A 56,378-nucleotide genomic window follows, 5' to 3' on the forward strand; every position below is an offset into this window, starting at 1 on the left:
TTACAACTTTAGCCATTGATAATTTAGAAGATGCTAAGCAGGCATTGTTAAGTTCAGATTATGATGCAGCAATTGTGGATTTAAAATTATCTTCCAATTCAATCGAATTAGAAGGTATGGAATTGGTAAACGAAATTGTTGACAAACTGAGATTTCCCCTTTTTATTGTTTCTGGCAGTATCTCCCAAATTGAAAGAGAAGAAAATTTTCTTTTTAAAAAAAGATCAAGAGATGGAAATTTTCAAAATGTTCTTTCTGAATTAAAAGAGATTTATGATACAGGCATTATACAAATTTTAGGAAAGAAAGGTAAAATAGATGAATATCTAAATAAAATATTTTGGGAGCATTTATCATCTTCAATGGATATCTGGATTAATGATGATTCAAGAACTTCAGAACAAAAACATAAAGTATTATTAAGATATATTTTACTACATATACAAGAGTATTTAGAACTAACAACAGAATCAAATTTTGAGAATTATCATCCTGCAGAAATATACATTACGCCACCTATTAAAAATATATTATTCACAGGAGATGTATTAATTGAAAATGAATCTCAAAAAAGATTTATTATACTTACTCCGTCTTGTGATTTAGCTCACAAAGGTAAAACCGAAAATGTTTTATTGGTTGAAATAGAGCATAAAGAAAATGGACTGATTTCAGAATTAAAGTCAATCATTAAAGATGCTGAAATAGGTAAAGACAGAAAAAATAATGCTACATCTAAACTGAAAAATTTAATAAAAAATAATGTCCCTAAATATCATTTTTTACCTGACTATAAAGACATATCTGCTGGATTGATTGACTTTCAATTGTTGAAGTCAGTTCCTAAAAATGAAACTATTAATAATTACACAAGATTAACATCTGTAAATAATAGCTTTACTAAAGATATTGTTGCGCGATTTTCTTTTTATTATTCTAGGCAAGGATCTCCGGATTTTAACATAGACGAAATTTATGATTCTATTATAAAAGCTTAATTTATGGACGTCCATACCCCTGAGCAACGCTCAAAAAATATGCGGGCTATAAAAGCAACAGAAACTAAAGATGAAGTTCGTTTGGCAAAAGCATTATGGCATTTAGGGTATAGATATCGCAAGAATGATAAATCAGTTTTCGGAAAACCTGATTTAACTTTTAAAAATCATAAAGTAGCCATTTTTGTTGATAGTGAATTCTTTCACGGTAAAGATTGGGAAACACAAAAATTTAGGATAAAATCTAATCAGGAATTCTGGCACAAAAAAATTGGACGAAATATAGAACGGGATAAGGAAGTAAACGAATACCTGACTAATAATGGATGGACTATATTAAGATTTTGGAGTAAAGAAGTAAAGAATAACCTTTGGGAATGTATCAATAGAATAACAAGTGAAATTGAAAATTAATTTTTTATGCTCCTCCAGTACTGCTCAGACTTACATTTAGAATTTCTGGACAATAAAAATTTCCTAAAAGAAAACCCGATTCAGCCAAAAGCAGAAATACTACTTTTGGCAGGAGATATTATTCCATTTGCCGTTTTAGATCAACATCAGGACTTCATAACGTATTTGTCAAACCATTTCAAAAAGGTATTTTGGATTCCGGGTAATCACGAATATTATTACAGTGATATTAGCGAAAGAACCGGAAGCTTTGAGGAAAGAATTAGAGAGAATGTATTCCTTCTGAATAACAAAGTGAAAGAAATAGAAAATACAGAATTAATATTTTCAACACTTTGGTCGAAAGTTTCAGAGAAAAAACGTTTTATCATTCAGCAATCATTATCAGATTTTAGAGTAATTAAGAAAGGAAACCAATTATTTAATACGGAAGATTATAATGTATTATATCAGGAAAATTTAGATTTTCTGAAAAATGTGATTCCCTCTAAAAATGATAATAAGAAAATTGTTATCACGCATCACGTTCCAACCTTTCTTCATTATCCGGATCAATATAAAGATAGTATAATTAATGAAGCTTTTGCAGTAGAATTAGAAGATGTTATAAAAAGAACTGAAATAGATTATTGGATATATGGACATCATCATAGTAATACTAAAGATTTTACTATTGGACATACTAAACTAATTACTAATCAATTGGGATATGTTAAATATGGAGAAAATGTGGGTTTTAGAAATGATGCTGTTATAGATATTGCTAACGATAAAGTTATTGATAATTAATATAATAAACCTATATTTGCATAATAAACTTAATAGGTTTATTGTAAGTAAATAGGTTTATTATGCTACAGAAAGAACTAATAGAATACATAGATGAGGTAATCGGGCAGAAGGTGCTGTTGAAAGAACTAAATATAGAAGTGCTTAAACAGTTGCCATTTGTATTTAAGCATAATTACGAGTTTTATATTACACAACTTTATGGTCAGAAAGTAATATTAATGCTGGTAAAAGATGAAATACTAAATATAACACAGCTCACAAAACAGATAGATATAATACACGGAATAACAGAAGTACCAATAGCTGTTGTTGCTGAAAATATAAGTTTCTCAGTAAGAAAAAGATTGCTGGAAAATAAAATCAGTTTTATCATTCCTGGCAAACAATTATTTTTGGCTCCTTTATTAATCCATTTTCAGAATTTTAGCAATTATAAAAAGGCAGAAACATTACTGCCTTCTGCTCAGGTATTAATCCTATATCACATTTTACATAGAGAGGATAATTTGAGACAATATTCTTTCCGGGTATTATCAGAAAAGTTCCGATATACTCAGATGGGAATTACAAAAGCTGTGAAAAACCTGGAAGATTTGGAGTTCATAAATGTGGAAGGGAACAAGGAAAAGCGCATTGTTTTTATAGATGATATTCCGGAACTTTGGAAAAAAGCAGAAAACTATTTAGTAAATCCGGTATTTAGAGTTGAATATACAGATGAAAAACCAGAAAACTTTCTGGGAGCTGGTTATACAGCTTTGGAAGAATATACAGATATGAATCCGGGAAATCAGTATGGATGTGCGGTAGAAAGGAATGAATTCTATAAAATGAAAAAAAATAAAGAGTTTATGAATCTAAATAAAGAAGATGGAAATTATTTTATTCAGGTATGGAAATATGATCCTTTATTACTATCTGAAGGGATTACAAAAAAAAATAATGTAGATCCCCTATCTCTTTATTTAAGTATGAAAGATAATTTCATTGATGAAAGAACAGAAATGGCACTAGAACAGATTATTAATAAATATATATGGTAAGAGGACTGAATATTTTTAGAGAACATTTCAGAGATTTTGAGCAGAATTATGTAATAATCGGAGGAACGGCTTGTGATATAAATATTAATGAAATAGGATTAACACCAAGAGCAACAAAAGATATTGATATAATATTAATAGTGGAAGCACTCACACCGGAATTTGTAAAACATTTTTGGGAATTTATTAGTTTGGGAAATTATGGTGATAAAGAAAAAAGTACTGAGGATAGAAAGTATTACCGTTTTTTGAAACCCGAAAATGAAGAATATCCTTTTCAGATTGAGCTATTTTCCAGAATTCCGGATTTGTTAGATTCTTTGGAAGAAGAATCTCATCTGACGCCGATTCCTGTAGATACGGATATTTCAAGTCTATCCGCTATACTGATGAATGATGATTATTATAGTTTCACAATAGAACATAGTCAAATAGGAGAAAACATTCATAAAGCCAATACAGAAGTATTGATTTGTCTGAAAGCCCGTGCATATTTGGATTATAAAGCCAGAAAAGAAAATGGGGAAAAGGTAGAAGAAAAACAGTTAAAGAAACACAAAGGAGATGTTTTCAGATTAGCTCTTCTGTTAAATGATGAAAATAATTTTGATCTTCCGAAAAATATCAAAAATGATTTAGAAGAATTTATAACTATCGTTAAAGATGATTTACCGGATAAGAGTCTGTTTAAAGAAATGGGTGCCGGTAATATAGTTGTAAATGACTTATACAGCTTACTGATTAAATCTTTTGGGTTAAATGTCTCCGAATAAACTGATTTCCAGAAAGGAATTAAATGATTTAAAAATGTCATTTATACAAAAAATTGTAGATGAAATAACTTCGGATCCAAAAGCACCCGTCAAAGTTTCCGCTAAATTAAACAAACCTGATATTCTGATTACAAATACAGAAGAATACTATAAAAAAACTAAAAATGATATTTTTTATAGAGATGATAAAGTTTTTAAGCTTTCTATAAGTGTAACGGATAAAAATAAAAAAAGAGCATTCAGATTAATGGATGCTCTTATTAAATTATTGAGGTATAGAGGCTTCTCTTTTGAAAGAGAATATTACAGTACAAAAATGGTAATAGATGGAATCAAAATACCTTTTCGATTTAAGAGAGCATCATAAAAGAGTTCCAAGTGAAGAATCCAATTATCCTTCTTATAAATATGTTCCAACAGGTAATTTTATTTTGACAACGGACAGTACAGTGATAAAAAAGAATGGACAGAAACATCTAATATAAGATTGGAAGAAAAGATAGTCCTTATTGTTGCCTGGGTTGAAGTAAAAGTTAAGGAAGAAAAAGAATGGAGAGAAAAAGCGGAAATTGCAAGAGAAATTCAGGAAAAAGAGCAAAAAATTAAAGAAGAGCAGGAAACTAAAAGAAAAGCTGAGGAAGAAAAATTCAATAAACTTCGATTAGACTCTAAAAGGTTTGAAGAATATACTGTGATTCAAAAATATATTTTAGAAGTAGAAAAAAGAGCTATTGTAGAAAATAAACTTACGCAGGAATTAAAAGATTGGATAAATTGGGCGAATGATAAAATAGAAGAAATTAATCCTTTTGATAACTAAGATTTTATGGGAGCAAAAATTACTTATACAAACCTTACACAGCAACCCAAAGAAGAATTATAATCAGTTCGTAAGGCATTGAAACAGGAAGTTTATAAGGCAATGTCTGAGAAAGAGATGAAAAAAGCATTAAAAGACCCACTTAATCATTATATGAAAATAACTAATAATGGTGTATTTGCAGTAAATAAATTGAAATATAAAGGGGAAATTTTTACATTGTTAGAAGGGAATCCTGTAACATATTATTTTTCTATAGCCTATGATGTTTTGCCACAAATTGATGAAGCCAGAATGCTTCTTATGGATAGTTTAAAAGGAAAACAAAGTGAATTTAGATGGAAAAGCTCGACGGCCTTTAGCTATATTTTTAAAGTTGGTTCTATAGGAGTAATTTTTTCTTTTCTGGCACTCGAATCTTTTATGAATCAATGCTTGCCCGATTTTGCAAAAGTTGAATTTGAAGGTAAAAAAAATGATAAAAATACGATTCAGCGTAAACTTTCATTTGAGGATAAGTTTAAAACAATAATTCCTGCTGTTACTTCTAAAAATTTGATTGAAGATCATCCACGAAAAGCAAAAATAATTATTGATATTAAAAAATTGCGTGATGATTTGGTTCATCTGAAAGAAAATAGAATTGTTGGATTTGTGGCTTATGAAGAAATCAATAATAAAATCCTGAATCTTGATTTAAAGAAGATTGTAAACACAGTGAAATTTTATATTAATTACCACACTCCGAAAACAATTCAGAATTATAAACAAATTAGAAATACAGGGAAAGCCAGGATCATAAAACAGGAATTTGGCGAAGATGAAAGTAAACAGTATTTTAAAGAAGAAGTAAAAGAATTTATGGCTACAAAATTCAATAATGAAATAAAATAACATTTTTACCATCGCCTTTCCGCAGCAAGTAACATAATCAAAGTTATACGCACGGCAGCTGCAAAGCAGTTGCCCTCCACTCCGCAGGCTTCGTTACTGGCAAAATCCATAGGTGCCTATAACTTGGGATTATGTTAAATGCTTTCCTTGCAACGGGCAAAGCCCTTTTGCTCCATCTGTCACGTCCTAAAAAAAGTTTACATTTTTTATATTAATACTAAAATTCGTTTACAGTTCAAATATAATCCTAAAATAGATTTACAATCTCCTTTTTTTTGTAATAATTTTTCCATTTACAATCCCCCTTCTTAAGTTCATTTGAGTGAACTTTTTCTGGAGTTATATACCCGAGGTCTTTCATTGTTATAAATTCTAATTACAGCATCTAGTAATTCTTTTGCTTGACTATAGTTTTCAACCTCATAATTGTTTAAATATTCTTCTTTTAAAATTCCATTTACACGTTCTGCGATAGCATTTTCAAGAGGGTCTCCATTCTCCGTCATGCTAATTTGGATATTATAAGCCTGAAATAGGTTTACATATTTTTGACTACAATACTGTACTCCTCTGTCTGAATGATGCGTTATGGGCAAATGGCTCTCTGCCCCTTCAAAGGCAGAGAGAGCCATTTGTAATGCTTTTACACTATGCTCTGCTTCCAGTGTTTGAGACAAATAATGTCCAACTATTTTCCTGCTGTAAGCGTCTGTTACTAAATGAATATAAAGCACCTTATTTTTTGTTTTCCAATACGTTATGTCACTCACAAACAATTCACTAGGTCTAGAAGCAGAAAATCCTTTTATTAGATTTTAACCAATGATGAGATTACGTTGTTTTTATTAACCTTTTTCTGCGTCTAATCAACAAGTTATTCACAGATAATAAATTAAATAAGGCATCTCTTCCCATTTTGATTTGATGCTCATGCATAAAACATTCCAACATAACATAAAGCTTTCTAGTTCCTATTCTTGGATTCTGTCTTCTTATTTTAAAAACTTCTGTTATAATCAATTCATGTTCTAATTCTGTATCAATATTCCGCTCAAAATATTGGTAATATGCCTGTCTTGTTACACCAAACAATCGGCATATTTTGCTTAATCCTAAGTTAGGTTTACGCTCTTTCATTTTGAAGATGGTTTGGTATTGGACTTTTTTCTTATATTGATTTTTAGCTCTTTTTCAGCAACTTCAATCATCATTTCCAAAGCGGTAGCTCGTAATTCTGAATTAACCAATGCCTGTTCTAATTGCTTGATTTTTTCTTTCATTTGAAGCTCTTCTATAGTTTGTTTAGCCATAATATCAGTTTTATTTATAGCTAATTTACTGTATTTTGGGTCAGTTTCATAGCCTAATTGACGCATCCATCGTAATATCTGACCGTGTTCCTCTTTCTCGCCTGTATATTTTTCCCAAATATCTCGCTTTTTGCATTTTGTTGATAGGTACTCTTCAACTATTTGTTGCCGCTCAGATAAAGTAAATTCACTAGGTCTTTTTAATCCTAAAATAATTTGTCGTTTGTTCATTCTTTTACACTTTTTTGTGTAAAGCTATTTTAGGACAAGACAGTTTTTAAGGCGCAAGAAAATCAAAGATTTTCAATTTTAACTTTGTTGAAATTTCGCGTCTTAAAAACGTAATCATTGTCAATAAATTATCTGCTCCTTTGCGTTTAAATTTTTCATATAATGCACTAGAGGTTAATATAGAAAAAATATACTCACAAAAAATCGTTTGCATTTATTAGTAAAGGCAAAATTTTCAATAAAAATTAAAACTGTTTTAGAATAACGAAGTAAGAATCGTTAATTAAGAGTGTAATTTGAAACAACTAATCTTAAAATGAAGTCAACATAGAGTTGCTCTGCATTTTTTCTGTTGATTAATTTTCTTTTGTATTCGTAAGAATTTAATACTTTAGATAGTTTTTTATAACTTTCTAAGTTATCACCTTTTAATTTCACTCTTCCATTGTCTTCTTTCGTTTTGATGATAGTGTCGTCTAAAGTTCTAATTTTGAATATAACATCTTTCAAAGAAGATTTTGAACTCTTAGATATAGCATGTCTTTCTATTATATTGACTTTGAAAAAATCAAATATTATATTGTTGAAGATAATATTAGAGCCAGCTTCTTGTGTATTGAGTTCAAGTTTATAATTCATATATTCATTTTTTTCATTAGAGAAAAAATTCGAGGCAAAAATAATAATTCTTTAGCATTCTTAAAAGCATAATTAATAATTGATGTAAATTTTAATTAATTTTTTATCTTTATAGTAATCTTAGAATTCTAAAAAGTGTTGTTTAAACAAAAGGCTGCTCAATTAAGATGCAGCCTTTTTGTTTTTATTGGTTTGATTTTTATGGTGAATGTTATTAATTTTCTATTAAATAATTATTCTTTTTCGTAGATTTTATCTACCATTTTGGTAATTGCTTTTTTTATTTCTTGTTTGCCTTCTTCTTCACTTAAGTCAATTCCACAAAAGACGCTTCCGTTCTTTTTTGCATACATATTAAGATAATAAATGCCAGAGACCATAATTGCTGAGATTGCTCTAAATTCTCTAGATTTTTCACCAAAAAACTTATCTGTAATAGTGGCGAATATCATTTCTCCGTTTTTTTCTTGTGTTTCTATTAAATTTTTTAGAGATTTTCTTTCTTCAGACAAGCTCCAAAGCAATATTTTCTGTAATTTTTCATTTTTTTCTAAAAAATCGAATTGTGATGTGAACATTAGCTTTGTTAACTCTTTTCCTCCATCATTAATGACTTGTGGAATTTTTTCTGATGTTACATTTGCCCAAAAATCTTGACTTAAAATGTATTCGTCTAAAAGTTCTTCTGTCCCTCCAAAATATTTATAAATTAATTTTTTGTCTAATCCTGCTGTAGCTGCTATATTGTTTACTTTTAGCGAACTATAACCTTTTGTTGTTAACAATTCTCCTACTGCATTTATTAGGTCTTGTTTGCTTTTGTTTTTGTTTCGTTGTCTTGTTTTTCCTTTTTCATTTTCCATAGCTCTTAAGCTCTTCTCGATTAGAAAATTTATTGCAAATTTAACAAAATTTTTTAGTCACCAAATAGTGACTTGTTATATATTTGTTAAATGTTTAATAATTGTATTAAATTATAAGGTTTGTTGTCTTATTTTTTCAAGTTTATCATTTAAAAATTTAAAAAAGTGAAGATTTGATAAGTGCTTGTAAATTAATGCGTTTGTTACTTCGACCAATGAAAACAATTTTCTATTAAAATTTATTCAAAAATGAATGTAATTATTATAAAGATTATCTACTATGTTCTAAATTTACTAATGTCTTATAGTGCTTTTTCTGGAGAAGATTCTTTTTCGGCACAGAATTCTCAAAATAATTGCCAAAAAGAAACGAATGTTTCTGTTGCTAATTCTGATTTTATAAATGAGACGGATAGTTTAAAACTGAATTCTAAAGATGTTTTACAAGGTAATATGATGCTAAAATCGTAGATAATTTCCCTATTTTCAACTTTTATTGAGGAAAATGTATTTTACTTTTGAAGCAAATGAGATTTTGCTTTTAATTGAATTTATTTATTATTTTACTGAAATTCAATTTATTAACCTTACTACCCGTCGGGTAGTTGGCAAAACTACTCAATAACTACCCCAATTAAGCTAGGTTATTTGTAGTGGTAATATTATTTTTGTATAAAATTAGATTAAGACTTACTTTTATGATTGAATAAAAGATTTAATTTTTAACGGAAAACACAAATAATAGTTATATACTAACTAATTAAGAAGGCTCTTTTATAAGTAGCCTTCTTTATTTTTTTAGTTGAAATCTGTTTTCAATATCCAATATATTGTATATGATTTTTAGGTGATATTTTACGGTATTTTCAGAAATATAGAGTTCGGAAGCAATTTCTTTATTGGTTTTTCCTTTTTTTATAAGTTCTAAGATTTGTAATTGTCTGTCGCTAAGTTCTTGCTCTTTTAATTGTAAATTACTTTCATCGTTTTGTTTTTCTTTCATAACAAGTTGTAGTTCGCTCAAAACCCTTTGATTTTCTTGCTGTATAATAAATCTTTTCTTTTTATGATGTTTATAAAGGGAAAATAAATATAAAGTTAATAAAGTGAAAAAAATGAAAGTAACCGAAAATGTTACTAAAGCATATTTTTCTTTTTCTTTTTCTTTTTCAGCAAGTATTTTTAATTCAAGACGTTTTAACTTTTCACTTTCATTAAGGGATTTGTAAGAAGCAATAGCTGTTTTTGCAGATAAATTGAGGTAATATTCTATTAATTTAGGATTATGGTTTTCTCTGTAAAATTGAGCCATACTTTCGTATAACCCCTTTTCGTAAACTTTAACATTGTATTTTTTTGCGTAATAAAGTCCTTTATTGTAAGCATCAATAACCTTTTTTTTGTCTCCAATTGTTTTATAAACTTCAATTTTTTTTATGTAAACATTGGGTAAGTGTCTGGGATTGTTTTTTTTGAAAACGCCTATAGCTTGGTCTAAATATTTATCTGCTTTTTCGTAATTTTTATCTAAATTTTCAATTATCGCAAGTGTACAAAGGTAAAATCCTTGTGTATCAGGGTCTACTAATTTTAAATTTATTTTTTTTTGAGTTTCAGGGAGAATTTTTTTTACTTCGTCAAATTCTTGAATTTCAATTTTCATAAAGATATCTTCAATAGCTATTTTGCTTAGGCATTCTTCTTTTTTGTTGCTTAGAATACCTTCTTTTTTAGCTAGTTCTATGTTTTCCAATGCAGTAGTAAAGTCGGAAACTCTTTTATAAGTGTAGTATTTTTGTAAATAAGCATTGTATTTGTCGTAATGTGAAGCATCTGGATTGTCTAAAATTTCTTGAAGTTTCAGGATGCTTTTTTCATACAAATGTTTGTTGTTTAATGAAGATATTTCGTCGTCAAGTTTTTTAGGATTTATAGTTTGTCCAAATAAGAAATTTGAAGAAAACAGTATGATGAAAAAAGCGAATATACCTTGCTTCATTTTGAATTTTTGTAAATTTGATTTTTAGAGCCCAATCGTTATTATGCGAATTTATGAATTTCAATTTGAATAAGAAAATAAATTAAATTATTTAACTGTTAATCAGATTTTTATGATTATTATCTGTAATCTAATTGAGATATTTTTAAACTTTAGTTGAGTTCTTGATTTTCTTTAGTTTTAAATGAATAATAAACCAGTTTTGTCAAAATAATTCTGAAATCTTAATAAAAATGAAAAAAGATATTGAAAATAAATTGCTGCATAAAAATACCAAACCTACAAGCATGCGAATTTTGGTGTATGATTTTTTAAATCATCAAGAGGTTGCCGTTTCGCTTACAGAGATTGAAAATCATTTTGAGAATGCAGATAGATCTACCATTTACAGAACGCTGAAAACTTTCGAAGAAAAAGGTATTGTTCATGGTATTCAGGAGAATAATACGACGAAGTATCACCTTTGCGAAGATGGTTGTAACGAAAACACGCACAGAGATTGGCATCTTCATTTTTATTGTAAAATTTGCAAGCAGACCACCTGTAAAGAAGATATTTATTTCCCCGAAAATATAGCTGCAAATTTCAGAATAGACGAAGTTCGACTTTTTGCAAAAGGAATTTGTGAGAATTGTCTCAGCGAAACTTTGCAATAGTATTGCATTTGGTTTCCATGTAAATTTGCTTAAAAATTGTCAGTTATGGAACATTGTTGCTCAGATTCACATCATGAAACTAAAGAAATAAATCATTCAGAACATGATGAACATAATCATTCTTCTCAAGAAGGAAAAAGTATTCTAAATTTATTTTTACCTTTATTAATTTCCTTATTAATTCTTTTGTCTGCTATTTTTTTAGACTATTTTATAAAACCAGATTGGTTTTTGGGATGGTTTAGAGTAGTTTGGTATATTGTTGCTTATATCCCTGTAGGTATTCCTGTTCTTAAAGAATCTTTAGAAAGTATATTGAAAGGTGATATATTTTCGGAGTTTTTTTTAATGAGTATTGCCACGATTGGAGCTTTTGCAATAGGTGAGTTTCCAGAAGGTGTTGCCGTAATGCTTTTTTATTCTGTTGGAGAAGTTTTTCAATCTTTGGCAGTGAAAAGAGCTAAAGCTAATATAAAATCTTTGCTAGATGAAAGACCAGACCAGGTAACAATTATTAACGGAAATATCCCTCAAACCATTAAGGCTGAAAATGTAAAAATTGGAGATGTTATTCAACTAAAACCTGGCGAAAAATTAGCATTAGATGGAATTCTTATTTCTGATGGCAATTCTTTTAATACAGCTGCTTTAACTGGAGAAAGCAAGCCAGATACAAAAACAAAAGGAGATATTGTCTTAGCAGGAATGATTAATCTCAATACAGTTAGTCTTATTGAAGTGAATACACTTTATTCTGATAGCAAGCTTTCCAAGATTTTAGAATTGGTACAAAATGCAACTGCTCAGAAAGCTCCTACAGAGTTATTTATAAGAAAATTTGCTAAAATTTATACTCCAATTGTAGTTTTTTTGGCAATTGCGATATGTTTTTTGCCTTATTTTTTTGTTAGTGATTATATTTTTAGAGATTGGCTTTACAAAGCATTAATTTTTTTGGTAATTAGTTGTCCTTGTGCATTGGTAATTTCCATTCCTTTAGGTTATTTTGGAGGAATTGGAGCAGGAAGTAAAAACGGAATTTTATTTAAAGGAAGTAATTTTTTAGATACAATTGCCGAAATTAAGAATGTAGTGGTGGACAAAACCGGAACGATGACGGAAGGTGTTTTTACGGTGCAGGAAGTTCATTTTAAACCCGAATTTAATAAAGATGAAATTCTAAAATTAGTAAACGTTTTAGAAAATAATAGTACGCATCCTGTTGCAACGGCAATTCATCATTTTGTTGGAGAAATAGACCATCATTTGAAGCTCGAAAACATAGAAGAAATTGCAGGGAAAGGTTTAAAAGCTACTTACGAAGGGAAGCAGCTATTAGTAGGGAATTTTAAACTAATGGATAAATTTGGGATTTCTTACGATACAGATATTTCCAAAATCGTTTATACTGTAATTGCAGTAGCTTTTGATGGGAAATTTGTAGGATATTTAACGATTGCTGATACTATAAAAGCAGATGCTGAAAAAGCCATTAATCAATTGAAAATGATAGGCGTAAAAACAACAATGCTGAGTGGAGACAAAGATACGGTAGTGCAATATGTTGCCAAAAAACTAGGAATTAGAAATGCTTTTGGAGACCTTTTGCCAGAAGATAAAGTTGAAAAAGTAAAAGAAATAAAAGCCAGAAAAGAAAGTGTAGCTTTCGTAGGAGATGGCGTAAATGATGCGCCTGTAATTGCGATAAGTGATGCAGGAATTGCAATGGGTGGTTTAGGGAGCGATGCAACCATAGAAACTGCGGATATTGTTATTCAGGATGATAAGCCATCAAAAATCCCAATGGCAATTAAAATTGGTAAAGAAACAAAGAAAATAGTTTGGCAGAATATTATTTTGGCTTTCGGAGTAAAAGCAATTGTTCTTATTTTAGGAGCTGGAGGTCTTGCTACGATGTGGGAAGCTGTTTTTGCGGATGTAGGGGTTGCTCTTTTAGCAATTTTGAATGCTGTGAGAATTCAAAGAATGAAGTTTTAATTTTTTTGGAATGAAATTTCAGGTATTTAATTTCAATTTTAAAAAGAAATCAATTTAAATTGAAGTAAATTTGTATGAGAAGTTTTAATAATAATAAAAATTAAATTCATAAATAAGTAAAAAATGAAATACAATTATATAGGAAATACAGGATTGAGAGTTTCTGAACTTTGTTTTGGAACAATGACTTTTGGTGGTCAAGATGCAGGAGTTTGGTCTCAAATTGGAGATTTACAACAAGCTGAGGTTAATGCAATGATAGAAGAAGTAATAACTTCTGGAATTAATTTTATCGATACAGCAAATGTTTATTCTTTCGGACAGTCTGAACAATTGTTAGGACAAGCATTAAAAGATTTGAAAATAAGCAGAGATAAAGTAGTAATTGCTACAAAAGTTTTAGGCGTAATGAGTGATGATATTAATGATAAAGGCTTGTCTCGTTATCATATTTTTAATTCAGTAGAAGCTAGTTTAAAACGTCTTCAGATGGATTATATTGATATTTTATATGTTCACGGTGTTGATTCTAAAACGGCTTTAGAAGAGATTGTTCGTAGCTTGAATGATGTAGTGAATACGGGTAAAGTAAGATATGTAGCAATTTGTAACTGGCCAGCTTGGATGGTTGCCAAAGCCCAAATGATTGCTCATTATAACGGTTGGCACAAATTTATAGGTTTGCAATATTATTATTCAGCAGTTACAAGAGATATAGAGCACGAAATAGTACCAATGGCGAAAGACAATCATTTAGCAATTTTCCCTTGGAGTCCTTTAGCGGGAGGTTTTCTGTCTGGTAAATATTCTCGGGAAGAAACATCATCTGGTTCAAGAAGAGATACGTATGATTTTCCTCCAATTAATAAAGAAAAAGCCTATGATTTGGTAGATGTTTTAAGAGAAATTGCAAATTCTCATCAAGCAACAGTTGCTCAGGTTGCTTTGGCGTGGGTTCGTCAGCAATCTGGCATTACGAGTACCATCATTGGAGCGAAACGTATAGAACAATTGAAAGATAATATTGCTTCTCTTAAAGTTGTTTTGAGTGCAGAAGAATTGCAAAAAATAAATGAAGTGAGTCCTTTGGTAAAACAATATCCAGGTTGGATGGTAGAGCGTCAATCGGTTTATAGAAACCAAGAATAAATTCTTAAAAATTGCCTTCGAATTTTTTTTGAAAGTGATTTTTTTAAATTAAGATAATCAGTCAAATTTTTGGCTGATTTTTTATTTTAAATTTGTAAAATGAAACATGTACACATAAAAGAAATATTGATTACCAAAGAACATTTAGACCAAATGAATCACGTAAACAATGTGCAATACGTACATTGGGTAGAAGAAATGGCAAAAGAACATTGGGATATTCTGAGGCATAACACCAATTATGTGGATGATTTTTGGTTTTTGGCAGACCATCATATTCAGTACAAGAAACAAGTGTATGAAGGAGATATTCTTATGGTGAAAACATATCCTCAAAAACCAGATGGAATAAGACAACCGAGAAAAGTGGAATTTTATAAAAATGATGAATTGATGGTAGATTCTAAAACGCTTTGGGTTTTAATTGATAAAGACACGCAAAAGATAAAAAGAATTGAAAATGATTGGTTAGAGTTTTAAAATTTTATCAAAATTTTCATTTTGGCTTCATTTTTTCATATCATTGTAATAGATTCAAAAGCCAATAGATGTATTTTATTAGATTATCATTCTTTTTTTTCGTTTTGTTTTTATTAGTTCAGTGTGATAATAAATCTGCTGATGAGGTAAATGCTGTGCCAGAAAAATCTTCAGATTCTTTGAAAATTCTCGAAGAAAAGAAAAAAGAAGAAATTCCAGTTTCTTATCATCCTGAAATTATCAATCATCAAGATTCGGCACTTGCGGAGTTTCAAAATAAGTATTCTGAAGAAGAAATTCATGCTATTTTAGCAATTAACAGGCTCGATTTTAAAAACAGATGGAGAGCAGATACTTTGGTGGTTCCAGATAAGATTGTGAAAGATTTTAATGTGTACAGTCCTTTTCCTAAATACGTTTCTGAGGCAAAAAATATTAACAAATTGGCTCTTTTTAGTTATCCAATTCACGCTTATGCGCTATATGAAAATGGAAATCTCATAAAATGGGGACCAACGAGTATGGGTAAGAAATCTTCGCCAACTAAAACTGGACTTGGATTTACCAATTGGAAGAAAAAAATAGCAATTAGTACTTCAAATTCTGAATGGAAATTAAGATGGAATTTTAATGTTTTTAATTTTCATGGGATTGGTTGGCATCAATACGATTTGCCGGGTTATCACGCTTCTCATTCTTGTATGAGATTGTTAGAAGAAGATGCGCTTTGGATGTATTCTTGGGGAGAACAATGGATTTTAGATGAAAAAGGAATCAAGATTTTAGCCAAAGGAACTCCTGTAATTATTTTTGGAGAACCAGATTTTAAATCAAAACCTTGGAAAGAATTATTGAAGTCTCCAAAAGCAAATGATTATTCTGAAGCTCAGATTAATAATGAAATAAAACCTTTTTTAGAAGAAATTTTAAAGCAACAAGATATTAGAAAAGAATATTTGCAGAGCAAAAGAGATTCTTTGTAAAAAAAATCTTCCTGATTTCTATTAAATCAGGAAGAATGAATAATGGGTATGTTGAAATATCTCTAAAATAGAGTAGTAGCTATTTGAATTCTTGCAAATTTGCTTGTAGGATTCCACATAGTAGTCATAGAAACAGGTAGTTTTTTATTAAATACCGTGATGTTTTTGCTAGCGGTAACCCCTACGTTTACTACTTGGAAATTGTTTTCTCCGTTTCCGTATAGAGAGTAGTTTCCTTCTTTTCCGTTGAAGACAAATGCGCTTCCAACGAAACCATTTAAATTAACAGTTGAATTTTTAATGAATGGATAAGAAAGTTCTACATAAGTAGAGTATTTATTTTTATCATAGTCTCCATTGTCATTATAAAGAGCATCTGCACTACCATACAATAAAACGTCTGCTTCAATTTTTAATGGAAATTTTTCGGGGAGTTGATAAGATGTTCTAAGGTCTATAATGTGTTTGGTTCTGCTTTTTGCGTATCCATAAATATCGTTTGCTCCTAAATATGCTTCTCTTCTAGAGTTGTATAAATCCCAAACGCCGATAGATAAATTATTCTTTTCATATTTTAAGAAATAGTTAATTTCTTTATAGTGGGTTCCGTCTGCTTCGTTAGAGATAGAAGTTCCGCCCCATACGCCAAGTTTCAAAGATTTTTCTTTGTTAAGAGATAAACTTGCCATTGCAGAAACCATTGGTTTGTCTGAGATGATTAAACCTCTCCAAAGGTGATTGGTTTGTATACCAGCTGTAAATTCTAAAGGGCTTTGTTTTAAACTATCTGTCTGAGCGTAAGATATAAATGGAAGAACGAGTAATCCAATTTTTATAAATTTTTTCATTCTTTTTTGATTTAATAAAGTTGAATAAAACTATTGCAATGCAAGGTAAAGTAGTGCTGCTAATACTGCGCCTGTTAATGGTGCAATTACAGGAATCCATGCATATCCCCAATCGCTGTTGCCTTTTACAGGAAGAATAGAATGCATAATTCTAGGGCCTAAATCTCTTGCAGGGTTTATTGCGTAGCCAGTAGTTCCACCTAATGCTAAACCAATTACCCAAACGATAATAGAAACTGGTAATGCTCCTATAGTACCTAATCCTATTTTTGCGTCTCCTGTTACTTCTGTTGAAAAAGATGGACCTGCAATATAAAATACGGCAAATACTAAAACAAAAGTTCCTATAAGTTCTGAAATAAAATTAGAAAAAGTATTTCTGATGGCAGGACCTGTACTGAAACAAGCTAGTTTTCCTCCTTCATCTTCTGTAATTTTGAAATGGTCTTTGTAGAAAAGCCATACCAAAAATGCGCCTATCATTGCTCCAATCATTTCACCGGCTAAATAAGTAGGAACGCTTTCCCAAGGAAATAAACCGGCTGTTGCTAAGCCTATAGTAACTGCTGGGTTTAGGTGTGCTCCGCTAATTGGGCCAGCTATGGTAACGCCTGCAAAAACTGCAAATGCCCAAGCTGTGGTAATTACAATCCAACCAGAATTGTTTCCTTTTGTGTCTTTAAGTACTACGTTTGCTACTACGCCGTTTCCTAAAAGAATAAGAATTGCTGTGCCGATGATTTCGGCTATAAATGGTGTCATAAATATAGGTATTAAATTGTTATTTTTTGATTATTCTTCAATCCAATTTCTTGTTCTTTCCACCGCTTTATGCCAATAGTGCAATTCCTTTTCTACTTGTTCTTTATCTCTTTTTGGATAGAATTCTTTATCTACAATCCATTGATTTTGAATTTCTTCTATGTTTTTCCAGAAACCTACTGCTAAACCAGCAAGATAAGCTGCTCCCAATGCTGTAGTTTCTAATGTTTGAGGTCTAATAATTTTAAATCCGAATAAATCTGATTGAATTTGCATTAAAAGATTACTTGCAGAAGCTCCACCATCAACTCTTAATTCTACACTTTCTTCTTTTGCATCTGCTTCCATAGCTTTCACTACATCATATACTTGGAAAGCAATACCTTCTAATGTTGCTCTTGCGATGTGCGCATCTGTAGTTCCTCTGGTGATACCGATAATTGCACCTCTGGCATATTGATCCCAATATGGAGCTCCAAGTCCTGTAAGAGCTGGCACAAAATATACGCCTCCGTTATCTTTTACGGTATCTGCTAAAGAGTTAACTCCTGGAGCTGTTTTTACTACTCTAGCTCCGTCTCTTAGCCATTGAACTGCTGCTCCTCCTACAAAAACGCTTCCTTCTAATGCGTAAGTAGTTTCTCCGTTAATTTTCCAAGCTACAGTTGTAAGTAGATTATTTTCTGAGTAAACTGCTTTGTTTCCTGTATTCATTAATAAGAAACATCCTGTTCCGTAAGTATTTTTTACCATTCCTGGTTTTGTACACATTTGCCCGAATAATGCTGCTTGTTGGTCTCCTGCGATACCAGAAATTGGAATTTTTGTTGAAAATAGAGTAGTAGAGGTTTCTCCGTAGATTTCGCTACTTTGTTTTACTTCTGGTAAAATGGCTCTTGGGATGTCTAAAAGTTGTAATAATTCTTCGTCCCATTCCATTTTATGAATATTGAAAAGCATGGTTCTACTTGCATTAGAAACGTCTGTGATAAACATTTTTCCTCTGGTGAGTTTCCAAACAAGCCAAGTATCTATTGTGCCGAAGCAAAGTTTTCCTTCTTCAGCTAATTCTCTAGCTCCTTCTACGTTGTCTAAAATCCATTTCAGTTTTGTGCCAGAAAAATAAGCATCTAAAATTAAACCTGTTTTTTCTTTAATTAATTGAGCTTTACCTTCGCTTTTTAATTGGTCGCAATATTTTGCAGTACGTCTGTCTTGCCAAACGATAGCGTTGTATATAGGTTCGCTGGTTTCTCTGTTCCAAACTACGGTAGTTTCTCTTTGGTTGGTAATTCCAATAGCTGCAATTTCTTTTCCAGAAACACCAGTTTTGGCGATTACTTCTGCGGCAACGGAGATTTGAGAAGACCAAATTTCGTTAGGGTCGTGTTCTACCCAACCTGGTTGAGGAAAAATTTGTTCGAATGGTTTTTGAGATACTTCTATAATTTGACCGCTGTGGTCGAAAACGATAGCTCTAGAAGATGTGGTGCCTTGGTCTAAAGCTAGGATTAATTTGTCTTGCATGATGTTTATTTATTTTAGTAGTGTTACAATATTTCTAAATATGTGTATGGTATATTTCTGCAATATTTTTGAAACTTTCTATTTCGTTTTTTTGCCAAACTTCATCCTTTCCTAGTTCTTTAGCCATTACTTCGGCAACAATTGGAGCAATTCTTACAGCTTCTTTTTGGTCTAGAAGTAATAATCTTGTTCTTCTAGATAAAAAATCTTCAATGTTAATTGCCATTTCATTTTTTACAGCCCAAACAATTTGCGCTTTAATAATGTTTTGTTCTTTGCTAATTATCTCATTTCCATTTTCAATTTCTTTTGATAATTCTAATATTTTTTCTTTGTCTGTACCATAGTAATACATTGGGTCTTTGTAATCTATGTCTTTTCTGTATCCGTGAATTTTAAGATGTTCTGTATTGCTTTTTTTATGAGGAACTTTCATAATTTCTTCGGCTTTTTCTACTACGTCTTCGCCCATTTTACGATAAGTTGTCCATTTTCCTCCAATAATACTTACCAATCCAGATTCTGAAGTGATTACTTTGTGGCTTCTAGATACTTCTTTGGTTTTAGCGCCTTCTTTGGTTGCAGCTAAAGGTCTTAAACCTGCAAAAACACTCAAAATGTCTTTTCTAGTTGGTGCAGGATTCATATATCCTCTTGCTGTTTCTAAAATGAAATTAATCTCTTGCTCTGTTGGTTTTGGCTCTAGAGATTCTTGTTTTACAGGAGTATCTGTAGTTCCTAAAATGATTTTATTGTGCCAAGGAACTGCAAAAAGAACTCTTCCGTCTGATGTTTTTGGAATCATGATTGCAGAATCTGTTGGACAGAATTTTTTATCAATCATAATATGTACACCTTGACTTGGGCTAATGGTTTTGTCATCAGTTCCGTGATCCATTTTGTTAATATCGTCTGCAAAAACTCCAGTTGCATTTACGATTGCTTTCGTTTTTGTTTCAAATTCTTTGCTTGTTTCGGTGTCTTGAAAGATTACTCCGTTTAATTTTCCGTTGGCATCTTTTTTAAGTTTAATAACTTTAGCGTAATTTAAAACTGTAGCGCCGTTTTCAATAGCGGTTTGAGCCATGTTTAGGGCAAGTCTAGAATCGTCGAATTGTCCGTCATGATAAAGGATTCCTCCTTTTAGTCCTTTTTTTTTGATGGTTGGTAATCTTTTTATTGTTTCTGATTTGCTAATCGGAACAGACTTACCTAAGCTGAGTTTACCAGCTAAAAGATCGTAAAATTTTAAACCAACTGTATATAATAGTTTGTCCCACCAAGTGTAAATTGGGATTACGAAGGAAAGGTTTTTGGTAAGATGCGGTGCGTTTTGAAGTAATAATCCTCTTTCTTTACATGCTTCTCTTACTAGGTCTACGTATCCTTGAGCTAAATATCTTACACCTCCGTGTACAAGTTTTGTACTTTTGCTAGATGTAGATTTTGCAAAATCGCTTTGTTCTAAAAGCAAAGTTTTATATCCTCTTGTTGCAGCTTCAATTGCTGTTCCTAAGCCTGTGGCTCCTCCTCCTATTATTACGAAGTCCCATGTTGTTTGGTTTTGGTCTTCGAAGTTCTTTAAAATTTCTGCTCGTAACATTTTATTAAATTTTCTTTTACAAATCTATAAAATGAAATAATACGAAACAATATGATCTTCGTTATATTTTGATTTTTTCTGAAAATTCTTTTGATTTGATTTTTTAAAATTATAAATATTTTATTTAAATAATTGATTTACAGTTTTTTAAATGTTTATTTTGCTTTGTTTTTGTTTTTGAAATAAAACGAAAGTTGATAAAAGTCATAATAATATGTAATGTTTCGATTGAGAAACTATTTAATTTGTTTTGCTTTGTTAAGTTTCCTATATTTGAATGAATATTATTTTAGCCATGAATATCACACAAAGACATCAGGAAATTCTAGCTGTAATAAAACAAGAGAAGCATATTACAGTATCCGAAATATCTAAGCTACTTGGTGTATCAGAAGTTACTATTCGAAAGGATTTTAATTATCTGGAAGAGAAAAATTTAATATATAGACATCACGGTGGAGCTAGCCTCAATAATCCTTATGTGGTAGATTTGCCTGTAAGTCAAAAACAAAACATTAAGATTGAAGAAAAGAACCGAATTGCTGAGAAAGCTGTGGGTTTTATAGAAGATAATGATGTAGTGATTTTGGGCTCTGGAACTACCATTTATAATATGGTGAACTATATTTCTAAAGAAAAAAATATCACAGTTATTACTTCATCTTTGTTAATTGCTGCAAGATTGTGCGAGTTTCATAATGTTACGATTATACAATTGGGCGGAAGTGTAAGATATTCTTCGCAATCTACAGTGGGACCAAATGCGCAAGAAATGATGATGCAATTTTCTGCAAATAAATTGTTCTTGGGAGTAGATGGTATTGATGAAGATTTTGGTGTTTCTACTTCTAATATTGAGGAAGCGTATCTAAATCAAATAATGATTAAAAATACTACAAAAACATTTTTGCTTTCTGATGAATCCAAATTTGGAAAAAAAGGTTTGGGTAGAATTTGCAGTCTGAAAGATGTAGATTGTCTTATTACCAATCAAAAAGTTGAAGAAAGTTTTGAAAGTGTTTTGAAAAAATTTGGAGTTAATATTATTGTTACAGATTGATAAATTCAAATTTTTATAAATCTTCAATTGTTTTTTCTGCAAAATCTCTTAGTTGTTCCATTTCAGATTTTGCCTTTATTTGTCCAATTTTTGTAGCAAAAAAGGAAATAAGTAAAAGGATTATAGCTAATATTGCAACATGAATTGCCCAAGGGAAATCTGTACTTTTTATTTGTTTGGTGACAAACCAAATCGTAATAAAAACCATAAAAGTAATACTGAAAATAAAATATAAAAACATAAAAAACGTCCAGACAGCAGCGCTTGGTCCAAAAACTCCTCTTATCACAGTTTGGTGATTTTCTTTTTCAATTCTAAGAGAAAGATAAGGTTTCCAGAATTCGTTATGCTCTGTTTTTATCCAAATATTGGCAACTTCATTATTGATGTTTCCTTGTAAATTCTCTTTGTGAAGAGCAAGCAAAGACTTAATTTTTTGAGCACAAATTTCAGTATCAAAATCTGTATAAATTTTGAATCTTGGTCTTGTTCTTAGTGAATTAAGTTTCTCTTCCATCAGTTTTCTTGAAAAGGGATTGGGTCTTTTAAAACAAATTCTTTCAATAAAGTTACAGAATTTCGCAATAGCTTTATTTTAATTTTTCTATTTTCCTCCGAAAGAAAAACTTCATTAATCTGTTGAAGTGTCATGTCAGAGGTTTTTTTACCATTAATTTCAAGCAATTTGTCTTCTTTTTTTATTTCTGCAAAATATGCTGGCGAATTTTCTCTTACACCAACCACTGAATATTCTGGTTTTAGAATGAATTTATACTGAAAATCACTTACAGCATTGTAAACATTGATGTCATTTTTGGAAGATTCTTTAGGTTTTGGTGTATCTACTTTTACCATATCACTTTCCCATTTCATGCCGTCGTGTTTTATGTCTAATCCACTCATATTGAATTTGAAAGGGTCTTTTACTGTTTTACTTTTTTTGATGTAAAGATTATTGTTTGGGTAATCAAAAACGATTGTAAATCTTTTTAAAATATCAGAACCAATAGAGCCAATTCTGCCTTTTGCAAAATTCATAGATTTTACAGATTCTTCGCTTGGCATAGAAACAATAGGTTCGTTTAGAGTGCTTTTCCCTAATTTTACAGCGTGTATTCGGCTTCTTTTTCCATAAATATCTCCGTTGAATCCTCTTCCCAAAAAATCGTCAATATTAGGTCTATTATAATTGAAATGAGGAATTCTGTTTGGAAAAAGCCAAAGAGCATCGCTATTTCCCAAATCTACAAGCATTTTTGCTGGGAAAAAATCTTTCGATTGCTGAACTTCTGTTACCAAATAAGGTTTTTGACCTTCAATAGAAATGGGTAATTTCTCGAATTTTTTTAGTTTCTTTTCATTGAAAAACTTTTCGTTGTAAACGGTTATAACATGTCTTTCGAAATCTATTTTAATTGGTTGGTTTTTAAAAAAATGATAACCGATAATGCCATTTACAGGAATACCTACGTGAGAAGAGAAGTTGAATTCTTCATCTAAAACAATATAAATAGTGTGGTCTTTGTCTATAAATTCTTTGTTGAGTTTTAGTGTGTTTTTAGTAGATTTAATACCTTCTACATAAGTGCTTCCTCCTAAGCCAGTGAAATTCACTTTTTCAACATTTTCGAAAGAAATATCTTTATTTTCTAGGCTGAAAAGTATGGTTTCGGCAACGCCTGTGTCTAATAAAAAAGTGAGATTTACTTCATTGATTTTCAAATCAATAAATGCCAAATTGTTAATCTGCTTAAACGGAATTTCAATTTTCTTTTTATTATCTAAAATTTGAAAACCTGTTTGAGCATTGATGAATACTACAGAAAATATCAATATGAATTTTATGAATTTCATTCATTTAAATTACGAAGAAATTGAATATCTCTGTAAAATAATTAACAAAATTCTATAAAATACGCACTAGCGTCTATGAAATGTTTAAGATTTGTATAATTTTTCAATTCTTTTATCCGGAATTAACCACATAAATGCTACAATTGCATAAAATAAAATCCCAAATTCTGAACGTATGAAAGAGAATGTTATTCCTAAAATGTAAAAAATTACAGAAAGTTTGCCTTTCAAATCGTTTCCAATTGCTTTTGCAAAATGAGAACTATTACCTTCGTTTTTAATAATTAATTTTACCAAAATCCAATAACTGACGGCGTTCATGAGAAGTACAAAACCATACAAAATTACAGGGTTTTGTTCGAAATTATGTTCTCCCATCCATGCAGTAGCAACGGGAATTAAAGAAAGCCAAAATAAGAGTCCTAAATTACTCCATAATATTGTTCCTGTTACTCCATTTTTTATTGCTTGAAACATGTGATGGTGGTTGTTCCAGTAAATTCCGACATAGATGAAACTAAGAATGTAACTTAAAAATTTGGGCAATAATTCTAATAATGAATGCCATTCTGTAGATTCTGGAGCTTTTATTTCTAAAATCATAATGGTGATGATGATTGCTAAAACTCCGTCCGAAAATGCCTCTAATCTAGATTTTGTCATCTTTGTTTTTTTCAAAAATAGTAAAAAACTTTGACAAATTTTCAAAATTTGTCAAAGAAAAAACTCCCGAAATTTTCGGATGTTATATTCTTTTTTCCATTTGCGAATTCTCCCTCTTGCATTGGTATAAGGCGAAGACGTGTTAAACAGAATCATTCTTCCTAAAGTCCATTTCTCATACCAGGAAACTTCATATAATACGGTATTAGATTTTTGCTCAATTAGATTAAGAATTTTAGAAACCGTTTCATCTAACTTACTGCACAATGTATTGAATTCAATGACTTCATAATCCTTGTAAAACTTCTGAGCTAACTTGCCTAGTTCATTCTATTTATACCTGGTTTCAGGAAAATCTACTGGTTCATTGTTATCTTTTTTTTGATTCCATTTAAGTACTAATTCTCCCCCATCCAATCAAATAAGAAATAAGATTATTGATACTCATTGTAGTATCTTTTGCGTGTCCTTCTAAATCTGTGACGGTAGTTAATTCAACAGGAATGGTCGATAATTCCTTTTTCAGCTTGTTGTAATTTGTTTCAATTGCCTTTTGTAATTCTTCTTTATTAACTGGTACTGCCATAATCGGGTGAAATAGATTTTACCAAATTTACAAAAGCTATTAAAGATTTTACTTAAAATAAGAAATGATCTGCTTCCCGTTTTTTGATCAGGTGCGGTTATGTGTCCTTTATATGGCTTACATTGTGCTTATATAGGTTAAACAAAAAGCTATCTTTTTAAATGTCTTGCAATATAAATACGTTTCAGTTCTGAAATCAAAAGTAATTGCTCATATATTGCACGCTCTTTTTGCTCTAAAGTTTTTACTTTCCGAATATCATTGGTAAATACTTGCTCTTTGCCTTGTATGTGTTTGATTTGTTCAAAAACGAAGTTTTTAAAATCGCCTATGCGGATGAATGGAATGATCGAACCAACTAATAGTTGATAAAAGGCTTTTGTTTTCTATAATCCAAACAATAAACTGCGGTAAACATCCAATTCCTATGCCGTACTGCAGGAAACAATGGTAGCTGTTGCACAACTCCACTTTTTAGAAAATAATCATTAAAAAAGATAAAATTCAACCTCTTTAGAAGCAATTTTAGAGAGGTTTATTTTTAATTAAGATTCAAAATGCGTAAAATTGGAGTGCTTAAAATTGAGTTATTAATACTTGGAATGACTGATTTGTAAAAGCAAAGTTCTTCCCTTGTTTTAGAGATAGTACTTGAGCTAAAATACTCGATTTTTTGGTGATAAAGCGCAAGTATTTTTTCAAGTTGTAAGTTAAACTTGCCATGAGTACATGTTTGTTCGCATTTTTGATGCCTCTTGTATTTACTCTTTTCATGTTGGTGAAGTTGACCAACGTTCCAATAACGGGTTCCACGGTTTTACTGCGTACTCTTACCATTTTCTTGGCATAATTTGCATTATGGGTAAGCTTTTGATGCATCCTATCGTAATGTTCTTTGTGGATGCTGTCGTCTATTTTTTTAAACTTGGTACTTTTGCCACAACAAGGCTCTCTTAGTGGGCAGTTTTTGCAATCACTCTCGCTGCTTCGGTACGTTCGTTTGGTGTAACCCTTACTATCCATTTTCTCGCCTTTGAAAAGGAGTTTGGCTTGCTTACCTTCGGGTTTTGTACATTGGTAATAGTTTTCTTCTTTGTGGTAGGTAAAACCCTCTCGCTCTGCTTTGTATTGTCCGAAATTTGGAATATAAGCATTGATGTTTTTTTTGTGTAAATATGCCAATGCTTCGCCACTGCTGTAACCGCCGTCTGCTAAGAGTTCTTCTAATTCTATTCCGTTTTCGTTTAAGTTTTCTTCGGTAAGTTCTACTATTTGTTCTAAACATTGGCTATCGCGTTTATCTGCAAAATCTGAACATGCGCCGGTGATGACATGATGTGCATCATCTACTGCAATTTGTCCAAAATAGTTGAGTTGTCTCGCTTTACATGGTTTTACGCTCACTCTGGCATCGCTATCTGTGGGAGAATAATGGGTGTGATTGGACAGATATTTCGGGCGGATTAGATTCCCGTTTTCGTCTAGCTTTTTACCATTGCTATTGCCGGGCATTCCTTTGTAGGTTTCTTTTTTCCATGCGTGGTGCTGTTCTACGAGTTTCTTTCTGGTACTGGTGGTTTTAAATTCGCTATTTTCTTCTAATTCGTTGACAAATGCACTTGCATCTTCCAAAACTTCCTTCTCTAACACTGGCGTTGGCTTTAATAAAAACGCTGTCCACAGCTTGGCGTTTTCCACGAACCATGCCTTTATCTACACACATTTTTAGTACTTGTTTAAATAAATTTAAAAAGACTTCTTCGCCATACAAACCTCGTGTTCTACTGATGGTGCTGTGCCAAGGTAATTGTTCGTGAATATCGTATCCTAAATACAAGCGTATAGACAAACTATCGCTACAAAAGGCTATCAACTGTCTATCTGAGTTGATATTGTTTAAATATCCTACCAACAAAATCTTGAAGAATACTACTGGATCTATACTCTCTTGACCTTCTTTACCGTAATATTTTTGAGTAGATTTATAAATGAAATGTAAATCGAGTTCCGTTAACAATTTTCTATAATAATTATCCTCCGGAACTAGCATATCTAGACTGAGTTCGTAGAACAGTTGTGGTGTAAAGTGTTTTCGTCCTTGCATATTTAAATTTACGAAAATTTTATATCATAAATAACAGTTTTTAACTATATTTGAGTTGTGCAACAGGTACAATGGCTTACCGCTATTTAAACCTTTGGATAAGGCATAAAACTCAAATTCTGATTTTTGATTTTTTGGATTACTGTTTTTGCTGTGTTCATTGGTATTACTGTACGCACTTTTTACCGTTGCTATTACTTCGCTGGCATCGTAACCGTAATCAGACAAAATGTATCCTGCCAAAGGAACGCCTTTTCGATTGAGATTATTTGCCAACAGATGTACAAAATTATTCCGATTGCCATTGATTTAACTTTCCTTCTTTTCGGTAAATCTTATGCAATGTTCATATATTGCTAAATAATCAGTGTTGATAGGTTCTGTTATGAAGACTTCCTTTGATTGCTCCATATAAGGTCGCAAATCTTCGGTTGAAATTACCGGATAGATTTCTGCATTTTCATTCAGATACAAACCGGTATCGTAAGAAACAAAGCACAACCTTGTAATGTCTTTTCCTGATTTATCAATCGGGAGTTGAAGCAATTCTTCATAGTATTTCTGTAATAACAAAAAAGCTTCTTTATGGTTATCCTGTGATGAATTGACTTTAACCAGAATCTTCAATCCATTGCCTGAAGGACTTATAAAGTAAGAAAAGGTATAAAGATTTTCTTTTGCCAATGCTTTAGCATTGTGTAATTGTTCTTTGGAAAGCTTGTCAATATCCAATATCAACAACGGGTTATAAGCGGTAAGATATTCAGGTTTTCATCCGCCTTTAAAAGTTGCTGAGGGGGGTGAAAGCAGGCAAGGATTTCTTTGCACGCTCATACGCTTCCATTTTGTTTTCGGCTAATGATTTTCGCAGGTAAGTAATCACATTGATGTATTTACCTGTTTGGATGTCATGGAGTACCTCAATGATTTTCTGGTTTTGCACCACTTCATTGAAGTTCTGAAAGATACTTGCTACCATAGTTCTGATGTTTTGAGGTTAACACTATTTTTTAGCAAAAACTTTGTTGTAGTGTTCATGCAAAAGCTTTTCTACATAAGATAGTTTATAGTAAATCTTGTTTCCCATCTATGAGAATGAAATACGCCCTTCATCAGATAAAATTACTGCTTCCATTTTCTAAAAATTTTATGGTTATGGAAGCAAAGGACTGCAACGATACAAAGTCAAAAAATCCCGAAATAGTCTTTCGGGACAATGTTTATTTACAGCAATTTATCAATATCTATCCGCTTATGTGGTTTGGGGTGTTTATCGGATTTGGAAGGTGTGATAACCGTTTTAATGGTTTCGGGACTTAATTCTTGTCCGTTTTTATCTACGAATGAGTTTACGATGACTGCGACAAAATCATTGATATTAACTTCCAGAATGGGTTTACCGTTTACAAATAACTCTCTGTGTAACTGGTAAAATATATCCACAAGCTATTGATGTTGCAATTTATTTTTAGTTTATTGAACGGAATGCCTTTGCATTTTTTCTCATTTGTTGTTTAGAAAATTCATCGGTTAGACGAATTAAATGCTGTATCTGGTCTATTTCCTTTTGACACTGATCTGAATAATTGGGTAATTTGGGATTGATGAAATCGATGCTTGCCTGTTCGTAATCAAACTTTTCATTGGTCAAAAACATTATTTTTTCGGTGTAATCTTCCATGCCGTTTACTGTACTTTTTACTTCTCTGAATGAAAAATACCGTTCCTCACATTCGGCATTGATATATTGCATTGGTGGCTTTCGTCTTGCATGACGATTACGTGTAATTCCTTTCGTTTGCTCTCTATGATGGTGTGACACTTCATCATTCGTCCACGCATTGTTCTACTCACAAACATTTCTTCATTTTCCGAAATCAGCTTCTCAAATTTGTTGAGCCATTTTATAGGGTCGGCAACAAAATCACAATGGTGCGTAAAGAAATCAGGTAACTTGGCATAAGGCAGTTTTAGGATTTTGTTTATCAGTTCCTGACAATACGCATTATTATCAATCACATTTTCCTGTAAAATATCAAACAAAGCATTATCAGACTGGTCTTTTGGAACATCCAATTGTTCGGGAAATTGAACCGTATGTTTTATTTGATAGTTACTTGGCATATTTTTTTATTTATTCTCATTCTAATAATAGCTATCGGGGTATATCCTTTGCCTGAAAATAGCCGTACCTACTCTTATAATGGTTGCTCCCTCAGCAATGGCGGTTTCTATATCGTTACTCATTCCCATTGATAACTCCTGCATTTCTACATTAGGGATATTTAGGGCAATGATTTGCTGTTGAATATCTTTAAGCAATCGGAAATACTTACGCACTTTTTCTGTTTCGGCACTAAACAGACCTATAGTCATCAAGCCTTTATTTTCAACATATCAAACTGTGCAACCTGTTTTATCATCGGGATTTACGCCAAATTTGCTTTCTTCAAATGATGTATTTACCTGTATCAGTACTTCTATGATTTTGTTCTCAAACTGTAATCGTTGGTGTAATTTTTCTGCCAAATCCAATCGGTCAAGTGATTGAATACAAGTAAATCATATTTTAGAATATCTTTTATTTTGTTGGTCTACAAATGCCTATAAAATGGTTGGTGTGCGGAATTTCTTTTAAGGATTCGTGTTTTTCTTTGAGTTCCTGCACTTTGTTTTCTGCTATCAATGTGTGTCCAGTTTGTAATGCTATTTTTATACGTTCTGCATCAACGGTTTTTGTGGCTAAAAGTAATTTTACATCATTTGGATTTTTCCCACTTTTTAAGCAAGCATTGTTGATGCGTTTTAGAATGAGATTTTTTTCTTTCATTATTATTTCAAATCTTCTACGTTATCCAATGCATAGCATTGTTCCCATTGTGTCATTCCAATTTTAGGATAATAGCCAATAGCTTTTGGGGCTGCCAATAAAATCAATTTTGCTTTTGGTGTATGTTTTTTTTGTTATTCGAATGAGTTCTTTGCTTATTTCCATTTTCATCTACAGCTAAATCTGAAAGATAGGTACAGTAAACAAAATCCGTTAATAACCTTGATACTCCAATCAATTTTTCGTTATCTCTTACGGTTGCGATTAGGTTTGCGTGTTTTAGCATTCTTACTATTCTTTCGGGTTTGTTTACAGGTCTTCTTTCTCCTAATGTAGAATTTAATAATACTTGCGTAAATTCTTCTTCCTCAATTTTTTCTTCAATTTGGTACGTTATCATATTTGCTATTTTTTTGAATTGTTGTTTTTAAAATATGCTGTCTTCGGGTGCTTGTTCTCTTTCTGTCATTCTGTAATCTCTGATTACTGTGGCTACACGCAATCTGTAATTTTCAAATACTGAATTTCGTCCTTTTTCTTGTGCGTTTCTGTGTAGTGTTGCATTTCGCCATTGTCTTACACTTTCTTCATTTTCCCAAAAAGAGAGTGAGAGAATTTTGTCAGGATTAACCAAACTTTGAAAGCGTTCGATAGAAATAAAAACCGAAATTTCACTCAATTCGGGTTTTAATTCTTATGCGATGTCTAAATATTTTTCTACTTTTCCGTTTATCGGATATACTTCAAATATTACAGCTATCATATTTTTCTTTATTTCCACCAATGATAATAGTTGTGTAATCCGTCATATTCAAATCCACAACGTGGATATAGTTTATTACCTATGTCGTTTGTTTTTTCGATTTCAAGCATTAATCCGGAAGCTCCTGTTTTTTCACGCCATTGTTTTGCTCTGTCTATCAATGCTACAGAAAGCCCTTTTCCTCTGTAATCTGGGTGGACAAACAAATCGCTCAACAACCATTGTTTCTCTAATTTAGCATAGTGAAATAATTTGTATAACTGTACAAATCCCACTGCTTTTCCTTTAATAGCTTCTTTGAGCTTTCTGGCTGAAACTGATTTCCTGGTTCTTTCGTGGTCTGCTATCTGTGCCTAGGCATCCGCTACCTTTTGAGCTAAGAAAGCATTCATTCTGGCACTGTTGGGGTAGTTCTTTTTTGAGTTTCTGTTTTGCTTCATCCCATTCACTAACTTTTGCTTTAACTCCGGTAGTGACAAACTTTGCTTTGTGATCCTTGATTAACCTTATGTAGATAGGGCTTTGTCCTGTTGCACCTTCCTGTTGTTGTACGTTGTACTAATTTTATTGAAGCCATTATAAAACAGTATTTGGATTGTTGTACTATTTATTTTATTGGTGTTTCAAAGTGATACTAAGATACAACTTTTAGTACAACAAAGCAAGTATTTACTTGCGTTTTTGTGCTTTAATATGCATAAGATTATTTTATAACTACTTAATTTACAGTATGATTAAGTGCAAATTGGTTTTTGTGATTTTATATTTCGTATAAACTATAAAATACACGCAATAATATTTTTGAAATAATTGATTATAAATAGTTTGTTAAATAAAATAAAGTAAAAAGATATTCAATTTGCACAATGATATTTCATGCTATTAATTTTCTACTAAATTAGAAAATAACTTTCAAAGAGAAATACGGGAAACCGTAAAATGCTAAAAATCATATAAATATTTGTAATATTTTTTAGAAAAGTTTTTTAACACCCCGTTATTAACAGGTTAATTACACCCCTCTAAAAGAGGGGAATCTACACGTGTTGTAATAATAAGATATTTGGGAACAAAAAAATCGCTGCATTGCTGCAACGATTTTATAATTTTTAATTTTTCACTCTTAATTTTCCATTAATTAGAGTAATTCATGAGTTCTTCTTTATCTGCATTGTAGATTTTAAATTCTAAATACTTGTAAGAATCTCTTGGGATAATGGTAACCCATCTTTTAAATTTTAAGAACCATTTCATTTGATGGCTCATTAATCCTTTGGTAAGGTATGCTTCTACAAACGGATGCGTGTGCAGGTACAATTTGCCCTTTTGCTTGGTAAGTAATGCGCTAATGTTTTCTTCCATACGTTCTACCACAAAAATAGGAGCTAAGATTTCGCCGTCTTTATTCGGGTTTTCTTCTTTGGTGTCTATTTTCTTTTCGGGTCTTACGCGTTGTCTGGTAATTTGTATTAAACCAAATTTACTAGGTGGAAGAATTTTGTGTTTTGCTTTATCGCGTTTCATTTCTTCGCGCAGATGTTCATAGAGTTCTTTCCTGTGGTCAGGATTTGGCATATCTATAAAATCTACTACAATAATGCCGCCCATATCTCTAAGGCGCAATTGTCTTGCAATTTCTGTAGCTGCCATTTTGTTCACGTTCAGTGCGTGTTCTTTGCTGGCAGAGGAAATGTTGTTTCCAGAGTTTACATCTACTACATGCAGAGCTTCGGTATGTTCTATCACCAGATAAGCGCCTTTGGAGCTTGGGATATTTACATGTTTCCCGAAGGATTGTTTCAGCTGTTTTTCTACGTTATAATATTCTAGCAATGGAATATGCGAATCATAGAATTGAACAATGTTTTTTCGTTCAGGAGCAATGGTTTCCAGATAGTTTTTCATATCGTTTACCATCTGTTCGTCGTCACAAATGATAGAAACAAAATCCTGATTAAAATTGTCTCGCAGAATAGCTGACGCTTTGTCTTCTTCGCTCAGAGCTTTGGCAGGAACCTTATTTTTTTGGATGTTTTTGAAGCAGACATTCCATTTATCTACCAAATGGTTCATGTCGTTGTGGAGTTCTGCTACTTTTTTTCCTTCTGCCACCGTTCTGATGATCACACCGAAGCCTTCAGGTTTTATGCTTTCGATAAGCGTTCTGAGTCTGGCTTTTTCTTCGGGGCTTTTAATTTTTTTTGAGATAGAAACCTTATTGTCAAAAGGAATGAGTACTAAAAATCTACCAGTAAGAGAAATCTGAGTAGAAATTCTTGGACCTTTTGTAGAAATAGGTTCTTTGGTAATTTGCAATAAAACTTCGTCTCCGGCTGCCATTATTTTGTCCACGGTACCGTGTTTGTCTATTTCTGGCTGAATTTGGAAGTTTTTAAGCGAAGAAGATTGTTGTTTTTTTGATGTAGTGTCGTACAGAAATTTTTTGTACGTGAGATATTGCGGACCTAAGTCCTGATAATGCAAAAAAGCGTCTTTTTCGTAACCAATGTTTACGAAAGCCGCATTAAGATTAGGAGCTAGTTTTTTAATTTTTCCCACGAAAATGTCACCCACCACAAAATCTGTGTTTTGTACAATCTCGTGTAGCTCGAATAATCTACCATCTTCAATAAGGGCAATTTTAGAAGCATCTTCTTCATAGGAAATCAAAAGTTCTTTCTTCATTTTTTCTAAAATTATTCTTTTTAAAGTTAACTAATCTAAACAAAAATATAGTTAGTGAAATTTACCGAGATAAAAACACCAACTATATTGTATTGTATTTTAACAGAGAAAATTATTTTTTCTTATGTCTGTTTGCTCTTCTTCTTTTCTTTCTTTTGTGGGTAGCCACCTTGTGTCTTTTTCTTTTCTTTCCGCTAGGCATAGTTAGAAATTTTTAATAGTTAATATTCTTAAATTATTTTACAGCAACTTTAGTTTTTACTTTCTCAACGAACGTTTTAGAAGGTTTGAAAGCAGGAATGTTATGAGCTGGGATTTCAATGGCAGTATTTTTAGAAATGTTTCTACCTGTTTTCGCCGCTCTAGTTTTGATGATGAAAGATCCGAAACCTCTTAAATATACGTTATCTCCGCTGTACATAGACGTTCTAATCTCTTGCATGAAAGCTTCGATAACTTTTTGAGTATCATTTTTTTCAATTCCTAGTTTGTTTGATATTGTGTTTACCAATTCTGCCTTTGTCATTTCCTTTTTTGTTTATAATTTTGGTGTGCAAATATAAAAAATATTTTTTGAATAAAACGAATACAAAAACTGATTTTCTAAACATAGGTTTAAAAATATTGAAATGGTACGGTTTGAATGCTAGAGAATTACCTTGGCGAAGTACCAAGAATCCTTATCTTATATGGATTTGCGAAATTGTGCTCCAACAAACCAGAGTAGAACAAGGCAAAAACCATTATCTGAACTTTGTACAGCGGTTTCCAGATGTGAAATCTCTTGTCGAAGCTAATATAGACGAGGTTTTGCTTTATTGGAAAGGTTTGGGATATTATTCCCGAGCCATCAATTTACATACGGCTGCAAAACAGGTAATGACAGATTTTGGAGGAGATTTCCCAAAACATTTTGATGAAATATTAAAATTAAAAGGAGTTGGTAAATATACAGCTGCTGCGGTGGCAAGTATTTGCTTTGATGAGAAAATTCCGGCTATTGATGGTAATTTTTATAGAGTGTTGAGCAGGATTTTTGCAGATGATTATGATGTTTCTTCGTCTAAGGCTTATCAATATTTCTATAATCTGGCGATGATGATTATGCCTGAAGAGAATTCTGGAGATTTTAATCAGGCCATTATGGATATTGGTTCGGAAGTTTGTAAACCGAAGAATCCTAATTGTGAAACTTGTCCGGTACAAGAAAATTGTTTGGCTTTTGGATTTGGAAAGGTGCAAAAATTCCCTGTAAAGTCTAAAAAAGTGAAGCCTCAAGATTTGAAATTGAAGTATTATCATATACTATATAAGGAGTATTTTCTTATCAAACAAAGAGACGACTCTTTTATTTGGAAGAAATTATATGATTTTCCAGAAGAAATTCCTGATGAATTTGAGCCATTTATAACAGAAGAAAAAACCATCAATCATAAACTAACGCATAAAAACTTGGAAATTAGTATTACTAAAGTTTCGATAGATGATAAAGCGGTTTTTGAAGAATTTGCGAGAGAAAATCAATTTATAATTACCGATTTTGAGAAATCTCATCAGAAATCTTTCCCGAAACCGTTAGAAAATTTCCTGAAAAAAGAATTTGAAGGGTTTTAGAATGCTTTTCCTTTAAAACAAAATCTGTTACATTTAATTTTCTTCATATAAAATTCATATTTTTGCAAAATGTTTAAAAACCTAGCTTTTATACTTTTAGCGTTCATTACCATTGGTTGTGCAGATGATGTAAAGCCAAAACCAAAAGGAGAATTGCGTTTAGAATATCCTCAGCCGAAATATTTGCCATTTAATAATAATTGCGCTTATACTTTTGAATATTCGGATTTTGCTAAAATCTACGATGCTAAAAAAGCCTGCTGGTACAATTTGGCTTATCCTAAGATGAAAGCCAACGTATTTATTACATATTTCCCTGTGAATAATGATTTTGACCTTCATGTGAAAGAAGTAGAAAAAATGGTTTACGAACATACCATTAAAGCTTCTGCAATAGAAACCAAATCTTTTTCTTATCCCGAGAACAAAGTTTATGGCAATCTATACGAATTGAAAGGCGAAAGTGCTTCTAATATTCAGATTTTTGTAACAGATAGCACCAAGCATTTTGTAACCGCTAATTTATATTTTAATACCAGACCAAAACCAGATTCTCTGGCACCTGCTGTTAATTATATAAAACAAGATTTAATGCACATGATAGAAACTTTCCGTTGGAAAAACTGATATGAAATTCTGAATTTTCAAAATTGAAACAAAAATAATTAACAAAATATAAAGCCGAAAGCTAATTGCTGAAAGCTGAAAGAAAAAAATAGAGTATTATGAAATTACTTGCAGTAGGAACTGTAGCATTTGATGCAATTGAAACACCGTTTGGTAAAACAGATAAAATTTTGGGTGGCGCTGCTACTTATATTGGTTTAGCAGCTTCTGTTATGAAAACAGACGTAAGCTTGGTATCTGTAATTGGAGGAGATTTTCCGCAAGAATATCTTGATATGATGACTGGTAAAGGAATCAATATTGATGGTGTGGAAATGATTAAAGAAGGAAAAACTTTCTTTTGGAGTGGCAAATATCACAACGATTTGAATTCTAGAGATACTTTAGTAACAGAATTGAATGTTTTAGAAAACTTTGACCCGAAAATTCCTGCTTCTGCGGCAGATGCAGAAGTTTTACTTTTAGGAAACCTTCACCCTGCAGTTCAATTGGCTGTTTTAGAAAGAATGAACACCAGACCAAAATTGGTAATTCTAGATACCATGAATTTTTGGATGGATCTTACATGGGATTTATTAATGGAAGTAATTGCTAAAACAGATGTTATTACCATTAATGACGAAGAAGCTCGCCAACTTTCAGGAGAATATTCTTTGGTAAAGGCTGCACAAAAAATTCATACCATGGGACCTAAGTATGTAATTATTAAAAAAGGAGAACACGGTGCATTGCTTTTCAACGATGGTAAAATATTCGCAATTCCTGCGCTTCCTTTAGAAGAAGTTTTTGATCCAACGGGTGCAGGAGATACTTTTGCGGGAGGTTTTGCAGCTCATATTGCTAAATCTGGTAAAATTTCTTTCGATAGTATGAAATCTGCAATTATCGTTGGTTCTGCAATGGCAAGTTTTACGGTAGAAGAATTCGGAACACAAAGACTAGGAAAAGTAAATCAAGCCGAATTGAAGAAAAGAATTAACACATTTAAAGAACTTACTACTTTTGAAGTAGAACTTTAATAAAACTTTAACTCCCTTTTAGATTTATTTTAAAAGGGATTTTTTATAGTTTTGAACAAAATTTTTAATACTTTTAAAGTTTAAAACTAAGAAAACGAAATACATAGATTTTTTAAATGAAAAAAGGTTTGGCAATTGTTCTTTTTCTTTCATTTTTGAGTTATAAATCTCAATATTTAATTGTAGGAAAAGACAGCGTTTCTGTAGATAAATTCAAAACAGAAAATAAATACGGTCTGGAAACAGCAGGAATTGATAATACTGTTAAAACGTACACCGATTTTAAATTACTTCAGCAGTTTGCATTAGACAAAAAAGCGGATACACTAAGCTATTTTAGAGCTAAAATGGCAGAAAAAGACCAACAACTTAGAGAAAGTTCTTTTTACCCGAAAGAAATTTTGCAATCTGCACTTAACAAATATCTTTCAGCCAATCAACTCGAAAATCAGATACAAGTTTTCTATGTTCAAAAAACAGAAGGCGATACCAACGATTATGCTAAAATTTATAACGATGTAAAATCTGGTGCTCTTAAGATTGAAGATGCTATCGTTAAGTATTCTAAATTAAAAGCAGAACCTTTCTACGTAAAAGCTGGTGTTATAGATTTAGAATTAGAAAAAGACCTTTTAACGCTACAGCCTGGCGGTTATACCAAATTAATTAATCTGCCGAATTTGGCAGCTTTTGCTAAATTAATTGGCAGAAGACCCTCTTTGGGTTATCTTACTTTTGGTACGATTTCTTATCCAAAAGCGGATGCCGAAAAAATGAAAAATCAAATTTATGAAGCGCTAAAATCTGGTAAGAAATTTGAAGAAGTAGCAAAATTGTACGGCTCTACAGATGCTGAGAAAAATAGTGCAGGTGTTGTAATGGGTTCGCCAGTGTTGCCAGATGCTGTATATGATGCTATAAAAGGAAAAAAAGAAGGAGAATATACAGAGCCTGTTTTGTTGGGAGACAAATTTTACGTTTTTAATGTTTATTCTTTAGTTCCGTATCAAAATTCTGAAAAACACAATGCTGTTTTTATTAAAGAAATGATGGATTCTCAGTATGCTGATGAAGCTTATGACGGATTAATTGCTTCTTTGATGAAATCTTCTAACTACCAAGAAACAGCAGATTTTGCAAAAGTGAAAAAATCTTATCAGGATTTTCTAAATTTTAAAAATCCTAAAGCTGTTTTGTATAAATATGGTAAAAATGAATTCACTTACGAGAGTTTAAAGAAAATGTTGGCAGAAAACTTCAAAAATGCCGATAAATTACCAAGCGACCAATGGAAATATTTTGTAGATTCTAAAAGAGATAATGATGTTTTCGTTTCTTATAGCAAAGATTTTTTAGAATTGCCAGAAATTCAAGCTGAATTGTTAAGAATGAAACAAAATCTATTGTCAGATTATATTTTCAGTTATTACATCGAAAATGAATTGAAAAATAAACCTCAACTTTTAGACGAGTATTACCAAAATCATAAAGATAAATTTATCTCAGAAAGCCGAGCAGATGGTAGAGTTGCCATTTTAACAGATATGTCTGCCGAAAAAGATATTACAAAAGAAATAGTTAATCCTAAAAATTGGGATGGTCTCAATAAAAAATATTATGGCAAACTGAATGATAAGCAACAACTCATTGTGCATTTCGAAAAAGGTGAAATGTCTGAAAATGCAGATGTCTTCAAAATAAACAAAGTTCCTTTCAAAAAAGGAGTTCACAAAGTGAAATTAGACAACAGATTGCTTATTATTGCTATTGATGATATTTTGCCACCTTCTCAAATGTCTAGAGAACAAGCGGAAGAGCAATTGAAAACTGATGTTACGGAAGAAATTTTAACAAAAACCATCCAAGAACAACGAAATAAAACGAAAATTACAATAGAACCTGCTTTTACAGCAGAACTCGAAAAGAATTTTAAGAAATAATTAGCAAAAAAAATGTTTGAAATCTCGTAGAGAATTCTAATTTTGCAACTTAATATAATTTTAATAATGATTAAAAATTTAAAATATATACTTACACTTAGTTTTTTGGTAAGTTTATTTTCCTTCAATGCAAATGCTCAGATTAAAAAAGGAGACTTAGTAGATGGTATTTCGGCGGTAGTTGGTAACGAAATTATTTTAGAATCCGATATTTTGGAGCAACAAAATTACGCTGCACAACAAGGAGCTGCTAAAACTGATAAATGCGAATTTATGGATGGGATTTTAGGAAATAAACTTCTTATCTATAAAGCTAAAAAAGATACCTTAATCCAAGACAGAACATCTGCCATCAAAGAAGGTGCTATAGATAAATATAATCAAATTGTAAGTCAGTTTCCATCAGAGAGAGCAATGTTAGATGCTTATAAATTCCGTACTTCTTACGAAATGAAAAATGCCATCGAAAAAATGGATATTGATGGATATTACTATCAACAGAAATATGGTTTAATTACCGAAAAAGTAGGGATTACTCCAAACGAAGTTACCGATTTTTATAATGCGTATAAATTTCAACTTCCGCAAGTGAAAGACGAAGTAGTACTTTCTAAAATAGCAATGTATCCAAAACTTACAGAAGCTCACAAAGACGAACTTATCAATAAGCTTAAAAAAATTAAGCAAGATATTCTTGCAGGAGAATCTTTCGAAAACAAAGCAAGAATTTATTCAGAAGACCCAGGTTCCGCAGCAAATGGAGGTTTATATACCAATATTAACAGAGGGAAAATGGTGAAAATTTTTGAAGCTACTGCTCTTAATCTTCAAGAAGGAGAAATTTCAGACCCTATAGAATCGGAATTTGGTTTCCATATCATTCAGTTGGTTAAAAAAAGTGGTAAATTGTATGATGCAAGACACATCCTTTTAAAAGCTGAACCAAATGCAGAAGAAATTGCTGCTGCAAAAGCGGAAATGGAAAAAATTAAAGAAGATATTAAAAGTGGTAAAATGACATTTAAAGAAGCTGCTTACAAATATTCTGATGATAAAAATACTAAATTTAATGCTGGTATTATTGCAGCTCAAGATGGTTCGGATAGATTAGAAAAAATTGGTCTTAATGCAAACATTGCTTATCAACTTGCAGGACTTAACAAAGGAGATTTGTCAGATGTTTTTGTAGATGATGTAAACCAAAGAAAAATGGTTACCTTAATGAAGGTTAACGACATTATTCCTCAGCATGCTTTAGATTTAGCTACAGACTTTGAAAGAATTAAAGGTTTTGCTCTAGAGAAAAAGAAAGGTGAAGCATTAGAAAAATGGGTAAAAGAAAATCTTCCAGATACTTTTATCTCGATTAATAACAGGTACAAAGATTGCCATTTCAATACCGATTGGAATAAAGCAGCAATCATTAAATAAATTATACAAACCTTCGAAACTTTCGAAGGTTTTTTGTTTTCAGTCTTTCAAAGTTTTAATATTTTTGAGAAAAGTTATCTTATGAACAAAATTACCCAACTTTTCAATATAAAATATCCAATTATTCAAGGCGGAATGATATGGCACAGCGGTTACAAATTAGCTTCTGCGGTTTCTAATTCTGGCGGTTTAGGGCTTATTGGTGCAGGAAGTATGTATCCTGATGTGTTGCGAGAGCATATCATTAAATGCAAGAATGCCACAGAAAAACCTTTCGGGGTAAATGTTCCTATGCTTTACCCGAATATTGAAGAAATTATTCAAATTATTATTGAAGAAAAAGTTCCTATCATTTTTACTTCTGCTGGAAATCCTAAAACTTATACCGAAATTCTAAAAAAAGAAGGCAGAAAAGTAGTGCACGTAGTTTCTAGTGTTAAATTTGCGGTAAAATGCCAAGAAGCAGGTGTAGATGCGGTGGTAGCAGAAGGTTTTGAAGCAGGCGGACATAACGGAAGAGAAGAAACTACTACACTTTCTCTAATCCCAGATGTAAGACGAAATATAGAAATTCCTCTTATTGCAGCGGGAGGAATTGCTGTAGGTTCTCAAATGAAAGCCGCGATGATTCTTGGAGCTGATGGTGTACAAATTGGGTCTAGATTTGCCGCAACTTTTGAGGCGAGTGCTCACGATAATTGGAAACAAAAAATTGTAGAAGCTAAAGAAGGTGATACTCAATTAACGTTGAAAGAATTAGCACCCGTAAGATTGGTGAAAAATAAATTTTTCTACGAAATAGAAGAAATCTACAAACAAGGAAAAGATAAAGATGTATTAATAGAAAAACTAGGAAAACGCCGTGCAAAACGAGGAATGTTCGAAGGAGATTTAGAAGATGGCGAATTAGAAATTGGGCAATCTTCTGCTTTAATTGACGAAATTCTTTCTGTGGAACAAGTTTTCCAAAAATTATTGAAAGAATTTAACGAGGCAGATTTCTCAAAATTTTAATATAAAGCAAAAGCTCATCGCATTGATGAGCTTTTTTAACAAAAAAATATGAACTTTTATTTTTACTTTACTTGTTCCAAAACTTCTTGTAATTCCATGTAGCCACCACCGTTGTAGATGTCGGTTAGTCCGTTTATTGTTAAAAACTGACAAGCTTGTCCGCTTCTACCTCCACTTCTACAAAAAATAATTTTAGGACCTTGTATTTCCTTTATTTCTTCTACTTTTAAAGGGACGGTAGCCAAAGGAATATTTACAGCGCCTTCTATTTTACCATCCATTTCTAGTTCTTCTGGTTGTCTCACATCTATCAAATGGTAGTTTCCTGATTTTAAAATTTCTTCGATTGTCATTTTTATTTTTTTTGAATTCTTATTTGTAAGGCAAAAGTATAAAAAAACTTACCTTCGCACTGTAATTTTTGTTACAATGATGAAGTCTTTTGCTGAAAAAGTATTTTTTTAAGGAAAATTTATGATTTTGAAGGAAAAATATAGTCAATTGATTAAAGAAAAAGCACTGAAATTTGGGTTTCAGTCTTGTGGAATTTCCAAAGCTGGTTTTTTGGAAGAAGAAGCTCCACATCTAGAAAATTGGCTCAAAAATAATTTTCATGGAGAGATGAAATACATGGAAAATCATTTCGATAAAAGATTAAATCCTACTTTATTGGTAGAAGGGGCAAAATCTGTAATTTCTCTTTCATATAACTATTTTCCTAAAGAAAAAATTGAAAGAATTGAGAATTTTAAAATTTCTAAATATGCTTATGGTGAAGATTACCACGAAGTAATTAAAGAGATTTTAAGAGCAATGGTTGCGGAGTTGCAACAAGAAATAGGAGAGTTTGGGTTTCGTGTTTTTGTAGATTCTGCGCCAGTTTTAGAAAAAGCTTGGGCTAAAAAATCTGGAATTGGCTGGGTTGGTAAAAATGCAAATCTAATTACCAAAAAACATGGTTCTTTTTATTTTTTGGCAGAAATTATTTGTGATGTAGAGCTAGAATATGATTTTGAAACTACAGACCATTGCGGAAGTTGCAGAAAATGTATCGATGCTTGCCCTACACAGGCTATTGTGTCTGATAAAATTGTAGATGGTAGCAAATGTATTTCTTATGCTACAATAGAGCTTAAAAACGAAATTCCAGATTATTTTGATGGTAAAATGGACGATTGGATATTCGGTTGTGATGTTTGTCAAGATGTTTGCCCTTGGAACAGGTTTTCTGCACCTAGTTTAGAAGAAAAATTTGCGCCTAATTTATCAAAAATGAATTTTAGAAAAAAAGAGTGGAAAGAATTAACTCAGGAAATTTTTTCTGAGATTTTTAGAAAGTCTGCCGTTAAGCGCACCAAATTTTCAGGTTTAATGAGAAATATAGAATTTCTTACAAAAGAAAACTGATTTTTCTAATTGAATTATTTCAATCAAAAAAATCAGCCATGTCTTTTTTGAACTCTTTTTGGTGCTACTTTTACTCTAATTGTAATTCTTTTTTGTGATTTTGGCTTTTTGTGCATAGAAATTAAATTTTCGTTATTAAATTTACAGCAAAATTTTTTAGTTTCTTTAATGTTAACAAAAATTAATCTTATCTAATAAAAACAAATAACTTTTTATGACTTTAAATAAAATCTTCTTCTTTTTGTTGAAATCTTTAGCTGTTTTGGTGGGTTTGGTGTTGGTGTATGCTCTTTGCGGCTATTTTATTCCTTTTATAGAGGTGCCAGCAAAGAAAACAGATGAGCCAAAAGTAATAGAAGCTTTTATTCTTACAAACGGTGTTCATACAGATTTGGTAGTTCCGGTAAAAAATGATGTGACGGATTGGGGCAAAGAACTTCCTTTTGATAATACTATTTCGAAGAGATACGATTTTAGTTATGTATCTTTTGGTTGGGGAGATAAAGGTTTTTATCTAGATACGCCAAGTTGGGCAGAGCTACAACCTTCTACAGCATTTGTTGCTGCTTTTGGATTGGGAGAATCTGCCATGCATTGCACTTATTATTTTGAGATGGAAGAAGGTGAAGATTGTAAGAAAATAATGCTTACAAAGAAGCAATATGAAGATTTGGTAAATTATATCAAAGATAAATTTGATAGAGATAGAAACGGAAAAGTAATTTTTATTGAAACAGATTCGGTTTACGGGATTAATGATGCTTTTTATGAAGCCAAAGGCAGATATAGTTTTCTGGAAACTTGCAATACTTGGGCTAATAACGGATTAAAAGTTGCTGGACAAAAAGCTGCTTATTGGACACCTACTGATGTAGGAATTTTTCAGCATTACCGTTAATTGTTTTGAATAATAAAAGATAAATCTAGTTCGTCTTTTACCACAATCATTCCTGCCATTTTCTTCGGTGGAGTAATACCGAAATCGCTAAATCTAACTTGTTGTTTCCCAGAAAGGGTTTTACCATTGTTGTAAAGCTCAATGTTGTAGGTTCTTACTTTGTTCATGAGTTTTACTTCTGCAGAAGAAATGTAATTCCCATTAGAGCTTTTTCTAAATTTACCAAAATTAATTTGTATTTGCGGAAATTTGTCTGCGCTAAGAGTTTTTCTGAAATCTTTAGTAATGTAATCGTATTTGCAATCAAAATCTGTAATGTTAAGAGAGATTTTGTTGTTTGCAGCATTTTCATTTCCAAATGTAGAAGGAGTGTTGAAACTTTTGTCTATGCATTTGAAGGTGTTCATGTTGGTTTTTCCAACAATTGTAAAGCTGTTTTCTTGCGCCATTACAAAATTAGAGAAGGCAAATAGACTATATTTTATTAAACTTTTCATATAATATTAAAACCAAAGATATTAAAAAAGGGGCAATGAAGCCCCTTTTTTGTATTATGTAATTCTTAAATTAGAATGATATTGCAGCTTCTATAACATAACCGTTAAATTTACCACCATCTAAGATGCTACCTGTAGGATATCCGCTATATTTTTGGTTCACATATTCTACTTTTGTAAGAATGTTTTTAGTCATGAACCAACCGCCACCAATGTTGTATCTTTTAACGTTGATTTTTTCTCCAGTTGTTAATTTTCCATCTACTTCATTGTATCTACCACCAATGTAAAGGTTCTCATTTTTTCCAAATCTGTAAAGTAATTCACCCACATATTGATTGTATGTTCTTCTATCTGTTTCAGTGAAATTTCTACCAGATGCGTTTTCATAAGTTCCAAAGAATTCTAAACCTTTGTATTTCACAAATGGGTTAATCATAAATGAAGTTAATTGGTTTTTGAAATCAGGAATTATTTGTCCAGATCTGAAGTTAGTTGACCCAGTTACATTTGTATATACTCCATTGCTTAAATATTTTGCAGGTTCCATTACGAAATAGTATCTTGAGCCAGCTCTGTCTCCGTCATAGAAATCTAATCTTTGAGTTTGAGCTGTGTTATAGAAAGATCCTGTTAAACGTACACGTAAGTCTTCGTTTAATTGTTTGTCGTAGCCTAATTTAGCATATACAGAAGGGCTTGTTCCTCCGCTTGGAGTTTGGTTTAGTCTTCCGTTTGTTACCCCAGCCATACCAATAAATCCATCTCTTCTATAATAAACTTCTGCAAAAACCATAGTTGCAAATCCATCCATTAGATAATTTCCAACAAAAGGGTTATTTGTTACAAAAGCATTATCGCTTCTTCTGAAGTGTGCATCACCGTAGTTAATTTCATCGTGACCAAATTTAATAGTTGCATATTTCATGAAATCTCCTAAGAAATCTTTTTTAATGAAATCTAACTTATTAATTTGTAAATAACCTCCTTTTACGTAAGTTTCATTATGGTGACGAGAAGATAAGAAAGTTCTTAAGTGTAAATTAACACCATCGTAAAGAGCTACATCAAGGTCTAAATTTGCTGTTGCTAAGTTGAAGTTGTTTCCAATAGCATATAATCTTGTTGCATCAACGTTTTGATTAGCGTTGCTTTCATGTTTAATTCCTTGGAATTGTAATGCAAAAGCTCCACCTACTCTTACTTTTAGTTTGTCAAAAGTACTTACAGTATCTTTCGGGTTTTCAAAAGCGTTAACGCTTCTTTGGTCGCGAGGATTTAAATTGTCTATTGGGAACTGCTGTGCTTGTGCAAATATCCCTAGAAATACAGTTGATAATACTGTTGCTTTAATCCATAAAGTTTTCATAATTTTCTTTATTTTGTTTGTTATTTTTATATAAGAGATTCATTTAGTTTGCTACTACATTTACTGTTACGGTTACAGCGTCACCTGTGTGTACACCTAAGAAACCTGGAGTTTCCATTCCGTAATCAGACATTTTTACAGTTTCTGAACCAGTAATGTTGTAAGAATTTCCGTTTTTAACAACGTTCACAGGAAGAGAGATAGCCTTGGTTACGCCGGCAATGGTAAGTCTTCCGCTAACATTGGTTTTTCCTACTGGTAATGAAGCAGCAGTAAAAGTGATGTTTGGTTGAGCGTCTGCTTTAAGAGCTTTGTAAGCTTTATTATTCATCATGCTTCCTTTTTCACTTTTTAAATTTTTAGCAGCGATCACTAATTTTACATTGCTAATTGCATTTCCGCTAACAGTTCCAACGAAGGTTGCTGCATTTGCTGTCATTGTCCAATCGTGTACTGAAGAAGTTCCGTTAACTGTAGTTTTTGAAGATTTTGCAGTAATTGTTTGTGCACTTACTAACCCAACTGTTAATAAAGTGATTAGAGCTAGAATTTGTTTCATTTTTTTGTTTAATGTTTCCATATTTTTAATTATTTATCATTTATTTTTCTATTGTTTCAATTTCTATGGGACAAATTTATAAACATTAATTTAATTATTTGTATTTTTTTTAATATTTTTTTTATGATTTAAATCAATATTTGTTCTAAATAGTGAATAATTAATAATTAGTAAGGGTTTTTAATTGGATGATGTAGTCGTAATTTAAAGAATGCGTTGTTAATTAATTAATAAATTTTGTTTTTGATTGAAAACTTGGTAATATTTATAATTTAATGGTAAAATTTATTAAGAGAAAATATAAAAAGTTGAGACTATATTTTAGTCTAAGCTTTTTTTAGTACCCGGAGTGGAATATTTTTTAATTTCATTTCCAACAATACATTAATATGAATTGTTTTATATGTCTTGATTGGAATTTTGGTATTCATTTGTATTCATTTCAACTTTTTGATTAAATAGACTTGTAAAATACTGTGGATATTGAAATCCTAATTTGTATGCAATTTTGAGAAAGGAATTAGATGGTAGAAACTAGATATTAACTATGTCGATTTGTTATACTTAGCACAGAGTTAATCCGAGTGTTACTATTGAAGCTGTTGTAATAAAGGTAAACAAATTAATTCAAGAGTCTGTGAAGTCAGAAATTTTGGTATGAGCGTTATCCTGCCTTTCTTCAATTAAGAGTAGGGAAGTAATCAAAAAAGAACTCAGTCATATAGATTTTTTTTGTTGTTATGGAAGTTATTTTTTTAATCTTGTCTTTATTTTAATATAGAATTTGAAATGAACTTTTCAGAAAGATAAAATGAGCTTCTCAGCAAAGTTTTTATTTTGTAAAAATCATATTTTTGTACAAATAATTATCAATGGATGTTCAAGAAAATATAAATTTTACCACGCTTAGTTATTCGGGGATATTTTTATCTTGCTTTACTGAAGAAAGTACAAAATGCATCCATTCTACACCAGAGCACGTTTTGGTCTATCTTTATTCAGGCGAACAAGTGATTGAAGACCGCGACAAAACAATCGTTTTGAAAGCTGGAGAATGTGCATTTGTTCGTAGAGATCACCGCTTGAAAATGTACAAAAACGGCGAAGGCAAAAATCTCTACAAAGGAATTTCTTTAACTTTTAAAAGGAATATATTGCGTGATTTTTATAGCAAAATGAATAAATCTGAAATTCCTCATGATGTGAAATTATTAGACGAAAATGTCTTTAAAATTGAACCAGATACAGCAATTACAAGTCTGTTTCTTTCGCTCACACCTTATTTCGACAGCAATATAAAACCTACAGAAAGTATTACAGAACTGAAATTATTGGAAGGAATTTATGCTTTGTTGAATACTAAAGAAGATTTTTACCCAATTCTTTTCGATTTTGCAGATCCGTGGAAAGTGGATATTTTAGAATTTCTGAATGATAATTATATGGACGATTTGTCGATGGAACAGATTGCGTCGTTTACGGGAAGAAGTTTGGCGACATTTAAAAGAGATTTCAAGAAAATCAGCAATCTCACACCTCAAAAATGGCTGATTAAAAAACGCCTCGAAATGGCTTATATTAAGCTAAAAGAAGAGAACAAAAAAGTGCACGATGTTTATTTTGAAGTCGGTTTCAAAAACCCGTCACATTTTTCTACTGCATTTAAAAAGCAATATGGTTTTTCGCCGACGGAAGTTTAGTTTATTGTTTTGATTTATCAGAATTCATTTCAATTTTAATTTTTTCACGATGCTGAATTCCCCATTTGGTCATCGCTTCCACAACTTCCTGCAAAGTCTCGCTGTAAGGCAATAGTTCATATTCGATAGTCACAGGATAACCTACTTCAACTTTTTTGATGAGAAATCCGTTCAGTTCCAAATCTTTCAATTCGCTGGATAAAACTCTTGCAGAGATACCTTTTACCTGTCTTTGGATTTCGGTAAAACGATTGTTTCCTCTTGCAATTGCAATAATAATCATCAATTTCCATTTACCTCCAATTACATAAATAAAGTCTGAAACCGCTGTTAAAATTGTATGGCATTCATTAGTGAATTCTTTGTTATTGGTTTGATTTTCATTGTTTTCCTTCATAAATATCATTTTAGTTAGTCAGTAACCTTAAGGTAATAACTAATATTTTGTAAGCAAATATACTATAGTTTTGTCGGGTAATAATGATTTAAATATCATTAAAAAATATTAATTAAAAATTTAAAATTATGACATTAGAAACTTTGAAAATTAAGGAAGAACTAAGAAATCTGATTGACGCTTACACAACATTGGGTGATGAGAAAAAAATTGCAGAACAGATGGAATTATTCACATCAGATGACAATTACACAGTTTATATGAATGGAGTTGTAGTTGCAAATACGACAGGAACCAACAAATTGGAAGAGGAATTTAATGGTCACGCCTCGTTAGTGAAAAAGTATTTTACCTTGAACGGACAACATTCAGTTGAAATTGACGGAGATAATGCAACCGGAATTTCTTTTTCACAAATCAAAATGATTAGAGAATCTGACGGAAAAGAAACCCTGACTGATTATAGCGTAAGATACGATGATACTTATGTTTTCGAAGACGGAAAATGGCTGATTAAAAACAGAGTTGGATATTTTTTAATGATTGAAAACAGAATCTTAGTTCCAATTTCATTCTAAAAAACTGAGCTTCTCAGCAAACAAATTTGAGCCTCGCAGAAACTCTTCTACGAGGCTTTCCTATTAATTTTGTAATCAGAAATCGAGAGTATGCAAGATGATATTTTTATAAGATTAAAGAATGGCGAAATAGTTTTACCAGATGATTCTCAGATTCATCTTTTGCGGGAAAAGTCTTACCAAACCAGAGAATTGCTTCTTCAATTAAATCAATCGAAAAATGTAGAAGAGATTCAAAATTATTTAAACCAGATCACTGGCGAAGAAAATAATTCAGTGGCAATTTTCACTCCAATTTATATCAATTATGGTAAGAATTTGAAAATAGGAAAAAACGTTTTTATCAATTTTGACTGCACTTTTCTAGACTTGGGCGGAATCACGATTGAAGACGATGTTTTTATCGGTCCGAAAGTCAGTCTGGTTACAGAAAATCATCCTTTAAATCCCGAACATAGAAAAGGCTTAATCTGCGAACCAATTCTTATCAAAAGAAATGCCTGGATTGGAGCAAACGCAACCATTTTAGCTGGAGTTACAATTGGCAAAAATGCCGTTGTTGCAGCGGGAGCAGTGGTTTCAAAAGACGTTCCCGATAATGCAGTTGTAGGCGGAGTTCCTGCGAAAATTATTAAAACAATCAAATAATATTAATTAATGGAAGAAAATAACAACACAACCAGAAGAAAATTCATTCAGCAGACCGCTTTGGCGAGTGCAGGATTGGTATTGGTCAATCCGCTGAATATTTTAGGACAGAATAACAATTTAAATAGTATGAGTAAAAATATTAAATCTAAAGGCTACGCAGCCAAAGATAATTCAGGGAAATTAAGTGCGTGGGAATTTGAAAGAAGACCTGTCGGCGACAATGATATTTTAATTGATATCAAATTTGCGAGCATTTGCCATTCCGATATTCATCAGATGAAAGGCGATTGGGGCGACCAACAATATCCGCAAGTTCCTGGGCACGAAATTGTCGGAATTGTTTCTGCAATCGGAAAAAATGTAACCAAATTCAAAGTGGGCGACAGAGCAGGAGTCGGTTGTATGGTCGACAGTTGTATGGAATGCGAAAGCTGTAATCACGGCGAAGAACATTTCTGCGACAACGGGAAAACGCTTTTCACTTACGGAAATCCCGATAAAACCTCGCCTTCAGGAATTACACAAGGCGGATATTCCAACAATATTGTGGTGAGAGACCATTTTGCGGTTCATATTCCCGAGCATATTTCTTTGCAGGAAGCAGCGCCGTTGTTGTGTGCAGGAATTACGACTTATTCGCCGATTATGAATGCGAATTTTAAAATCGGAGACAAAGTGGGTGTTGCGGGAATTGGCGGTTTGGGACATTTGGCAGTGAAAATTGCGGTTTCAAAAGGTGCGGAAGTTTACGCTTTCACAACTTCGAAAGATAAAGTGAATGATATTCTCGCTTTTGGAGCGAAAGAAGTGATTGTGGTTGATAATTTAGACAAATTGAAACCTTACAAAGGCAAACTGGATTATATGATTTCCACGATTCCAGCGCAGTTTGATTTGGCAACGTACAGTTCTGTCGTGAAACCTTACGGACATTTTACACAAGTCGGAATGCCGATTGGTTTTGAATTGACTTTAAGTAATATCGGTTTAGCGAATACGAGAGTCAATTTCAATGCGTCATTAATTGGCGGAATTCCCGAAACTCAGGAGGTTGTTCATTATTGTGCAGACAACAATGTTTTACCAAAAATTGAAGTTATTAAAGCAGAACAAATAAACGATGCTTGGACGAAAGTCTTGAGTAAACAAGCGCGTTACAGATACGTGATTGATGCATCAACTTTTTAAATAATTGAAATCATCGGGAGTAGAAATGCTCCCGTTTTTTATTCAATCAGTAAAAATGGTAAGCAATTCCGTAATCAATATAATAAAAATCTGACCGAATGGACAGAACTTTGTTTAATATTAAAAAGTATCAAAATGAAATATTTTTTAACAATAATTCTATTTGTGTTTGGGCAATTTGCTTTGGCGCAAAAGGCAAAAAATCAAAATAAAATGAATACAGACATTCCTAAAATAAGTGATTTTCCGACAGGTGAAGAAAACACTGGTTTTGCTCAGTACTTTACTGGTAAATCCTATTTGGCTCCATTGACGAGCAATAAAGATTTAAATGTTCCACTTTCAAATGTCACATTTGAACCGAGTTGCAGAAACAATTGGCACAGTCACACTGGCGGACAACTTTTGATTGTGGTTGGTGGCGAAGGTTTGTATCAGGAAAGAGGAAAGCCTGCCCGTCATTTGAAAGTTGGTGATATCGTAGAAATTGCTCCATATGTTGAACATTGGCACGGTGCAACTGCTACGAGTTGGTTTTCGCATTTAGCAACGAATGGTAATCCTCAAACCAATCAAAATACTTGGCTGGAAGCAGTTTCAGATGAAGTTTATAAAGAAGCTAATCTTCAAATTAAGCCTTAATGAGATTTAAAATTTTCACTTTACTATTTACCACATTCACATTACTTATGAATGCTCAAAATCAACAAAATCTTGATAAAAAACAATCGAGTCTTGTTTCAATTTCTTCATTGACTGCAATCGGAAATATCGAAGATTTAAAATTGGAATTAAATAAAGCATTAGATTCTGGTTTGGCCATAAATGAAATCAAAGAAGCTTTGGTACAATTGTATGCTTACTGCGGTTTTCCGAGAAGTTTGAATGCTATCAATACTTTTAAAACTGTTCTTGATGAAAGAAAAGCAAAAGGAATTAATGACATCGAAGGCAAAAAAATCATCGTCGAAAATAATGTTGAAGATAAATATGAGCAAGGCAGAAAAACTTTAGAAACATTATCAAAAACATCTCAATCGAAGCCTGCAAAAGGTTTTGGAGAATTTGCTCCTAGAATTGATACTTTTTTGAAGGAACATTTATTTGCCGATATTTTTGTGAGTGATGTTCTGACGTATCAGCAAAGAGAATTGGTTACGATTTCAGCTTTAGCTTCTTTAAATGGTGTTGAATCTCAATTGCAATCACATATCGGGATTGGAAAAAATACAGGAATTACGGATAAGCAATTAGAACAATTAGCAGATTTGATACAAGAATTTGTCAGTAAAACTCAAGCCAATACAGTTCGGAAAATCATTGGAAAACCCCTTGTCCCGATTATTGAAAACGATATGATGATTCGTATTTCGGAAATAGAAATTGTTCCCGAATTTTTGGAAGAATACAAATCGATTCTGAAAGAGGAAGCTTCAGCTTCAGTGAAATTAGAAAAAGGGGTCATTGCCATTTTTCCAATGTTTCAGCAGAAAAATCCGAATCAAATCAGAATTGTAGAAATGTATGCAGATAAAGAAGCATATCAATTCCATTTGCAGACGCCACATTTTCAACATTACAAAACATCGACTTTAAAGATGGTGAAATCTTTGGAATTGATTGATATGACTGTAATTGATTCGGAAACGATGCAGGATATTTTTAAAAAATTAAAATAAATATTAGACTTAATAAAAATGGAAACACAACAAGTAAAAGCATACGGAACTACGGCTGTAGAAGAGCCATTACATGAAATTACAATTACCAGAAGAACTGTTCAACCTCATGATGTGGAGTTCGAAATTTTATACTGCGGAATTTGCCATAGTGATTTACACCAAATTAAAGGTGATTTCGGAGCTTTTCCTCCTCCAATAGTTCCGGGACACGAGATTTTAGGACGTGTAACAGCTGTTGGAGCTCATGTTAAAAATTTTAAAATTGGAGATTTGGCAGGAGTTGGCTGTATTGTTGATAGCTGTGGACACTGCGAATATTGTGAAGACGGAATTGAACAATTTTGTGATGAAGGAGTAACTTTTTCTTTCAATAGTCCAGATAAAATATCTGGCGGACATACTTTCGGAGGATTTTCTAAAACATATGTTTGTAATGAAAGATATGTACTAAAAATGCCAGCTTTTGAAAATTTAGCAGCAGCAGCACCTTTGCTTTGTGCTGGAATTACGGTTTACTCTCCTTTGAAACATTGGGGAGCTGGTCCTGGCAAAAAAGTAGGAGTTTTAGGAATCGGCGGATTGGGACATATGGCGATTAAAATTGCAAAAGCAATGGGCGCTGAGGTGGTAGTTTTCACAACTTCTCCAAGTAAAGTTGAAGATGCAAAAAGATTAGGAGCAGACGAAGCTGTTTTGTCTTCTGATGCAGAAGCAATGGCAAAATATAACAGAAAATTACATTTTATTGTAGATACAGTTTCTGCAAAACACGATGTAAATGTTTATCTTAATCTGCTTCGTCACGACGGAACAGTAGTTTTGGTGGGGCTTCCTCCAGAGCCATTAGAAATTGGAGCTTTCAATGTGGTGAGCGGAAGAAGAAGTTTTGCTGGTTCTAATATTGGAGGTATTGCTGAAACTCAGGAAATGTTAGATTTTTGTTTTGAACATAACATTACAGCAGAAAGTGAAATTATTAACATTCAGGATATAAACAAAGCTTTTGAACGTTTAGAAAAAGGAGATGTAAAGTATCGTTTTGTTATTGATATGGCTTCGTTAGAAAAATAATTTAATAAAGTAGAATAAACAATGGTAATGAAAATTTTGCCATTACAAGCAGAAGTCTTTACTGTTGAATAATTGATAAAAAAGTAAATATTTGTTTCACATTTTATGTTTTTTATGATTTGACTAGTCCTAAAAAACAGATATAGATTATAGGACAAAAATAAATAGTCAAACCAAAGCAATCAAGTTTTTGCTTTGGTTTTTATTTTTTTACGGTTGTTTAAAGTTTGTAGGATTGTATTATTTTTATCTTGTCTTTTTGTTTATTTCGGAATGGTCACAGCTAAATGATATAGTATTTCTGAAAAAATGAAAAGCGAGATTAGAGCTACTTTTTTTGCGAAAATATTGTTTTATTGGAAGTTTTATTCTCCTTTTTTGAAAAACGCTGTTATTTTTTCTGTATAAATATCTTTTCTGGTTCTTAAATCATCCGATGTATCTGGCAAAACTCCTATGGTATGGAATCTGCCTCCGTTGGGATTAGTGACTTTAATTCCTATAAAAATTATGAAAAAATCTTGGTAAGAGGTAAAAAATATGATTTGGTTAATTTACAAAGAGAAACATCTAATTATAAAAATTTATTTAATATTTATACAGATTTAAAAAATTATAAAAAAACGTAATAAAAGAGCATATATTCCTAAAGCAATTCAATTGCAAATAACCAGAACGTTTCACATTAAGTTGATTAACCTTTTTTTAACCTATAGTTCCATAAGTTCAAAAAATTTAATTAAAACCTCTTTTATATTGCCACGGAATATTAGGATTTTCTTCTAATTCTAGTGCAGCATGAAGGGCAAAATAGGGGTTTCGAAGATATTCTCTTGCAATTACAACTGCATCTGCTTGTCCGTTTTCAATAATTTCATTTGCTTGTTTGGCATCAATAATCATCCCAACGGCTCCTACCGGAATCTCGATAGTTTCTTTAATGGCAGTGGCCAAAGGCAATTGATAACTTGGTTTTACAATGTTAGGATTTACATGCACAAATCCACCTCCAGAAGCCGTGACAAAATCTACACCATGAGCCTTCAAAATTGGAGCCAAACGAATACTGTCTTCTAGTAGCCAAGCATCGGGAGAATTACTGTAATCTATCGCCGAAAGCCTTAATAGCAATGGCATTTCAGAGGGTATAACAGTTCTTATGGCATCTACAACTTCTATCAACAAACGAATTCTGTTTTCAAAAGAACCGCCATATTCATCGGTACGTTTGTTAATCAAAGCAGAATAAAATTGATGTAACAAATAGCCATGTGCAGCGTGCAATTCTATGGTGTCAAAACCTGCTTCTACGGCATTTTTTGCCGATTGAGCAAAATCTTCTATAACTTTTTTTATATCTTCTAAAGTCATTGCTTTAGGCTGATGGTAGTTGATGGGTGTTGCAGAAGAACTTTTAGGTATCCAACCACCATTTTCTATTGACAAAGGAGTGAAACCATCATTGGGATGTGTTGTGCTTGCTTTTCCTCCTGCGTGCCATAGCTGAACACCAATTTTTGCATTTTGCTCGTGAACAAAATTAGTGATATTTTTCCAAGCGTTAATTTGGTCTTCGGTCCAAATACCAACATCATTCGGGGTACACATTGCTTCGGGAGAAATTGCAGTACATTCGGTTAAAATTAAGGCGGCTCCTCCTACCGCTCTACTGCCCAAATGTACCAAATGCCATTTGCCAGGAATACCATCTAAAGCACTGTATTGCTGCATGGGAGAAAGAAAAATTCTGTTTTTTAAGGATAAGCTTCTCAGTTGAAGTGGACTAAATAATGTACTCATTTTTTATTATTTTAATTTAATGAAGCAAAATTATTTTACTCAGATATAATTAAAAATGAAGTAGATTAAAAAAATATATTGAACTGGATTAACTTTTTTTACCAATCCTCTGATTACGAATTTTAGAAAGAAATTCTGTACTCATTCCAAGAAATGAAGCGATGATGTATTGTGGAATTTCGTGAACAAATTTTGGGTAATTTTTCTCAAAAGCCTCATATCTTTGCTGAGCGCTTTGGGTATGTTGTGAGATAATACGACGTTGCTGAGCAGCTAATCCACGCTCGGCAATAATCCTAAAAAAGGTTTCAAAAAGAGGATTAGATGCTTTTAGTTTTTGTTCATCAGTAAAGCTCAATTGTAAAACAGTAGCATTAGAAATAGCTTCTACAAAAAGTGTAGCAGGCTGTTGGTAGATAAAACTATTATAATCGGTAATCCACCAATCTTCTACTGCCAAAGCAATAGTAATTTCTTGCCCAGAATCGGTAACAACAAAAGAACGCAAAGCTCCATCCAGCAAGTAATATCTGTGCTGTGCTATAAATCCTGGCTGAACAATAAGTTGTTTTTTGCGGAGTTTCTTTTCTTGAAAATAGGATACAAACTCTTGTATTTCTTCATTAGAAATACTTATTCTAGAGAGTAGATATTGTAGAAGTTTGTCTTTTCCTTCCATTGCAATTCAAAATTAGGAAAAAATATTGATTTGACTAGTCCTAAAAAATGGATACATATTATAGGACTAGTCATTTATTTATTCTTTTATTATTTTTTCAGAGAAAATACCTGTTTCTGTATTCACTTTAACTATGTAAATTCCTTTTTTCAAAGTTTGTATATCTATTTTAGATAGATTAGAATTTAGAATTAATTTTCCGCTAATATCAAAAATTTGCACTGTATTAATTTTGCTTTTAGATTTTATATTAACAAAATCAGATACAGGATTTGGGAATATTTTTAAAGTAATATCTTTTTCGTTAAGTGGCTTATCTACAGATAATGCAGTACTATTTGTAGCTTCTACAAGATAATTATCAAAAGCACTTATATATTCTGTAGTCAGTTGAGTGTTTGCAGATGGCATATATACCATATTGAATAGAGTAGGATAAGAGCTGGGAACAACTGTTGTACTGATATTGGTGAAAAAATTACCTTCAGGCGTTACCCAATTTACTTGTCCTGTATCTGCATTATAATAGTAGCTTACGGTAAACCAAGTGTTTTGAGGGTAAATAGTACTGCCTAATGCAAAATGATTAAGGCTATAATTGGTTCCGTTTTTCATAGTTGCATGACCATAGATTTTCCCATCTTTATAATTGTAATAGATACCTGCCAAAATACCCGTTGTGCTAGTTCCTGCCATAAAACCAGTAATATTACTTCTGAATTGGTCTTCTGTAGAAATGCTAGATGGACTACCGGTGTAGATGTCAACTTTTCCTCGGATAATGTTATTGCCATAAGTTCTTGTATTCCAAGAGAGGTTGGCTTGTGATACTTGTCTTACACTTGTAGAAGGACCATCTAAACCAGATTTTATTTGAAGTGATTTTTTGTGTGCTACATCAATTTCTACAATTTGATAGTCTGATGCAGT

The 56,378-nt window shown here is 31.9% G+C and carries 65 protein-coding genes and 4 pseudogenes (2 of these 69 running past the window's edge); 31 read left to right on the forward strand and 38 right to left on the reverse strand.

The window, feature by feature from the left end; translation table 11 throughout:
- The 8 genes from QM746_RS07045 to QM746_RS07080 all read left to right on the forward strand — a co-directional run.
- Positions 1-998: the 3' portion of a hypothetical protein gene (locus QM746_RS07045; RefSeq protein ID WP_414983568.1), read on the forward strand. It extends 91 nt beyond the left edge of the window; 998 of the gene's 1,089 nt are visible here — the last part of the coding sequence; the start codon falls outside the window, past its left edge; it ends in the stop codon at positions 996-998.
- 3 nt (positions 999-1,001) lie between these two features.
- The gene (locus QM746_RS07050; RefSeq protein ID WP_414983569.1) at positions 1,002-1,412 is read left to right on the forward strand and encodes a very short patch repair endonuclease; all 411 of its coding nucleotides are present in this window, start codon (positions 1,002-1,004) and stop codon (positions 1,410-1,412) included.
- A gap of 6 nt (positions 1,413-1,418) precedes the next feature.
- The gene (locus QM746_RS07055; RefSeq protein WP_414983570.1) at positions 1,419-2,201 is read left to right on the forward strand and encodes a metallophosphoesterase; all 783 of its coding nucleotides are present in this window, start codon (positions 1,419-1,421) and stop codon (positions 2,199-2,201) included.
- A 62-nt stretch (positions 2,202-2,263) separates the two neighbouring features.
- Positions 2,264-3,247 (forward strand): MarR family transcriptional regulator, encoded by a 984-nt coding sequence (locus tag QM746_RS07060; protein ID WP_414983571.1) that lies wholly within the window; start codon positions 2,264-2,266, stop codon positions 3,245-3,247.
- Positions 3,241-4,020, forward strand: a complete 780-nt coding sequence (locus tag QM746_RS07065) for a hypothetical protein (protein WP_414983572.1) — start codon at positions 3,241-3,243, stop codon at positions 4,018-4,020. Before QM746_RS07060 ends, QM746_RS07065 begins: the two co-directional genes overlap by 7 nt.
- A 34-nt stretch (positions 4,021-4,054) precedes the next feature.
- Positions 4,055-4,387, forward strand: a complete 333-nt coding sequence (locus QM746_RS07070; protein ID WP_414983573.1) for a hypothetical protein — start codon at positions 4,055-4,057, stop codon at positions 4,385-4,387.
- Between the two features lie 120 nt (positions 4,388-4,507).
- On the forward strand, positions 4,508-4,840 hold the full coding sequence (locus QM746_RS07075; protein WP_414983574.1) for a hypothetical protein: 333 nt from the start codon (positions 4,508-4,510) through the stop codon (positions 4,838-4,840).
- A 78-nt stretch (positions 4,841-4,918) separates the two neighbouring features.
- Positions 4,919-5,734, forward strand: a complete 816-nt coding sequence (locus tag QM746_RS07080) for a hypothetical protein (protein ID WP_414983575.1) — start codon at positions 4,919-4,921, stop codon at positions 5,732-5,734.
- A 314-nt stretch (positions 5,735-6,048) separates the two neighbouring features.
- Here QM746_RS07080 and QM746_RS07085 read toward each other — a convergent pair whose 3' ends face one another.
- The 5 genes from QM746_RS07085 to QM746_RS07105 all read right to left on the reverse strand — a co-directional run bounded on the left by QM746_RS07085 (position 6,049) and on the right by QM746_RS07105 (position 8,777).
- The gene (locus tag QM746_RS07085) at positions 6,049-6,543 is read right to left on the reverse strand and encodes a transposase (RefSeq protein ID WP_414985127.1); all 495 of its coding nucleotides are present in this window, start codon (positions 6,541-6,543) and stop codon (positions 6,049-6,051) included.
- 22 nt (positions 6,544-6,565) lie between these two features.
- Positions 6,566-6,871: a hypothetical protein gene (locus QM746_RS07090; protein ID WP_414983576.1), complete on the reverse strand. Its 306-nt coding sequence runs from the start codon at positions 6,869-6,871 to the stop codon at positions 6,566-6,568.
- Positions 6,868-7,275 (reverse strand): hypothetical protein, encoded by a 408-nt coding sequence (locus tag QM746_RS07095; protein ID WP_414983577.1) that lies wholly within the window; start codon positions 7,273-7,275, stop codon positions 6,868-6,870. Before QM746_RS07095 ends, QM746_RS07090 begins: the two co-directional genes overlap by 4 nt.
- Positions 7,276-7,554: 279 nt before the next feature.
- Positions 7,555-7,914 (reverse strand): prevent-host-death protein, encoded by a 360-nt coding sequence (locus QM746_RS07100; protein ID WP_374364375.1) that lies wholly within the window; start codon positions 7,912-7,914, stop codon positions 7,555-7,557.
- Between the two features lie 233 nt (positions 7,915-8,147).
- Complete coding sequence (locus tag QM746_RS07105; protein WP_414983578.1) at positions 8,148-8,777, reverse strand: TetR/AcrR family transcriptional regulator; 630 nt, start codon at positions 8,775-8,777, stop codon at positions 8,148-8,150.
- Positions 8,778-9,026: 249 nt separating this feature from the next.
- On the opposite strand from QM746_RS07105, the gene QM746_RS07110 reads away from it, so the two are divergent.
- Positions 9,027-9,248, forward strand: a complete 222-nt coding sequence (locus QM746_RS07110) for a hypothetical protein (RefSeq protein WP_414983579.1) — start codon at positions 9,027-9,029, stop codon at positions 9,246-9,248.
- A 319-nt stretch (positions 9,249-9,567) separates the two neighbouring features.
- On the opposite strand, the gene QM746_RS07115 is transcribed toward QM746_RS07110, so the two are convergent.
- A complete protein-coding gene (locus QM746_RS07115) occupies positions 9,568-10,776 on the reverse strand; it encodes a LuxR C-terminal-related transcriptional regulator (RefSeq protein ID WP_414983580.1) in 1,209 nt (402 codons plus the stop codon).
- 233 nt (positions 10,777-11,009) lie between these two features.
- On the opposite strand from QM746_RS07115, the gene QM746_RS07120 reads away from it, so the two are divergent.
- The 5 genes from QM746_RS07120 to QM746_RS07140 all read left to right on the forward strand — a co-directional run bounded on the left by QM746_RS07120 (position 11,010) and on the right by QM746_RS07140 (position 16,042).
- On the forward strand, positions 11,010-11,432 hold the full coding sequence (locus QM746_RS07120; protein WP_414983581.1) for a Fur family transcriptional regulator: 423 nt from the start codon (positions 11,010-11,012) through the stop codon (positions 11,430-11,432).
- A gap of 45 nt (positions 11,433-11,477) precedes the next feature.
- On the forward strand, positions 11,478-13,430 hold the full coding sequence (locus tag QM746_RS07125) for a heavy metal translocating P-type ATPase (RefSeq protein WP_414983582.1): 1,953 nt from the start codon (positions 11,478-11,480) through the stop codon (positions 13,428-13,430).
- A 123-nt stretch (positions 13,431-13,553) separates the two neighbouring features.
- Positions 13,554-14,579: an aldo/keto reductase gene (locus QM746_RS07130; RefSeq protein WP_414983583.1), complete on the forward strand. Its 1,026-nt coding sequence runs from the start codon at positions 13,554-13,556 to the stop codon at positions 14,577-14,579.
- Between the two features lie 99 nt (positions 14,580-14,678).
- Positions 14,679-15,059, forward strand: coding sequence for an acyl-CoA thioesterase (locus tag QM746_RS07135; RefSeq protein ID WP_414983584.1), 381 nt, complete (start codon positions 14,679-14,681; stop codon positions 15,057-15,059).
- Between the two features lie 68 nt (positions 15,060-15,127).
- A complete protein-coding gene (locus QM746_RS07140; protein ID WP_414983585.1) occupies positions 15,128-16,042 on the forward strand; it encodes a L,D-transpeptidase in 915 nt (304 codons plus the stop codon).
- 62 nt (positions 16,043-16,104) lie between these two features.
- Here QM746_RS07140 and QM746_RS07145 read toward each other — a convergent pair whose 3' ends face one another.
- From QM746_RS07145 to QM746_RS07160, 4 genes are read right to left on the reverse strand one after another with little or no spacing between them, the layout of a single operon-like run.
- Positions 16,105-16,890: a hypothetical protein gene (locus QM746_RS07145; RefSeq protein WP_414983586.1), complete on the reverse strand. Its 786-nt coding sequence runs from the start codon at positions 16,888-16,890 to the stop codon at positions 16,105-16,107.
- Between the two features lie 30 nt (positions 16,891-16,920).
- The gene (locus QM746_RS07150; protein WP_414983587.1) at positions 16,921-17,652 is read right to left on the reverse strand and encodes an MIP/aquaporin family protein; all 732 of its coding nucleotides are present in this window, start codon (positions 17,650-17,652) and stop codon (positions 16,921-16,923) included.
- 30 nt (positions 17,653-17,682) lie between these two features.
- Positions 17,683-19,179, reverse strand: coding sequence for a glycerol kinase GlpK (gene glpK, locus QM746_RS07155; protein WP_414983588.1), 1,497 nt, complete (start codon positions 19,177-19,179; stop codon positions 17,683-17,685).
- Between the two features lie 34 nt (positions 19,180-19,213).
- Positions 19,214-20,782, reverse strand: coding sequence for a glycerol-3-phosphate dehydrogenase/oxidase (locus QM746_RS07160; protein ID WP_414983589.1), 1,569 nt, complete (start codon positions 20,780-20,782; stop codon positions 19,214-19,216).
- Between the two features lie 277 nt (positions 20,783-21,059).
- Between QM746_RS07160 and QM746_RS07165 the strand changes: the two genes are divergently transcribed.
- Positions 21,060-21,842 (forward strand): DeoR/GlpR family DNA-binding transcription regulator, encoded by a 783-nt coding sequence (locus QM746_RS07165; RefSeq protein WP_414983590.1) that lies wholly within the window; start codon positions 21,060-21,062, stop codon positions 21,840-21,842.
- A 13-nt stretch (positions 21,843-21,855) separates the two neighbouring features.
- On the opposite strand, the gene QM746_RS07170 is transcribed toward QM746_RS07165, so the two are convergent.
- The 20 genes and pseudogenes from QM746_RS07170 to QM746_RS07265 all read right to left on the reverse strand — a co-directional run bounded on the left by QM746_RS07170 (position 21,856) and on the right by QM746_RS07265 (position 33,853).
- Positions 21,856-22,359 carry a hypothetical protein gene (locus QM746_RS07170; protein WP_414983591.1) on the reverse strand — a complete coding sequence of 168 codons (504 nt, stop codon included), beginning with the start codon at positions 22,357-22,359 and terminating at the stop codon, positions 21,856-21,858.
- Entirely contained in the window at positions 22,359-23,696 is a 1,338-nt protein-coding gene (locus QM746_RS07175; protein ID WP_414983592.1) for a PDZ domain-containing protein, read from the reverse strand. The genes QM746_RS07170 and QM746_RS07175 overlap by 1 nt, the downstream gene beginning before the upstream one ends.
- Before the next feature lie 84 nt (positions 23,697-23,780).
- Positions 23,781-24,359 carry a TMEM175 family protein gene (locus QM746_RS07180; RefSeq protein WP_414983593.1) on the reverse strand — a complete coding sequence of 193 codons (579 nt, stop codon included), beginning with the start codon at positions 24,357-24,359 and terminating at the stop codon, positions 23,781-23,783.
- A gap of 51 nt (positions 24,360-24,410) precedes the next feature.
- Positions 24,411-24,641 (reverse strand): ClbS/DfsB family four-helix bundle protein, encoded by a 231-nt coding sequence (locus QM746_RS07185; RefSeq protein WP_414985128.1) that lies wholly within the window; start codon positions 24,639-24,641, stop codon positions 24,411-24,413.
- A 109-nt stretch (positions 24,642-24,750) separates the two neighbouring features.
- Positions 24,751-24,945, reverse strand: a complete 195-nt coding sequence (locus QM746_RS07190; RefSeq protein WP_414983594.1) for a ClbS/DfsB family four-helix bundle protein — start codon at positions 24,943-24,945, stop codon at positions 24,751-24,753.
- 149 nt (positions 24,946-25,094) lie between these two features.
- Positions 25,095-25,319: pseudogene (locus tag QM746_RS07195) on the reverse strand (DUF6943 family protein); the annotation flags it as partial.
- A gap of 202 nt (positions 25,320-25,521) precedes the next feature.
- Complete coding sequence (locus QM746_RS07200; protein WP_414982717.1) at positions 25,522-26,595, reverse strand: transposase; 1,074 nt, start codon at positions 26,593-26,595, stop codon at positions 25,522-25,524.
- A complete protein-coding gene (locus QM746_RS07205) occupies positions 26,534-27,049 on the reverse strand; it encodes a transposase (RefSeq protein WP_414982716.1) in 516 nt (171 codons plus the stop codon). The genes QM746_RS07200 and QM746_RS07205 overlap by 62 nt, the downstream gene beginning before the upstream one ends.
- Before the next feature lie 24 nt (positions 27,050-27,073).
- A complete protein-coding gene (locus QM746_RS07210; RefSeq protein ID WP_414983595.1) occupies positions 27,074-27,325 on the reverse strand; it encodes a hypothetical protein in 252 nt (83 codons plus the stop codon).
- A 33-nt stretch (positions 27,326-27,358) separates the two neighbouring features.
- Positions 27,359-27,802, reverse strand: a pseudogene (locus tag QM746_RS07215) (BT4734/BF3469 family protein); the annotation flags it as partial.
- Between the two features lie 28 nt (positions 27,803-27,830).
- Positions 27,831-28,028, reverse strand: coding sequence for a hypothetical protein (locus tag QM746_RS07220; RefSeq protein WP_414983596.1), 198 nt, complete (start codon positions 28,026-28,028; stop codon positions 27,831-27,833).
- 489 nt (positions 28,029-28,517) lie between these two features.
- The gene (locus QM746_RS07225; protein WP_414983597.1) at positions 28,518-28,730 is read right to left on the reverse strand and encodes a hypothetical protein; all 213 of its coding nucleotides are present in this window, start codon (positions 28,728-28,730) and stop codon (positions 28,518-28,520) included.
- Positions 28,731-28,747: 17 nt separating this feature from the next.
- Entirely contained in the window at positions 28,748-29,173 is a 426-nt protein-coding gene (locus QM746_RS07230; RefSeq protein WP_414983598.1) for a hypothetical protein, read from the reverse strand.
- Between the two features lie 21 nt (positions 29,174-29,194).
- Positions 29,195-29,879 (reverse strand): annotated as a pseudogene (locus QM746_RS07235) (YggS family pyridoxal phosphate-dependent enzyme).
- A 103-nt stretch (positions 29,880-29,982) separates the two neighbouring features.
- The gene (locus QM746_RS07240) at positions 29,983-30,279 is read right to left on the reverse strand and encodes a hypothetical protein (RefSeq protein ID WP_414983599.1); all 297 of its coding nucleotides are present in this window, start codon (positions 30,277-30,279) and stop codon (positions 29,983-29,985) included.
- A 27-nt stretch (positions 30,280-30,306) separates the two neighbouring features.
- Entirely contained in the window at positions 30,307-30,558 is a 252-nt protein-coding gene (locus QM746_RS07245) for an antibiotic biosynthesis monooxygenase family protein (RefSeq protein WP_414983600.1), read from the reverse strand.
- A 92-nt stretch (positions 30,559-30,650) separates the two neighbouring features.
- Positions 30,651-30,989 (reverse strand): GNAT family N-acetyltransferase, encoded by a 339-nt coding sequence (locus tag QM746_RS07250; RefSeq protein WP_414985129.1) that lies wholly within the window; start codon positions 30,987-30,989, stop codon positions 30,651-30,653.
- Positions 30,928-31,164 (reverse strand): annotated as a pseudogene (locus QM746_RS07255) (Arm DNA-binding domain-containing protein); the annotation flags it as partial. The gene QM746_RS07250 and the pseudogene QM746_RS07255, both read right to left, overlap by 62 nt.
- 612 nt (positions 31,165-31,776) lie before the next feature.
- Positions 31,777-33,327, reverse strand: a complete 1,551-nt coding sequence (locus QM746_RS07260) for an Rne/Rng family ribonuclease (RefSeq protein ID WP_414983601.1) — start codon at positions 33,325-33,327, stop codon at positions 31,777-31,779.
- Positions 33,328-33,562: 235 nt separating this feature from the next.
- Positions 33,563-33,853 carry an HU family DNA-binding protein gene (locus QM746_RS07265; protein ID WP_374360041.1) on the reverse strand — a complete coding sequence of 97 codons (291 nt, stop codon included), beginning with the start codon at positions 33,851-33,853 and terminating at the stop codon, positions 33,563-33,565.
- Between the two features lie 98 nt (positions 33,854-33,951).
- Here QM746_RS07265 and mutY point away from each other — a divergent pair, with 98 nt between their 5' ends.
- The 6 genes from mutY to QM746_RS07295 all read left to right on the forward strand — a co-directional run bounded on the left by mutY (position 33,952) and on the right by QM746_RS07295 (position 40,972).
- On the forward strand, positions 33,952-34,941 hold the full coding sequence (mutY, locus tag QM746_RS07270) for an A/G-specific adenine glycosylase (protein ID WP_414983602.1): 990 nt from the start codon (positions 33,952-33,954) through the stop codon (positions 34,939-34,941).
- Positions 34,942-35,010: 69 nt separating this feature from the next.
- Entirely contained in the window at positions 35,011-35,568 is a 558-nt protein-coding gene (gldD, locus tag QM746_RS07275) for a gliding motility lipoprotein GldD (protein ID WP_414983603.1), read from the forward strand.
- A 98-nt stretch (positions 35,569-35,666) separates the two neighbouring features.
- Positions 35,667-36,587, forward strand: coding sequence for a PfkB family carbohydrate kinase (locus QM746_RS07280; protein WP_374360047.1), 921 nt, complete (start codon positions 35,667-35,669; stop codon positions 36,585-36,587).
- A gap of 116 nt (positions 36,588-36,703) precedes the next feature.
- Entirely contained in the window at positions 36,704-38,527 is a 1,824-nt protein-coding gene (locus tag QM746_RS07285; RefSeq protein WP_414983604.1) for a peptidylprolyl isomerase, read from the forward strand.
- Positions 38,528-38,593: 66 nt separating this feature from the next.
- Complete coding sequence (locus tag QM746_RS07290) at positions 38,594-39,958, forward strand: peptidylprolyl isomerase (protein ID WP_414983605.1); 1,365 nt, start codon at positions 38,594-38,596, stop codon at positions 39,956-39,958.
- A 3-nt stretch (positions 39,959-39,961) separates the two neighbouring features.
- Positions 39,962-40,972 carry an NAD(P)H-dependent flavin oxidoreductase gene (locus QM746_RS07295; protein WP_414985130.1) on the forward strand — a complete coding sequence of 337 codons (1,011 nt, stop codon included), beginning with the start codon at positions 39,962-39,964 and terminating at the stop codon, positions 40,970-40,972.
- A 62-nt stretch (positions 40,973-41,034) separates the two neighbouring features.
- Here the strand turns inward: QM746_RS07295 and QM746_RS07300 are convergent, their stop codons facing one another.
- Positions 41,035-41,325 (reverse strand): rhodanese-like domain-containing protein, encoded by a 291-nt coding sequence (locus tag QM746_RS07300; protein WP_414983606.1) that lies wholly within the window; start codon positions 41,323-41,325, stop codon positions 41,035-41,037.
- A 121-nt stretch (positions 41,326-41,446) separates the two neighbouring features.
- On the opposite strand from QM746_RS07300, the gene queG reads away from it, so the two are divergent.
- Positions 41,447-42,379, forward strand: coding sequence for a tRNA epoxyqueuosine(34) reductase QueG (queG, locus tag QM746_RS07305; protein ID WP_414983607.1), 933 nt, complete (start codon positions 41,447-41,449; stop codon positions 42,377-42,379).
- A 214-nt stretch (positions 42,380-42,593) separates the two neighbouring features.
- On the forward strand, positions 42,594-43,277 hold the full coding sequence (locus tag QM746_RS07310; protein ID WP_414983608.1) for a TIGR02117 family protein: 684 nt from the start codon (positions 42,594-42,596) through the stop codon (positions 43,275-43,277).
- Here the strand turns inward: QM746_RS07310 and QM746_RS07315 are convergent.
- The 3 genes from QM746_RS07315 to QM746_RS07325 form a co-directional block, all read right to left on the reverse strand.
- Positions 43,274-43,774, reverse strand: coding sequence for a YceI family protein (locus QM746_RS07315; RefSeq protein WP_414983609.1), 501 nt, complete (start codon positions 43,772-43,774; stop codon positions 43,274-43,276). The two genes, QM746_RS07310 and QM746_RS07315, sit on opposite strands and share 4 nt — an antisense overlap.
- A gap of 70 nt (positions 43,775-43,844) precedes the next feature.
- A complete protein-coding gene (locus QM746_RS07320) occupies positions 43,845-45,143 on the reverse strand; it encodes a hypothetical protein (RefSeq protein WP_414983610.1) in 1,299 nt (432 codons plus the stop codon).
- 43 nt (positions 45,144-45,186) lie between these two features.
- Positions 45,187-45,702, reverse strand: coding sequence for a YceI family protein (locus tag QM746_RS07325; protein WP_414983611.1), 516 nt, complete (start codon positions 45,700-45,702; stop codon positions 45,187-45,189).
- Between the two features lie 872 nt (positions 45,703-46,574).
- On the opposite strand from QM746_RS07325, the gene QM746_RS07330 reads away from it, so the two are divergent.
- Positions 46,575-47,402 carry a helix-turn-helix domain-containing protein gene (locus QM746_RS07330; RefSeq protein ID WP_414983612.1) on the forward strand — a complete coding sequence of 276 codons (828 nt, stop codon included), beginning with the start codon at positions 46,575-46,577 and terminating at the stop codon, positions 47,400-47,402.
- A gap of 1 nt (position 47,403) precedes the next feature.
- On the opposite strand, the gene QM746_RS07335 is transcribed toward QM746_RS07330, so the two are convergent.
- Positions 47,404-47,799: a winged helix-turn-helix transcriptional regulator gene (locus QM746_RS07335; RefSeq protein WP_414983613.1), complete on the reverse strand. Its 396-nt coding sequence runs from the start codon at positions 47,797-47,799 to the stop codon at positions 47,404-47,406.
- Between the two features lie 128 nt (positions 47,800-47,927).
- On the opposite strand from QM746_RS07335, the gene QM746_RS07340 reads away from it, so the two are divergent.
- The 7 genes from QM746_RS07340 to QM746_RS07370 all read left to right on the forward strand — a co-directional run bounded on the left by QM746_RS07340 (position 47,928) and on the right by QM746_RS07370 (position 53,598).
- Positions 47,928-48,377: a nuclear transport factor 2 family protein gene (locus QM746_RS07340; protein ID WP_414983614.1), complete on the forward strand. Its 450-nt coding sequence runs from the start codon at positions 47,928-47,930 to the stop codon at positions 48,375-48,377.
- A 90-nt stretch (positions 48,378-48,467) separates the two neighbouring features.
- Complete coding sequence (locus QM746_RS07345; RefSeq protein ID WP_414983615.1) at positions 48,468-49,025, forward strand: DapH/DapD/GlmU-related protein; 558 nt, start codon at positions 48,468-48,470, stop codon at positions 49,023-49,025.
- A 9-nt stretch (positions 49,026-49,034) separates the two neighbouring features.
- Positions 49,035-50,216 carry an NAD(P)-dependent alcohol dehydrogenase gene (locus tag QM746_RS07350; protein WP_414983616.1) on the forward strand — a complete coding sequence of 394 codons (1,182 nt, stop codon included), beginning with the start codon at positions 49,035-49,037 and terminating at the stop codon, positions 50,214-50,216.
- A 135-nt stretch (positions 50,217-50,351) separates the two neighbouring features.
- Positions 50,352-50,858 carry a cupin domain-containing protein gene (locus tag QM746_RS07355; protein ID WP_414983617.1) on the forward strand — a complete coding sequence of 169 codons (507 nt, stop codon included), beginning with the start codon at positions 50,352-50,354 and terminating at the stop codon, positions 50,856-50,858.
- Entirely contained in the window at positions 50,858-51,895 is a 1,038-nt protein-coding gene (locus QM746_RS07360; protein WP_414983618.1) for a carboxymuconolactone decarboxylase family protein, read from the forward strand. Before QM746_RS07355 ends, QM746_RS07360 begins: the two co-directional genes overlap by 1 nt.
- A gap of 18 nt (positions 51,896-51,913) precedes the next feature.
- Positions 51,914-52,969: an NAD(P)-dependent alcohol dehydrogenase gene (locus QM746_RS07365; RefSeq protein ID WP_414983619.1), complete on the forward strand. Its 1,056-nt coding sequence runs from the start codon at positions 51,914-51,916 to the stop codon at positions 52,967-52,969.
- A 461-nt stretch (positions 52,970-53,430) separates the two neighbouring features.
- Positions 53,431-53,598 carry a hypothetical protein gene (locus tag QM746_RS07370; RefSeq protein ID WP_414983620.1) on the forward strand — a complete coding sequence of 56 codons (168 nt, stop codon included), beginning with the start codon at positions 53,431-53,433 and terminating at the stop codon, positions 53,596-53,598.
- 106 nt (positions 53,599-53,704) lie between these two features.
- On the opposite strand, the gene QM746_RS07375 is transcribed toward QM746_RS07370, so the two are convergent.
- From QM746_RS07375 to QM746_RS07385, 3 genes are all read right to left on the reverse strand, one after another.
- Positions 53,705-54,769, reverse strand: a complete 1,065-nt coding sequence (locus QM746_RS07375) for an NADH:flavin oxidoreductase/NADH oxidase (protein WP_414983621.1) — start codon at positions 54,767-54,769, stop codon at positions 53,705-53,707.
- Positions 54,770-54,857: 88 nt separating this feature from the next.
- Positions 54,858-55,448, reverse strand: a complete 591-nt coding sequence (locus QM746_RS07380) for a Crp/Fnr family transcriptional regulator (protein WP_414983622.1) — start codon at positions 55,446-55,448, stop codon at positions 54,858-54,860.
- Positions 55,449-55,526: 78 nt separating this feature from the next.
- Positions 55,527-56,378: the 3' portion of a T9SS type A sorting domain-containing protein gene (locus QM746_RS07385; RefSeq protein WP_414983623.1), read on the reverse strand. Its footprint extends 159 nt past the window's final position; only the last 852 of its 1,011 coding nucleotides appear in the window; its start codon lies beyond the right edge, outside the window — the gene reads right to left on this strand; its stop codon occupies positions 55,527-55,529.

The sequence above is a fragment of the Cloacibacterium sp. genome (genome assembly GCF_047601505.1).
Taxonomy (GTDB): Bacteria; Bacteroidota; Bacteroidia; order Flavobacteriales; family Weeksellaceae; genus Cloacibacterium.

Coding starts and splice junctions, on each gene's coding strand:
- QM746_RS07345 (WP_414983615.1), top strand. CDS start 48,468: ATGCAAGATGATATTTTTATAAGATTAAAGAATGGCGAAATAGTTTTA.
- QM746_RS07090 (WP_414983576.1), bottom strand. CDS start 6,871: ATGAAAGAGCGTAAACCTAACTTAGGATTAAGCAAAATATGCCGATTG.
- QM746_RS07110 (WP_414983579.1), top strand. CDS start 9,027: ATGAATGTAATTATTATAAAGATTATCTACTATGTTCTAAATTTACTA.
- QM746_RS07320 (WP_414983610.1), bottom strand. CDS start 45,143: ATGAAAACTTTATGGATTAAAGCAACAGTATTATCAACTGTATTTCTA.
- queG (WP_414983607.1), top strand. CDS start 41,447: ATGATTTTGAAGGAAAAATATAGTCAATTGATTAAAGAAAAAGCACTG.
- QM746_RS07180 (WP_414983593.1), bottom strand. CDS start 24,359: ATGACAAAATCTAGATTAGAGGCATTTTCGGACGGAGTTTTAGCAATC.
- QM746_RS07165 (WP_414983590.1), top strand. CDS start 21,060: ATGAATATTATTTTAGCCATGAATATCACACAAAGACATCAGGAAATT.
- QM746_RS07310 (WP_414983608.1), top strand. CDS start 42,594: ATGACTTTAAATAAAATCTTCTTCTTTTTGTTGAAATCTTTAGCTGTT.
- QM746_RS07325 (WP_414983611.1), bottom strand. CDS start 45,702: ATGAAACAAATTCTAGCTCTAATCACTTTATTAACAGTTGGGTTAGTA.
- QM746_RS07120 (WP_414983581.1), top strand. CDS start 11,010: ATGAAAAAAGATATTGAAAATAAATTGCTGCATAAAAATACCAAACCT.
- QM746_RS07055 (WP_414983570.1), top strand. CDS start 1,419: ATGCTCCTCCAGTACTGCTCAGACTTACATTTAGAATTTCTGGACAAT.
- QM746_RS07130 (WP_414983583.1), top strand. CDS start 13,554: ATGAAATACAATTATATAGGAAATACAGGATTGAGAGTTTCTGAACTT.
- QM746_RS07225 (WP_414983597.1), bottom strand. CDS start 28,730: ATGGAAGATTACACCGAAAAAATAATGTTTTTGACCAATGAAAAGTTT.
- QM746_RS07240 (WP_414983599.1), bottom strand. CDS start 30,279: ATGATAACGTACCAAATTGAAGAAAAAATTGAGGAAGAAGAATTTACG.
- QM746_RS07050 (WP_414983569.1), top strand. CDS start 1,002: ATGGACGTCCATACCCCTGAGCAACGCTCAAAAAATATGCGGGCTATA.
- glpK (WP_414983588.1), bottom strand. CDS start 19,179: ATGCAAGACAAATTAATCCTAGCTTTAGACCAAGGCACCACATCTTCT.
- QM746_RS07280 (WP_374360047.1), top strand. CDS start 35,667: ATGAAATTACTTGCAGTAGGAACTGTAGCATTTGATGCAATTGAAACA.
- QM746_RS07095 (WP_414983577.1), bottom strand. CDS start 7,275: ATGAACAAACGACAAATTATTTTAGGATTAAAAAGACCTAGTGAATTT.
- QM746_RS07135 (WP_414983584.1), top strand. CDS start 14,679: ATGAAACATGTACACATAAAAGAAATATTGATTACCAAAGAACATTTA.
- QM746_RS07100 (WP_374364375.1), bottom strand. CDS start 7,914: ATGAATTATAAACTTGAACTCAATACACAAGAAGCTGGCTCTAATATT.
- QM746_RS07175 (WP_414983592.1), bottom strand. CDS start 23,696: ATGAAATTCATAAAATTCATATTGATATTTTCTGTAGTATTCATCAAT.
- QM746_RS07220 (WP_414983596.1), bottom strand. CDS start 28,028: ATGGTAGCAAGTATCTTTCAGAACTTCAATGAAGTGGTGCAAAACCAG.
- QM746_RS07340 (WP_414983614.1), top strand. CDS start 47,928: ATGACATTAGAAACTTTGAAAATTAAGGAAGAACTAAGAAATCTGATT.
- QM746_RS07125 (WP_414983582.1), top strand. CDS start 11,478: ATGGAACATTGTTGCTCAGATTCACATCATGAAACTAAAGAAATAAAT.
- QM746_RS07315 (WP_414983609.1), bottom strand. CDS start 43,774: ATGAAAAGTTTAATAAAATATAGTCTATTTGCCTTCTCTAATTTTGTA.
- QM746_RS07360 (WP_414983618.1), top strand. CDS start 50,858: ATGAGATTTAAAATTTTCACTTTACTATTTACCACATTCACATTACTT.
- gldD (WP_414983603.1), top strand. CDS start 35,011: ATGTTTAAAAACCTAGCTTTTATACTTTTAGCGTTCATTACCATTGGT.
- QM746_RS07330 (WP_414983612.1), top strand. CDS start 46,575: ATGGATGTTCAAGAAAATATAAATTTTACCACGCTTAGTTATTCGGGG.
- QM746_RS07065 (WP_414983572.1), top strand. CDS start 3,241: ATGGTAAGAGGACTGAATATTTTTAGAGAACATTTCAGAGATTTTGAG.
- QM746_RS07205 (WP_414982716.1), bottom strand. CDS start 27,049: ATGCAAGGACGAAAACACTTTACACCACAACTGTTCTACGAACTCAGT.
- QM746_RS07365 (WP_414983619.1), top strand. CDS start 51,914: ATGGAAACACAACAAGTAAAAGCATACGGAACTACGGCTGTAGAAGAG.
- QM746_RS07140 (WP_414983585.1), top strand. CDS start 15,128: ATGTATTTTATTAGATTATCATTCTTTTTTTTCGTTTTGTTTTTATTA.
- QM746_RS07285 (WP_414983604.1), top strand. CDS start 36,704: ATGAAAAAAGGTTTGGCAATTGTTCTTTTTCTTTCATTTTTGAGTTAT.
- QM746_RS07350 (WP_414983616.1), top strand. CDS start 49,035: ATGGAAGAAAATAACAACACAACCAGAAGAAAATTCATTCAGCAGACC.
- QM746_RS07170 (WP_414983591.1), bottom strand. CDS start 22,359: ATGGAAGAGAAACTTAATTCACTAAGAACAAGACCAAGATTCAAAATT.
- QM746_RS07335 (WP_414983613.1), bottom strand. CDS start 47,799: ATGAAGGAAAACAATGAAAATCAAACCAATAACAAAGAATTCACTAAT.
- QM746_RS07355 (WP_414983617.1), top strand. CDS start 50,352: ATGAAATATTTTTTAACAATAATTCTATTTGTGTTTGGGCAATTTGCT.
- QM746_RS07150 (WP_414983587.1), bottom strand. CDS start 17,652: ATGACACCATTTATAGCCGAAATCATCGGCACAGCAATTCTTATTCTT.
- QM746_RS07160 (WP_414983589.1), bottom strand. CDS start 20,782: ATGTTACGAGCAGAAATTTTAAAGAACTTCGAAGACCAAAACCAAACA.
- QM746_RS07145 (WP_414983586.1), bottom strand. CDS start 16,890: ATGAAAAAATTTATAAAAATTGGATTACTCGTTCTTCCATTTATATCT.
- QM746_RS07370 (WP_414983620.1), top strand. CDS start 53,431: ATGGAATCTGCCTCCGTTGGGATTAGTGACTTTAATTCCTATAAAAAT.
- QM746_RS07265 (WP_374360041.1), bottom strand. CDS start 33,853: ATGACAAAGGCAGAATTGGTAAACACAATATCAAACAAACTAGGAATT.
- QM746_RS07070 (WP_414983573.1), top strand. CDS start 4,055: ATGTCATTTATACAAAAAATTGTAGATGAAATAACTTCGGATCCAAAA.
- QM746_RS07230 (WP_414983598.1), bottom strand. CDS start 29,173: ATGCCAAGTAACTATCAAATAAAACATACGGTTCAATTTCCCGAACAA.
- QM746_RS07060 (WP_414983571.1), top strand. CDS start 2,264: ATGCTACAGAAAGAACTAATAGAATACATAGATGAGGTAATCGGGCAG.
- QM746_RS07260 (WP_414983601.1), bottom strand. CDS start 33,327: ATGAAGAAAGAACTTTTGATTTCCTATGAAGAAGATGCTTCTAAAATT.
- QM746_RS07300 (WP_414983606.1), bottom strand. CDS start 41,325: ATGACAATCGAAGAAATTTTAAAATCAGGAAACTACCATTTGATAGAT.
- QM746_RS07290 (WP_414983605.1), top strand. CDS start 38,594: ATGATTAAAAATTTAAAATATATACTTACACTTAGTTTTTTGGTAAGT.
- QM746_RS07105 (WP_414983578.1), bottom strand. CDS start 8,777: ATGGAAAATGAAAAAGGAAAAACAAGACAACGAAACAAAAACAAAAGC.
- QM746_RS07115 (WP_414983580.1), bottom strand. CDS start 10,776: ATGAAGCAAGGTATATTCGCTTTTTTCATCATACTGTTTTCTTCAAAT.
- QM746_RS07380 (WP_414983622.1), bottom strand. CDS start 55,448: ATGGAAGGAAAAGACAAACTTCTACAATATCTACTCTCTAGAATAAGT.
- QM746_RS07190 (WP_414983594.1), bottom strand. CDS start 24,945: ATGGCAGTACCAGTTAATAAAGAAGAATTACAAAAGGCAATTGAAACA.
- QM746_RS07375 (WP_414983621.1), bottom strand. CDS start 54,769: ATGAGTACATTATTTAGTCCACTTCAACTGAGAAGCTTATCCTTAAAA.